At 67.0% G+C, this 57,671-nt stretch carries 48 protein-coding genes (1 of these 48 running past the window's edge); 24 read left to right on the top strand and 24 right to left on the bottom strand.

The annotated features are described in order from the left end of the window. Positions 1-432, bottom strand: the 5' end (the start) of a protein-coding gene (ubiM, locus tag DZC52_RS00260; RefSeq protein ID WP_116649116.1) for a 5-demethoxyubiquinol-8 5-hydroxylase UbiM. The gene continues 783 nt to the left of window position 1, outside the view; only the first 432 of its 1,215 coding nucleotides appear in the window; the start codon lies at positions 430-432; its stop codon lies beyond the left edge, outside the window. 162 nt (positions 433-594) lie between these two features. Here ubiM and DZC52_RS00255 point away from each other — a divergent pair, with 162 nt between their 5' ends. Then, positions 595-900, top strand: coding sequence for a zinc-finger domain-containing protein (locus DZC52_RS00255; protein WP_116649115.1), 306 nt, complete (start codon positions 595-597; stop codon positions 898-900). A gap of 108 nt (positions 901-1,008) precedes the next feature. Beyond that, on the top strand, positions 1,009-1,326 hold the full coding sequence (locus DZC52_RS00250) for a hexameric tyrosine-coordinated heme protein (protein WP_116649114.1): 318 nt from the start codon (positions 1,009-1,011) through the stop codon (positions 1,324-1,326). A 36-nt stretch (positions 1,327-1,362) separates the two neighbouring features. Here the strand turns inward: DZC52_RS00250 and DZC52_RS00245 are convergent, their stop codons facing one another. From DZC52_RS00245 to DZC52_RS00235, 3 genes are read right to left on the bottom strand one after another with little or no spacing between them, the layout of a single operon-like run. Next, on the bottom strand, positions 1,363-1,725 hold the full coding sequence (locus DZC52_RS00245; protein ID WP_116649113.1) for a DUF488 domain-containing protein: 363 nt from the start codon (positions 1,723-1,725) through the stop codon (positions 1,363-1,365). A gap of 26 nt (positions 1,726-1,751) precedes the next feature. Then, positions 1,752-2,987 carry a threonine ammonia-lyase gene (ilvA, locus tag DZC52_RS00240; RefSeq protein WP_220338229.1) on the bottom strand — a complete coding sequence of 412 codons (1,236 nt, stop codon included), beginning with the start codon at positions 2,985-2,987 and terminating at the stop codon, positions 1,752-1,754. A 16-nt stretch (positions 2,988-3,003) separates the two neighbouring features. Continuing rightward, complete coding sequence (locus DZC52_RS00235) at positions 3,004-3,291, bottom strand: hypothetical protein (protein WP_116649111.1); 288 nt, start codon at positions 3,289-3,291, stop codon at positions 3,004-3,006. Between the two features lie 52 nt (positions 3,292-3,343). On the opposite strand from DZC52_RS00235, the gene DZC52_RS00230 reads away from it, so the two are divergent. Next, positions 3,344-4,537, top strand: coding sequence for an NnrS family protein (locus DZC52_RS00230; RefSeq protein WP_220338228.1), 1,194 nt, complete (start codon positions 3,344-3,346; stop codon positions 4,535-4,537). Here DZC52_RS00230 and DZC52_RS00225 read toward each other — a convergent pair. The 3 genes from DZC52_RS00225 to DZC52_RS00215 form a co-directional block, all read right to left on the bottom strand. After that, positions 4,501-6,069: a M20/M25/M40 family metallo-hydrolase gene (locus DZC52_RS00225; protein WP_116649109.1), complete on the bottom strand. Its 1,569-nt coding sequence runs from the start codon at positions 6,067-6,069 to the stop codon at positions 4,501-4,503. The two genes, DZC52_RS00230 and DZC52_RS00225, sit on opposite strands and share 37 nt — an antisense overlap. Positions 6,070-6,176: 107 nt before the next feature. Further along, positions 6,177-6,653 (bottom strand): hypothetical protein, encoded by a 477-nt coding sequence (locus tag DZC52_RS00220; RefSeq protein WP_116649108.1) that lies wholly within the window; start codon positions 6,651-6,653, stop codon positions 6,177-6,179. Between the two features lie 22 nt (positions 6,654-6,675). Beyond that, entirely contained in the window at positions 6,676-8,676 is a 2,001-nt protein-coding gene (locus DZC52_RS00215; protein ID WP_220338227.1) for a pyridoxal phosphate-dependent decarboxylase family protein, read from the bottom strand. Between the two features lie 111 nt (positions 8,677-8,787). Between DZC52_RS00215 and DZC52_RS00210 the strand changes: the two genes are divergently transcribed. Beyond that, positions 8,788-9,489, top strand: a complete 702-nt coding sequence (locus DZC52_RS00210) for a Crp/Fnr family transcriptional regulator (protein ID WP_181918688.1) — start codon at positions 8,788-8,790, stop codon at positions 9,487-9,489. A 25-nt stretch (positions 9,490-9,514) separates the two neighbouring features. Here DZC52_RS00210 and DZC52_RS00205 read toward each other — a convergent pair whose 3' ends face one another. Continuing rightward, the gene (locus DZC52_RS00205) at positions 9,515-10,576 is read right to left on the bottom strand and encodes a COX15/CtaA family protein (protein WP_116649106.1); all 1,062 of its coding nucleotides are present in this window, start codon (positions 10,574-10,576) and stop codon (positions 9,515-9,517) included. Between the two features lie 237 nt (positions 10,577-10,813). Here DZC52_RS00205 and DZC52_RS00200 point away from each other — a divergent pair, with 237 nt between their 5' ends. Both DZC52_RS00200 and ubiT read left to right on the top strand, forming a co-directional pair. Further along, positions 10,814-11,164 carry a c-type cytochrome gene (locus DZC52_RS00200; protein WP_116649105.1) on the top strand — a complete coding sequence of 117 codons (351 nt, stop codon included), beginning with the start codon at positions 10,814-10,816 and terminating at the stop codon, positions 11,162-11,164. Between the two features lie 80 nt (positions 11,165-11,244). Then, complete coding sequence (gene ubiT, locus DZC52_RS00195; protein ID WP_116649104.1) at positions 11,245-11,769, top strand: ubiquinone anaerobic biosynthesis accessory factor UbiT; 525 nt, start codon at positions 11,245-11,247, stop codon at positions 11,767-11,769. Between the two features lie 9 nt (positions 11,770-11,778). Here the strand turns inward: ubiT and DZC52_RS00190 are convergent, their stop codons facing one another. Continuing rightward, positions 11,779-12,654: a pirin family protein gene (locus DZC52_RS00190; RefSeq protein WP_116649103.1), complete on the bottom strand. Its 876-nt coding sequence runs from the start codon at positions 12,652-12,654 to the stop codon at positions 11,779-11,781. A gap of 21 nt (positions 12,655-12,675) precedes the next feature. Continuing rightward, the gene (locus DZC52_RS00185; protein WP_116649102.1) at positions 12,676-13,278 is read right to left on the bottom strand and encodes an FMN-dependent NADH-azoreductase; all 603 of its coding nucleotides are present in this window, start codon (positions 13,276-13,278) and stop codon (positions 12,676-12,678) included. 111 nt (positions 13,279-13,389) lie between these two features. On the opposite strand from DZC52_RS00185, the gene DZC52_RS00180 reads away from it, so the two are divergent. The 3 genes from DZC52_RS00180 to hrpB all read left to right on the top strand — a co-directional run bounded on the left by DZC52_RS00180 (position 13,390) and on the right by hrpB (position 17,521). Beyond that, a complete protein-coding gene (locus DZC52_RS00180) occupies positions 13,390-14,277 on the top strand; it encodes a LysR family transcriptional regulator (protein ID WP_116649101.1) in 888 nt (295 codons plus the stop codon). Between the two features lie 93 nt (positions 14,278-14,370). Then, positions 14,371-14,928: a thioredoxin family protein gene (locus DZC52_RS00175; RefSeq protein ID WP_116649100.1), complete on the top strand. Its 558-nt coding sequence runs from the start codon at positions 14,371-14,373 to the stop codon at positions 14,926-14,928. 178 nt (positions 14,929-15,106) lie between these two features. After that, complete coding sequence (gene hrpB / locus DZC52_RS00170) at positions 15,107-17,521, top strand: ATP-dependent helicase HrpB (RefSeq protein ID WP_116649099.1); 2,415 nt, start codon at positions 15,107-15,109, stop codon at positions 17,519-17,521. A gap of 60 nt (positions 17,522-17,581) precedes the next feature. On the opposite strand, the gene DZC52_RS00165 is transcribed toward hrpB, so the two are convergent. After that, entirely contained in the window at positions 17,582-19,690 is a 2,109-nt protein-coding gene (locus DZC52_RS00165; protein ID WP_116649098.1) for a putative bifunctional diguanylate cyclase/phosphodiesterase, read from the bottom strand. Continuing rightward, entirely contained in the window at positions 19,687-20,664 is a 978-nt protein-coding gene (locus DZC52_RS00160; protein WP_181918687.1) for an ABC transporter substrate-binding protein, read from the bottom strand. Before DZC52_RS00160 ends, DZC52_RS00165 begins: the two co-directional genes overlap by 4 nt. 198 nt (positions 20,665-20,862) lie before the next feature. On the opposite strand from DZC52_RS00160, the gene DZC52_RS00155 reads away from it, so the two are divergent. The 5 genes from DZC52_RS00155 to DZC52_RS00135 all read left to right on the top strand — a co-directional run bounded on the left by DZC52_RS00155 (position 20,863) and on the right by DZC52_RS00135 (position 26,893). Beyond that, positions 20,863-21,264 (top strand): BlaI/MecI/CopY family transcriptional regulator, encoded by a 402-nt coding sequence (locus tag DZC52_RS00155; RefSeq protein ID WP_116649096.1) that lies wholly within the window; start codon positions 20,863-20,865, stop codon positions 21,262-21,264. Beyond that, positions 21,261-23,036, top strand: coding sequence for a M56 family metallopeptidase (locus DZC52_RS00150; protein ID WP_116649095.1), 1,776 nt, complete (start codon positions 21,261-21,263; stop codon positions 23,034-23,036). Before DZC52_RS00155 ends, DZC52_RS00150 begins: the two co-directional genes overlap by 4 nt. A gap of 168 nt (positions 23,037-23,204) precedes the next feature. Continuing rightward, positions 23,205-23,639 (top strand): DUF3617 domain-containing protein, encoded by a 435-nt coding sequence (locus DZC52_RS00145; RefSeq protein ID WP_116649094.1) that lies wholly within the window; start codon positions 23,205-23,207, stop codon positions 23,637-23,639. A gap of 24 nt (positions 23,640-23,663) precedes the next feature. Next, positions 23,664-25,352: a CRTAC1 family protein gene (locus DZC52_RS00140; RefSeq protein WP_116649093.1), complete on the top strand. Its 1,689-nt coding sequence runs from the start codon at positions 23,664-23,666 to the stop codon at positions 25,350-25,352. Then, on the top strand, positions 25,349-26,893 hold the full coding sequence (locus DZC52_RS00135; RefSeq protein ID WP_181918686.1) for a tetratricopeptide repeat protein: 1,545 nt from the start codon (positions 25,349-25,351) through the stop codon (positions 26,891-26,893). Before DZC52_RS00140 ends, DZC52_RS00135 begins: the two co-directional genes overlap by 4 nt. 7 nt (positions 26,894-26,900) lie before the next feature. Here DZC52_RS00135 and DZC52_RS00130 read toward each other — a convergent pair whose 3' ends face one another. The 3 genes from DZC52_RS00130 to speE all read right to left on the bottom strand — a co-directional run bounded on the left by DZC52_RS00130 (position 26,901) and on the right by speE (position 30,315). After that, complete coding sequence (locus DZC52_RS00130) at positions 26,901-27,914, bottom strand: hypothetical protein (RefSeq protein WP_116649091.1); 1,014 nt, start codon at positions 27,912-27,914, stop codon at positions 26,901-26,903. Positions 27,915-27,929: 15 nt separating this feature from the next. Further along, on the bottom strand, positions 27,930-29,384 hold the full coding sequence (locus tag DZC52_RS00125) for a tail fiber domain-containing protein (RefSeq protein WP_147307559.1): 1,455 nt from the start codon (positions 29,382-29,384) through the stop codon (positions 27,930-27,932). A gap of 94 nt (positions 29,385-29,478) precedes the next feature. Next, positions 29,479-30,315 carry a polyamine aminopropyltransferase gene (gene speE / locus DZC52_RS00120; protein ID WP_116649089.1) on the bottom strand — a complete coding sequence of 279 codons (837 nt, stop codon included), beginning with the start codon at positions 30,313-30,315 and terminating at the stop codon, positions 29,479-29,481. Between the two features lie 77 nt (positions 30,316-30,392). On the opposite strand from speE, the gene speA reads away from it, so the two are divergent. From speA to DZC52_RS00100, 4 genes are all read left to right on the top strand, one after another. Continuing rightward, positions 30,393-32,255, top strand: a complete 1,863-nt coding sequence (gene speA / locus DZC52_RS00115) for a biosynthetic arginine decarboxylase (RefSeq protein ID WP_116649088.1) — start codon at positions 30,393-30,395, stop codon at positions 32,253-32,255. 148 nt (positions 32,256-32,403) lie between these two features. Beyond that, a complete protein-coding gene (locus tag DZC52_RS00110) occupies positions 32,404-33,258 on the top strand; it encodes an NAD(P)-dependent oxidoreductase (protein WP_116649087.1) in 855 nt (284 codons plus the stop codon). A 171-nt stretch (positions 33,259-33,429) separates the two neighbouring features. Beyond that, positions 33,430-35,991 (top strand): fibronectin type III domain-containing protein, encoded by a 2,562-nt coding sequence (locus DZC52_RS00105; RefSeq protein ID WP_116649086.1) that lies wholly within the window; start codon positions 33,430-33,432, stop codon positions 35,989-35,991. A 155-nt stretch (positions 35,992-36,146) separates the two neighbouring features. Continuing rightward, entirely contained in the window at positions 36,147-37,433 is a 1,287-nt protein-coding gene (locus DZC52_RS00100) for a PQQ-dependent sugar dehydrogenase (protein WP_116649085.1), read from the top strand. 43 nt (positions 37,434-37,476) lie between these two features. On the opposite strand, the gene DZC52_RS00095 is transcribed toward DZC52_RS00100, so the two are convergent. From DZC52_RS00095 to argS, 3 genes are read right to left on the bottom strand one after another with little or no spacing between them, the layout of a single operon-like run. Continuing rightward, the gene (locus DZC52_RS00095; RefSeq protein ID WP_116649084.1) at positions 37,477-38,598 is read right to left on the bottom strand and encodes a patatin-like phospholipase family protein; all 1,122 of its coding nucleotides are present in this window, start codon (positions 38,596-38,598) and stop codon (positions 37,477-37,479) included. Then, complete coding sequence (locus DZC52_RS00090) at positions 38,595-39,137, bottom strand: SPOR domain-containing protein (RefSeq protein WP_116649083.1); 543 nt, start codon at positions 39,135-39,137, stop codon at positions 38,595-38,597. The genes DZC52_RS00095 and DZC52_RS00090 overlap by 4 nt, the downstream gene beginning before the upstream one ends. Before the next feature lies 1 nt (position 39,138). Then, entirely contained in the window at positions 39,139-40,896 is a 1,758-nt protein-coding gene (argS, locus tag DZC52_RS00085; RefSeq protein WP_116649082.1) for an arginine--tRNA ligase, read from the bottom strand. 295 nt (positions 40,897-41,191) lie between these two features. Between argS and DZC52_RS00080 the strand changes: the two genes are divergently transcribed. After that, entirely contained in the window at positions 41,192-41,740 is a 549-nt protein-coding gene (locus DZC52_RS00080) for a gamma carbonic anhydrase family protein (protein WP_116649081.1), read from the top strand. Beyond that, positions 41,737-42,576, top strand: coding sequence for an aldo/keto reductase (locus DZC52_RS00075; protein ID WP_220338226.1), 840 nt, complete (start codon positions 41,737-41,739; stop codon positions 42,574-42,576). Before DZC52_RS00080 ends, DZC52_RS00075 begins: the two co-directional genes overlap by 4 nt. Before the next feature lie 22 nt (positions 42,577-42,598). Here DZC52_RS00075 and DZC52_RS00070 read toward each other — a convergent pair whose 3' ends face one another. From DZC52_RS00070 to DZC52_RS00060, 3 genes are read right to left on the bottom strand one after another with little or no spacing between them, the layout of a single operon-like run. Continuing rightward, complete coding sequence (locus tag DZC52_RS00070) at positions 42,599-43,036, bottom strand: DUF4920 domain-containing protein (RefSeq protein WP_116649080.1); 438 nt, start codon at positions 43,034-43,036, stop codon at positions 42,599-42,601. Then, positions 43,033-43,800, bottom strand: coding sequence for a slipin family protein (locus DZC52_RS00065; protein WP_425451378.1), 768 nt, complete (start codon positions 43,798-43,800; stop codon positions 43,033-43,035). The genes DZC52_RS00070 and DZC52_RS00065 overlap by 4 nt, the downstream gene beginning before the upstream one ends. A gap of 2 nt (positions 43,801-43,802) precedes the next feature. Then, positions 43,803-45,341 (bottom strand): NfeD family protein, encoded by a 1,539-nt coding sequence (locus DZC52_RS00060; RefSeq protein ID WP_116649078.1) that lies wholly within the window; start codon positions 45,339-45,341, stop codon positions 43,803-43,805. A gap of 118 nt (positions 45,342-45,459) precedes the next feature. Here DZC52_RS00060 and DZC52_RS00055 point away from each other — a divergent pair, with 118 nt between their 5' ends. Beyond that, on the top strand, positions 45,460-45,888 hold the full coding sequence (locus DZC52_RS00055; RefSeq protein WP_116649077.1) for a beta/alpha barrel domain-containing protein: 429 nt from the start codon (positions 45,460-45,462) through the stop codon (positions 45,886-45,888). A 137-nt stretch (positions 45,889-46,025) separates the two neighbouring features. Here the strand turns inward: DZC52_RS00055 and DZC52_RS00050 are convergent, their stop codons facing one another. From DZC52_RS00050 to DZC52_RS00040, 3 genes are all read right to left on the bottom strand, one after another. Then, positions 46,026-52,103 (bottom strand): carboxypeptidase regulatory-like domain-containing protein, encoded by a 6,078-nt coding sequence (locus DZC52_RS00050; RefSeq protein ID WP_116649076.1) that lies wholly within the window; start codon positions 52,101-52,103, stop codon positions 46,026-46,028. Between the two features lie 247 nt (positions 52,104-52,350). Continuing rightward, entirely contained in the window at positions 52,351-53,136 is a 786-nt protein-coding gene (locus tag DZC52_RS00045) for an ABC transporter permease (RefSeq protein WP_116649075.1), read from the bottom strand. Continuing rightward, positions 53,133-54,056 carry an ABC transporter ATP-binding protein gene (locus DZC52_RS00040; RefSeq protein ID WP_116649074.1) on the bottom strand — a complete coding sequence of 308 codons (924 nt, stop codon included), beginning with the start codon at positions 54,054-54,056 and terminating at the stop codon, positions 53,133-53,135. The genes DZC52_RS00045 and DZC52_RS00040 overlap by 4 nt, the downstream gene beginning before the upstream one ends. Positions 54,057-54,153: 97 nt before the next feature. On the opposite strand from DZC52_RS00040, the gene DZC52_RS00035 reads away from it, so the two are divergent. From DZC52_RS00035 to DZC52_RS00025, 3 genes are read left to right on the top strand one after another with little or no spacing between them, the layout of a single operon-like run. Then, positions 54,154-55,638, top strand: coding sequence for an alpha/beta hydrolase (locus tag DZC52_RS00035; protein WP_116649073.1), 1,485 nt, complete (start codon positions 54,154-54,156; stop codon positions 55,636-55,638). Further along, positions 55,635-56,375, top strand: coding sequence for an ABC transporter ATP-binding protein (locus DZC52_RS00030; protein WP_116649072.1), 741 nt, complete (start codon positions 55,635-55,637; stop codon positions 56,373-56,375). Before DZC52_RS00035 ends, DZC52_RS00030 begins: the two co-directional genes overlap by 4 nt. After that, positions 56,372-57,541, top strand: coding sequence for an ABC transporter permease (locus DZC52_RS00025; protein ID WP_116649071.1), 1,170 nt, complete (start codon positions 56,372-56,374; stop codon positions 57,539-57,541). The genes DZC52_RS00030 and DZC52_RS00025 overlap by 4 nt, the downstream gene beginning before the upstream one ends. Positions 57,542-57,671: the final 130 nt, after the last annotated feature.

Genomic DNA, 57,671 nt, shown 5'->3' with positions numbered 1-57,671 from the left:
CCGGCGACCGCCGGCTGACAGGGCCGTGCCCTCGACGGAGACGCCCGCCTCCACCTCGACCCCGTCCTGAGCGGCCACGGCGTCCCAGGCGGCCTTGCGGATGTGGTGATTGGCGACGAGCGTGCCGAGCCGTTCCCTGCCGCCGTCGGCGTGGCTGATACGCATGGGGCGTTCCGACTCCCCGTCGAACACCGCCGCATCGCGCAGATCGCTGAGCGCATCGGAATCCAGCCGCTGCCAGACACCGAGGCGCTCCAGCACGGCCTGCGAGGCGTGGGTCAGCGCGATCTCCCGCCCGTCCTCGGCCGGGTCGGCCAGGGACTCCCCGGAGCTACCGTCGAACAATCGGATTTCGAGACCCATGCCGTCGAGGGCACGGGCCAGGCAAAGGCCGGCCGGGCCGGCACCGACGATGGCTACGTCGATTTTCATGTCGCTCTCGCTCCGCTTCACTTATGACGATCAAACTATCACGCCGCTGGGAGCGTTGATTTGACATCGATCAGGCCGCCGATGGCGGTCCGCCGTCACCACCGGCGCCTTCAAGCGAGTACCATATGGCGCTGGTAATGGATCCGCTGCGGAGAAAGCCCGATGGTCGCCAAACGCAAGGAAGGCGAACTCCAACCCGCCTGCCGGGAGCATGAATACGAGGTCAGCTGGGAAGACCTGCCGCTGTCTTGCCCGACGCCCGAGATGAAGCTGTGGAACGCCCACCCGCGCGTCTACGTGCCCGTGCATCGTTCCGGCCGCGAGGCCTGCGAATACTGTGGCGCGGTGTTCGTGCTGCGCGATCCCGACCCGGACGCGCCGATGCCCATGTTCGACAATTCCGAAATCGAGGACGCTTTCCGCCGCGCCCAGCAGCGCGTGCGCGATGAGCGCAGCCAGCAGGGCTGACCCAGCCACCCGCAGCAGCCCACGCGGTCTTCTCCAGGGGCCGGCTTGCGAATCATGCATGCAACCCGCATGTAATATCTCGCAGCCATCATTCTGAGGAGAAGCATAATGAAGAACTGGAGAATAGTCGTCCTGTTGGCCGGCCTGTTGGCCATGGGCCCGCTGTCGGCCCAGGAACCGGCGAACTCACCAGCCGGGCAAAGCGAGGACGCCCTCAGCCTGATCACCGGCACGCCGGCCGAAGGCTTCGACCTGGCCGTGAAGCTGGCCCGCCGGGCCGTGGTGGCGACACAGCCGAACAAGGAAGTGCTGTTCGATCAGCGGCCCGAATACTCCGAGGACGCCGAGGACCTGATCGCCGCCTCGCACGTGGTCGCGGTGCATTTCCAGACCATCGCGGCAGCCAACGACTACTGGAAGGATTGAAGTCCACGCGCAGTAGATTTGCGTGGACTTCACCCATCAGAGAATTTCCTCGAGCACTTCACGGAGCACGACCGCCTGGTTGTGCTCCGTGTCCTTCGCGCCGTAGAGCAGCACCAGCCCATCCGAGCCGGCCATTTCGGCCAGTTCCCTTAACTGCTCACGCTTGTCGTCGTCCTTCAATTCCTTGCGGTATTTCTGCTTGAAGGCTGCCCACAACTTGGGATCGTGGCCGAACCACTTTCGGAGTTCGCTCGAGGGCGCGAGTTCCTTGTACCAGTGATCCAGGTTGGCATCGTCCTTGGAGACGCCGCGCGGCCAGACGCGGTCGACCAGCACGCGCGTGCCGGTCGTGTCCTGATCATGGTCGTAGATGCGCTGGATGCGAATGCGGTCACTCATCGTGGAGCCTTCATCGTGATGCAGTGTCAATCTGACGCGCCAAGCACACGCACACCGATCCCCTTTCCGGCCAGCCGTTCGAACAATTCGGCCTGGTGCCCGGCATCGCGCGTCTCGAGTTCAAGCGTGATCTCGGTAAACCCCACCGGCACATGCACCTCGCCCCGGCGGTGGCGGACCTCGCGGACGTTCATGCCGAGCGAGGCCACTTCATCGATCAGTCCGGCCAGACTGCCCGGCCGGTCCGGCAGGGTCACGGCGACGCTCAGCAAGCGCCCGCTGGCATTCAGGCCGTAGTCGATGGAGCGGCCCACCAGGGCCATGTCGATATTACCGCCGGAGATCACGCAGGCCACCCGATCGTCGCCGGAAACCGCGATGCGATCCTCCAGCAGCGCCGCAAGGGCGACCGCGCCGCCGCCTTCGGCGATCGTGCGCGTGCTCTCCAGCAGGGTCACGATGGCGCTTGCGATCGCGTTGTCGTCGACGGTGACGATCTCGTCGACGTGTTCGGCAATGACCTGGCGGGTGAGCTTGCCGGGTGCCTTGACGCTGATGCCGTCGGCGATCGTGCGCGCCCGCGGATCGATGGCCTCGAAGCCGCCGTCGGCGAGAAAATGCCGCCAGGGCGCGACCGCATCGGCCTGCACGCCGATCAGGCGAATGTCGGGGCGCTGCAGCTTCAGCGCGAGCGCAATACCCGAAAGCAGGCCGCCGCCTCCGAGGGGCACGACACAGGCCGTCATCCCGGGCAGATCCTCGAGCATCTCCAGGCCGCAGCTGGCCTGACCGGCAATGATGTCCCAGTCGTCGTAGGGCGAAATGAACGCCAACCCCTCGCGCTCACTCAGTTCATGCGCGCGTCCGGTGGCTTCCTCGAGGCTGGTGCCGACCTGCTCGATGCGCGCGCCCAACGCCCGGCAGGCGTCGACCTTCGTCATCGGCGCGGTCTCGGGCATGACCACCGTGGCCGGCAGCCCGAAGCGCCGGGCGGCGTGGGCCACCGCCTGGGCGTGATTGCCTGCCGAAGCGGCCACCACGCCGGCCGGGCGGTCGGCACCGTCGTTCAGCCTGGCGAGCTTGTTGCTGGCGCCGCGGATCTTGAACGAGCCGGTCAGCTGCAGGTTCTCGTGCTTGAGAGACAGCGGCGCGCCGATGCGTTCGGACAGGCGCTCACTGCCGGTCAAGGGCGTTCGCACGACCTGACCGCGAATGCGTTCACTCGCGACCTGCAGGTCGGATAGTGCCAGTTCGATGGCCATGGCCGTCATTCTGGCATCAATTCGGCGCGTCCTGCCGCTCGAGCCGATCGAGCAGATCCAGCGCTCGACTCTGCAGCGCCCGATAGCCCGCCTCCCACTGACCTTCTCGCGGGCTGGTGCGTGCCAGGCGCAGGATCAGTTCGCGCATCTGGCGATTGTCTGCCTGCAGCCGCTCGTAGTCGTCGGCATGAACCAACTCGACGGCGCGATCCTGGCAGATGCCCAGGCAGGGCTGGGGCGCTTCGATGCGACCGCAGCCGACGCACTCCCAGGCCTTGAAGCGGGGATTGGTCAGGTGGGTCATGTTGCTTGCTCCCGGGGCGCCGACAGGCCGGCAACCCAATAAAGTATGTAGAATGCATATTATGGCAGAAACCTCCGAGACCGGGCGCTCGAGCGCGTGGGCCGGCACCGCTCCGCGTGTCATCACCGAAACCTGGTTCTTTCCGCTGGCGGCTCTGTACGGGGCGCTCGTCGTTCCGATCTTCGCCGCCGCCTGGACCGGATTGATGCCGGCGCCGCCCGGCCTGCGTACCGTGGCCGGGCATGCTCACGAGCTGCTGTTCGGCTACGCGCTGGCGGTGGTCTGCGGCTTCCTGGTCAACCGCGTCGAGTGGCCGCGGCTGGCGCTGCTGCTGGGGCTGTGGCTGACCGCTCGCCTGGCCTTCTTGTTTGTGCCCGAAAGCCTGCTGGCGGCGGTGAGCAACATCGGCTTCGCCGCCGTGCTGGCCGCGACCGCCGCGCCGCGCTTCATGAAGGCGGCCAAGAAATGGCGCAACCGACTGACCGGGCCCCTGGTCATCGCGCTGTGCGCCTGCGCGGCCGCCTTTCATCTGGTGCTGGCCCGGGGCGGCGGATTCGTGCTGTACCTCATACTGGGCGAGGCGGTCGTGCTGTTCGCCGTGCTGATGCTGTTCTTCGGCGGGCGTCTGATCGCTCCGGCAGCGGCCGGGGCCATCGAACGTCGCGGCGGAAGCCTGGAAGCACGTGTGCAGCCGCGCATCGAGGGGGCGATTCTACTGTCGATGATCGGCGCGGCAGTCACCGGACCGGTTCCGGCCCTGGGCCTCGTTCACGGCCTGCTGCTGGTCGTCGCCGGGGCTCTGGCGATCGTGAGGCTGCTGCGCTGGCGTCTCTGGGAGTGCGCGGGCCGGACCGACCTTTTCTGCCTGGGCCCGGGTTACGCCTGGCTCGGCGCCGGACTGATCCTCCTGGGCGCGAGCCGCGGCTTCGACCTGGGGCTGGCGCCCGCCACGGCAACGCACGCGATTACCGTCGGCGCACTCGGCACGCTGACAAGCATCATCATGCTGCGCACTCGATTACTCCGCTTGAGGATCGATCCGACGGCCCGCGCTTGCTGGCTGGTGGCGACGACCATCCTGATGGCCGTGGCGGCGCTGGCCAGGCTCTTCGGGGCCGGCAGCCCCGGCTCCTTGCTGCTGGCCGCGGCCTGCTGGAGCACCGGCCTGCTGACGACCTTCGTCGTGCTGTCGCTCGAGCGCGGCCCGGCTCAGCCCTCGGCGAAGGCGAACAGCAGGTCGGCGTAGAACTTCTCGACCTCGGCGAGCCCGGCCGCATGCACGCCTTCGGCCGGATGAATGAGCATGAACTCGTCGGGCGCGTGCGCGCCGGCGCCGTGACCGAGCCCGCCGAACACGAACGGCAGGTCGAGGTGATCGGTGAACTGGTAGAAGGGCGCGCTGCCCGCCAGCCAAGGGGACACCGCGGGCGGGTGACCGTATCGGTTGAACACCGAAATGGCGGTGCGCACCAGCCCGGATTCCACGGAGGTGCTTGCCGCCGGATAGCCGCGACCTTCGATCTGGACGATCTCCAGGTCGGCGTAGCCGTGGCGATCCAGGTGATCGCGAATCATGCGCCAGACCTGCTCGGGCTCGCGTCCGGGCGGCAAGCGGGAGTCGATCTTGGCGGTGGCGACCTGCGGCAGGATCGTCTTGCCGCCCTCGCCCGTGTAGCCCGACCAGATGCCGTTGATGTTGAGCGTCGGCTCGAACAGGTAGCGCAGCACGAGATCCCGCGATTCCAGGTCCTGCACCCAGCGCTCGACGCCGAGCGATTCCTGAAGTCCGGCGAAAGCGTCGCGTTCGACCATACCGTTGATCAGCCGCTGTTCTTCCGGCGTCGGCCCGCGCAGGCCTTCGTACCAGCCGTCGATGAGCACCGTGTTGCCGTCGGCGGAAGTCATCGAAGCGATGGCGTTGACCAGCCTCAGTGCCGGAGCGTCGACGACGGCCTTGTAGGAGCCGTGAATCTCGTTATCGCGCGGGCCGCCCCAGTCGCCGCCGGCCGAGCGCAGCTCGAAGTAAACGATGCCCTTGACGCCCAGGTTGAGCGATACCGAGCCGCCGCTGCCCTGCAGGTTCATCGGAAAATACGCGCCGTCGGCCTCGCGCAGGCGATCCGCGTAGGGGGCCAGGACCTGGTCGAAATGGGTCGATCCCAGCTCCTCCTCGCCCTCGGCCACGACGTAGAGATTGACGGGCAGCGTGCCCTCGGTCGCGATGATCGCGTCGAGCGCGTTGAGAAACGCCCGCTCGGGGCCTTTCTGGTTGGTGGCGCCGCGCGCCATCAGGACCGTGCCCAGCTCGGTTTCGACCAGCTCACCGGCAAAGGGATCGTCGATCTGCCAATTGTCTTCGACCGGCTGGACGTCGTACATCATGTAGACGACCAGGGTCTTCTCCGCGCCGGCATCGTAGTGCCCGAACACCCCCGGATGACCGTCGGTTTCGACGATGTCGACCTCGGCGAAGCCGAGTCGGCGCAGGTCGCCGGCGAGCATTCCGGCCATGGCGTCGATGCCGTCGTCCTGCGCGCTGATCGAGCGCTGACGCACCCAGCGCTGAAGCTCGCCGATGTGCCGCTCGATATCGGCATCGATGCGGTCGTGGACGGCATCGTGCGCGCCCGCGTAGGCGGGGATCTGCCCGGAATCGAAAGCCTCTTGCGTGTCGAACTCGTAAGCCGGACGAATTCCGGCGCGGTCGTCCCCGGCCAGGGCGATGGCGGCACTCAGTCCCCATGCGAGGATGATCAGTCTCGGAAAAAGGCGGGTCACCAGCGGCTTTCCTCGATCGTTGAAGAGTGGGGGCGTTCGCCCGAATGGGCGTTCAGTGTACCCCGCAGGTCGGGAGCGACCGATCGCGACCGCGCCCGGCGATCGGGTCAGTCCGCCCAGCCGGGGTGCTCGAAGTGTTCAGGATAGGCCTGCAGTACGCGGTGGAGCCGATGCAGGCCCCGATGCGGTTCGTCGGACTCTCGCAACATGCGCGCGGCATCCAGCGAGGCGGCGAGCAGCTTGTGCAGCTCGGCATCGGCGTCCGCGGGCAGACGGCAGTTGGCAAACATGAAGTTGACCTTCTGCTCGATCGTGTCGGCCAGCCCAGCAGCCTGTTCGGCGTCGAAGGCATCGTTGCGGTAGGCCGCGTGGGCCGGCCCGAAGGCAGCCTCGAGTTCGCTCATGCCCTGCCGGAGGGATTCGTCGCTGGCCCACTTGCCCGACTCCGGGCGCTGCAGCTGGAGCTCCCCGCTGGCGTGCATTTCGTGGTGGCCTTGCTCGTGCTTGCCCTGCTGTGCGCCGGCGACGCCGCTGAGGCCCAGCGTGATCAGGACGGCGAGCAGTACGTTGGTTCCGTGTTTCATGTCAGTGGCTCCTCGGTTGTTGTCAGTCGGCCAGTTCGCGCCGCACCAGGGCGGCCAGGTGTCGGCAGTAGCGGTCGAGGTAGTTCAGGCCTTCCTCGTGTCCGCTCAGCCAGGGATTCATCAGGGTGTGGCGCAGCAGGAAGACGCTGTCGGCCTGCTCTCCGGAATCGTCGGGCTCTTCCACGAAGGTCGCCGGGTCGAGATCGAGTTCATCCATCAGCCGCGCCGCGGCCTTCGCCCCCAGCTTGTCGCGGTGCACCAGGGTGCGTGAGCCGAAGAACTCGCGCGTGTGGATATCGATCTCTTCGCCCACGCCCAGGTGCGCGTAGAGCCGGCGCCCAAAGGCGTTCATCCTCGCCAGCGAACGGTTGCCGGCCGGATTGATCGCCAGGCAGACCAGGTTGGTGTCGGGCTCGAAAGGCAGGGCCACGCGGGCGATGCCGTCGAGCTCGTCGCGCAACTGGTCGACGTGCTCGAAGAAATATTCGCAGTTGCGGATCGTCTCGCTGATCAGGCGACCCATGTTTTCGGCGTCCAGCGGCAGCACCCGGTGGCTCAGCCAGGCGCCGGCTGCGGCCGCACCGGGTTTGGATCCCTCTAGGATGTACTGGCCCAGGTTGCGGAAGCGGCGCTCGTATTCCGAGTCGGCGGTGGCTTCGGCCTCGTCGAAGACGTAGGCGGCCTTCTGGCTGATGAAGTCGGTCATGCCGCGATTGCGCGCCACATAGGCGCCGCAGCCGAAAGGCACGTAGCCCAGCTTGTGCGGATCGACCGTCAGCGAGTCGACATGGCGAAGCGCGGCGAAGGCCTTGTAGACCGGCGCCGACGGGAAGAAGTGGAAATCGCGCTGCATCTCTTCGTGACCGAGCAGCGTGCCGTCGGGCCGGTGGAACATGCTGGCCAGGTAGCCGCCCCAGGCGGCGTCGACGTGGACGGCGAACTCCAGGCCCGCCTTTCGCCAGCGCTGCCGGGCGGCCACGATTTCGTGGATCGGATCGATCGATCCGAATTCGGTGGTGCCGAGAATGCCGATCACCGCCAGCACCGGCCGGCCCTGCTCGTGGAGCTGGGCGAGCTTGCGCTCGAGCGCGTCGGCGTCCAGGCGCATGCGCTCGTTGACGGCGACGGCTTCGAGCTGCGCGCTACCCAGGCCCAGAAGCTTGAGCGCCTTCTCCCAGGAGTAGTGCGCGGTATCGGCCACCAGAACGGCCGGCGTGCCGAGCGCCGGGTGGCGGGCATGGAACTCGGCCATGCCCAGGGTCTCGACCCGTTCGGCCTCGATCGCTTTGGCCAGGCGGCGCGCCTCGCGCCGGTCGAGCTTGCGTTCCACCTCGGCCAGCAGGGCGCGCCTCAGACGGATGACGGTGTCGATGGGCAGGTTGAACAGGGCGTGGTCGGAAGCCTGCAGGAAATCCTTCGGGCCGTAGGCGATCTCCCCGGGCTCGAAGCCGGCTTCGCGCATGGCGCTGGCAGCCGCCAGCGGCCAGTAGCGCACGGCGCGGAAATACCAGAGCGCCTCGTCGTTGGCGATGGTGCCGCCCGAAGTGGCGTGACCCCAGGCGCAGGGTTCGCGCTCGGGATCCGTGTTGAGCCCGAACATGGTCGCCAGCTGCCGGCCGAGGTCGAGCTCGAGCGGCAGGGTCACCGGCGAGGCTTCGTCGGTGACATGGTTGGGGTTGTACAGCGTCGTGACCAGCTGGGCGATCAGCCCCGGCAGCAGCAGGTCCGAGGCCATGTGGCCGATATAGCGCGGGTTGAAGAAAGGGGCGGAGTTTTTCAGGCGGGCGGTCAGGCCGTGCAATTCGGTCTTCATGCGGCCGACGAAGCGCCGGTACTCGGGGCCCGTCTCGGCCAGTACGGGGATCTGGGGGCGATCCTCGGGGTGGATGTTGCGTCGCCAATAGACGTGATCGCGCAGCAGCTCCACGAGCACTTTCTCCAGCAGCTCGTTGTTCTCGGCGTAGGAGCCCAGAAACAGCGGGCTGAGCCAATCCACCAGTTGCTCGTCGTCGTGCCTGTTCATGTCCATCGAGATCCGGTTTGTTGATTCCGGTCAAATAGTGGTATATGAAATACTGGTTTACTCACTATACGCCAATTCGGCTCCCGTCGGGGCCGCATGGAGGATGTTGCCATGAATGACCGTCGAGAACCGACCATCGAGGAGCTGCGCCGATTTCCGCTGCTGAGCGGCCTGGACGAGCCGGGAGCGGCGCGCGCCCTGGCCAAGGCACGCGCGGTATCCGTCGAGCGCGGCGAAACACTGTTCCGTCAAGGCGACCCCGCGCGTCGCATCTGGCTGTGCCGAACGGGCCAGCTCAAGCTGTATCGCCTTTCCGACGCCGGCCAGGAGAAGATCATCGCAATCATCAACCCGGGACGTAGCTTCGCCGAGGCGACGTTGTTCATGCCCAGGCGTGTCTACCCGGTCCACTGCGCCGCGCTCAAGCCGAGCGAACTGGTCGGATTCGACGCCGACGACCTGGTCGAATCGCTTCGGGACGACCCGGCCGCCTGCTTTCGCCTGCTGGGCACCCTGTCGATGCGCATGCACGAGAAGATCGATCAGATCGAGTCACTGGCGCTGCAGAACGCGCATCTGCGCGTGGCGCACTACTTGCTCGACGAATACCGAAAGCAGGGGGAGCCCGAGACGTTTCGCCTTGAGGCCAGCAAGAAGCACATCGCGGGATTACTGGCGGTACAGCCCGAAACCTTTTCGAGGAGCCTGACGGCGCTGCAACGCGCCGGCGCGCTCGACGTGGACGCGCGCGTCATCACCGTCACCGATGCCCACAGACTCGAGCGGGCCGCACGCGGCGCACTCGACTCCTGAGGGCAATGTCACCCCGCAAAACGGGTCAAGCCGGCGCCAGGCGACCCGAATGCGCTCCGGCTGCGGGTGCGTGGCTGACGCGATAGTCCGCGGCAATCACCGCGCCGAGCACCAGCACCGCCGTTCCCTGGTGCAGGGTTCCGAGCAGCACCGGCACGTACAGCATCAGCGTCGCGATGCCGAGCGCGACCTGCAAGGTGACCATCGCGAAGAGCACATGGAAGGCAAGGCGCGCACCGCGATCGAGAGAATGAGCGCGCTGGCGGATCCAGGCGGCGATCACCACCGCCAGCGTGGAGAGCGCCAGCACGCGGTGCATGAACTGGACCGTGGCGGTATTCTCGAAAAAATTGCGCCACAGGGGTTCCAGTCCCAGGATGCCTTCGGGAATCAGGCGGCCGGCCATGAACGGGAAATCGTTGTACACGAAACCGGCGCGCAGGCCCGCCACGAAGGCGCCCACGAAGACGGTCAGCCCGGTCATCACCAGCAAGGTGACGGTCCAGCGACGCATCGGATGCGGCCGGTGCTCGGCCGGCATGAGCAGACCCAGTGCCAGCCGGAACATGAACGAGAAGATGATCAGCGCCAGGCTCAGGTGGGCGGCGAGGCGATAGGGGCTGACTCGCGGGATGTCGATCAGGCCGCTCTGGACCATGTACCAGCCCATCCAGCCCTGCAGGGCACCCAGCCCCAGAAGCCCCAGCAGGGGCCAACGCAACCTGTGCGGAATCCAGCCGCGCCACCAGAACCAGGCCAGCGGCAGCGCGAACACCAGTCCGAGCGAGCGCGCCAGCAGACGATGACCGAACTCGAACCAGTAGATCACCTTGAACTCGTCGAGCGACATGCCGCGGTTGACCTTCTGGTACTCCGGGCTCTGGCGATAAGCATTGAATTCCCGCATCCAGGTTTCTTCGCTGGTCGGCGGGATGATGCCGGTCACCGGCTCCCACTCGACCATCGACAGGCCCGAGCCCGTCAGGCGGGTCGCGCCGCCGAGCATGACCAGGGAAAAGAGGACCAGGCAGCACAGGAGCAGCCAGATGCCGACGCGGCGCTGGTGGTGTTTCTCGATCAAGTTCATTCCGGGTGCCTTGCAGGAGGTTCTACGGTGTTTCGAATCCGGGCGACAAGTATAGGTCGGACAGCGTCCACGTGGCGCAGCGCGCCCGCTGCCGCAAAGCGCCTTGGCGCCACGGACGCACCAAAAGCGATATAATCAGTGCATCTTTTGGCGTTTATTCAGCCTCGATTCAGCGCAGACGGATCGCCCGGCCCTAGAATAGGCGTACGCACAACCCAGACCCACAGGAGAGTCGAAATGCGTGTTCTTTTGACTGCAGTCATTCTCGCCGCTGGCGCCGCCGCGGCCCAACCGTCCCTGGCCGCCGACGCCGCCGCCGGTGAAACCAAGTTCAAGCAACTGTGCGCGACCTGCCACGGCCCGACCGGCAAGGGCGACGGCCCGGCTTCGGCCGCGCTCAATCCGCAGCCGCGCGACCTGAGCGACGCCGAATGGCAGAACGCCGTCGACGACGCCCACATCCGCACGGTCATCAAGGACGGCGGCGCCGCGGTCGGACTGTCGCCGATCATGACCGCCTTCGGTCATTCGCTCAACGACGAAGACCTCGACAACCTCGTCGCCTACATCCGCAGCCTGGACGACTGATCCGCGTCGTCCCATCGCCGCCGGGATTCGACCTCGAATCCCGGTGGGTTGCCGACCGCGCCGCCGAGAGACATCACGTCATGCACCAGCCCGGAAGAATCGCCCATCCGCTCGACTTCCTGGCACGGCGCATGCCGCCGCCGGAGATCGCGGCCCTGCCCGTTCGGCTCTGCCCGCCCCCCGTCCAGCGGCACCTGCTCGAGCAAACACTCAACCGCCTGCTGACTGAACTGATTGCCGACGGGGAATTCGACTTCCTGGCCGGCCGCCGGCTGGCGATCGAAATCGAGGACATGAAGCTTCGCTGGGTGGTCACCGCCGGCCAGGGGCGTTTGCAGGCCGTTTCCCATCGTGAACCGGCCGAGGCCACCATCCGCGGGCGGGCCGTCGAGTTCCTGCTGCTGCTCGCCCGGCTCGAAGACCCCGACACGCTGTTCTTCCAGCGCCGCCTGGAAGTGACGGGCGACACCGCAATCGGACTGACGACGCGCAACCTGCTCGACCGCCTGCCGCTCGAAGCCCTGCCGCTGCCGCTGCGCATCGGCCTCAACCGCGCCGGACGATTCGCCCGGCGAGTGCGCCGACAGCAAGCGCCCGCGACCTGAAACGCCCGCTCAGGCGGCCGCTTCGGTCAACCGCCCTGTGCGGTAGTCCTCGATCGCCCGCTCGATTTCCTCGCGCGTATTCATCACGAAAGGACCGTACTGCGCCACCGGCTCGCCGATCGGCTTGCCGGCCAGAATCAGGAGCGATGCCCCCGACTGCCCGGCGCGGATGCGCACGGCATCGCCGTCACCCAGCACGCCGGCGGCGCGATGCGGCAAGGCCTCACCACCGATTTCCGCCTCGCCCTCGTAGGCATAGACGAAGGCGGCGTGACCGGCCGGCAAAGGCAGCTCGATTTCGCCGGACGGCGACAGGCGCAGGTCGTAGAAGCGCGGGTCGGTGGACATCGCGCCCGCCCGGCCGTTGACCGGACCCGCCGCGCTCTGCCCGTCGACCGTGAGCGAGCCGGCGATCACGCGCAGCTGCCCCGCCGCCAGCTCGATCTCGGGAATCCCATCGGCGGGAATATCGCGATAGGCGGCCGACTTCATCTTCTCCGCGGCCGGCAGGTTGATCCACAGCTGAAATCCGCGCATGCCCCCTTCCGACTGCTGCGGCATCTCGGAGTGGATGACGCCCCGACCGGCGGTCATCCACTGTACGCCGCCGGGACCGAGATCACCGGTGTTGCCGAGATGGTCCTCGTGGCGCATGCGGCCTTCGAGCATGTAGGTCACCGTCTCGAAGCCGCGATGCGGGTGCGGCGGAAACCCGGCGAGATAGTCGTCCGGATTGTCGGAGTAGAACTCGTCGAGCATCAGGAAGGGGTCCAGGCGGACCGAGTCGTGCGCCTGCTGACCCAGGCTGCGGCGCAGCTTGACGCCGGCACCGTCCGAAGTCGGACGGGACTCGATGATGCCTTCGAGCTTGCGTAGCGTAGTCATGGTGCGTCTCCTCGACGGCCCTCAGGCCGCCAGTCGTTCGATGGCTTCGACCGCTTGCGCGCGCGCCTGTTCGGCCTGCTCGTCGCCCAGGGCCAGGCCTTCGGCATAGGTGAAGCGGATGTCGCTGATACCCAGCATGCCGAAGAACATGCGGATCAGCGGCGTCTGCGTGTCCATGTCGGTGCCGGCGTACTGACCACCACGAGCGGCGAACACATACATCGGCTTGTCGCCGACCAATCCTTCCGGGCCGCTTTCGGTGTAGCGGAAGGTCACACCGGCGCGGGCCACATGATCCATCCAGGCCTTGAGCGTGGACGGCACCGAGAAGTTGTACATCGGCAGCCCCAGGACCAGTTCGTCGGCCGATTTCAACTCGGCGATGAGCGAATCCGACACAGCCACCGCCGCGTGCTGCTCGGGCGTGCGCTCGACCGGGTCGGCCTGGAATCCCCTGAAGGTCTCGGCGCTCAAGTGCGGCACCGGCTCGAGCGCGAGGTCGCGGCACAGGACACGTCCATCCGGATTGTTGCCGCGCCAGCGCTCGACAAAGGCATCGGCGAGCCGGCTGGATTGACCCTGGCCGTTGAACAGGCTGGACTTGATGACGAGAAGAGTTTTCATGGCGTTACCTCCGATGGGGAAACGGTGATTGATCGTTGCCCGAAAGGATATGTTTGCCTGGGTCGAATAAAAAGCTCATAATTTCGGCCTAATCATTCGATTTGTTCGAACATGGAACATGCCAGGATCACGCTCGAGCAGTGGCGGGCACTGGTCGCCGTGGTCGAGGGCGGCAGCTACGCAGCGGCGGCAGACGCCGTCAACAAGTCGCAGTCGACCCTCAGCTACGCCGTCGACCGCATCGAAACACTGCTGGGCGTCGAGCTGTTCACCATCGAAGGCCGGCGCGCGGTCCTGACGCCGGCCGGCCACACCCTGTACCGGCGCGCCAGGGCCCTGCTGGACGAATCGGGCCAGCTCGAGCGGCTGGCCGGTCGCCTGGCCGCCGGCGAGGAAGCGGAGCTGAAGCTCGCCGCCGAGATCATCTTTCCGACCTGGCTGCTGCTGGAGTGCCTCGACGAGCTATCGGGGGACTTTCCGGACATGCGCGTCCAGCTCCACGAATCGGTGTTGGGCGGTACCAGCGAGCTGCTCACCCGGGGCGCGGTGGACCTGGCGATTGCGTCTTCGATTCCGCCGGGATTCGTCGGCGACCCGCTCATGCGGGTGCGCTTCATCGCCGCGGCGGCACCGCACCACCCCCTGCACCAGCTCGGTCGCACCCTGAGCCTGGACGACCTGCGCGGCCACCGTCACCTGGTGGTGCGCGACAGCGGCAGCCAACCGGCCGCCAGCGAGGCCTACCGCGTGAGCGAGCGGCGCTGGACGGTCACCAGCAAGGCGACGTCGATCCGGGCCGCCTGCATGGGGCTGGGTTTTGCCTGGTACGCAGAGGACATCATCCGGCGCGAGCTCGAAAGCGGCCAGCTCCTGCCGCTGCCGCTGGAGAAGGGACGCGAGCGCTACGCGACCCTCTACCTGGTGTTCGCCGACGGCGACGGCGCCGGGCCGGGCACGCGCCGCCTGGCCGATCTCCTCACTCAGGCGGCTCGCACGTAGGATTGGACACCGCGCTTCAGGTTGTAGAATGCCGCCAGGAGACCATCTGTCCGCCACGATCAATCGTGGATCAACCTCCAATCGGGATCTGCCATGTCGAGAACCGAATCCAGGATGCTTCCGCTGGGCACGCCCGCACCCGATTTCCGGCTGCCTGATACGGTCAGCAGCGAGATGCTGAGCTTCGAAGACATCGCCGGCAGCGAGGCGACGCTGGTGATGTTCATCTGCAACCACTGCCCCTTCGTCAAGCACGTGCTAGACGAACTCGTCCGCCTCGGCAACGACTACGACCGGGGCCGGGTGGGCGTGGTCGCCATCAGCAGCAACGACGTGACCGGCTATCCGCAGGACCGCCCCGAACGCATGGCGGAACTGGCCCGCTCGAAGCGATTCCCCTTCCCCTACCTGTTCGACGAATCGCAGAACGTCGCCCGCGCTTTCGGCGCCGCCTGCACGCCGGACTTCTACGTCTTCGGCGGCGACCGGCGCCTGGCCTATCGCGGCCAGCTCGACGACTCCCGCCCCGGCAACGACAAGCCGGTCACCGGCCGCGACGTCCGCGCCGCCCTCGACGCCCTGCAGGCCGGCCTGCCGATCACCGAGGACCAGAAACCCTCGATCGGCTGCAATATCAAGTGGAAGGAGTAGAGAAGGTTTCAGGTTTCAGGGTTCAGGGGGACGCCGGGGCGCATTAGAGCAGCGGTGGGCGGACAAGCCGCGCCAGGCCGTTTGTTTTCCCGAACCCGGAACCCGGAACCCCGAACCCCTTAGGTGTTTTCCTGAAACCTGAAACCTGAAACCTGAACCCTGAAGCCTAGACAGCCCCATGCTCCCCGTAGACAACGCCCTACCGGAACTGCTCGACACGCTCGAGCGGCACTCAACCGTGTTGTTGCAGGCTCCAACGGGCAGCGGCAAGACCACGCGCGTGCCGCCGGCCCTGCTGGAAGCCGGGTGGCGCAGGGGGCGGCGCATCCTCATGCTCGAGCCCCGGCGACTGGCGGCACGCGCGGCCGCGCGCTTCATGGCCGCGCAGCGCGACGAGCCGGTCGGAAGGACGGTCGGCTACCGCACGCGCCTGGACACCCGCGTGTCGGACACGACCCGCATCGAAGTGGTCACCGAGGGCATCCTCACGCGCATGATCCAGTCCGACCCCGGACTGTCGGACTACGCCGCGATCGTCTTCGACGAGTTCCACGAGCGGTCGCTGCAGGCCGACCTGGGCCTGGCCCTGGTGCGCGAGTGCCAACAGGCCCTGCGCGAGGATCTGCGCGTCGTGGTGATGTCGGCCACGCTCGACGCCGAACGGCTTTCGTCGCTGCTCGACGATTGCCCGGTGGTTGCGGCCGAGGGGCGAAGCTACCCGGTCGAGGTGCGGTACCGGCCGGCCACGCGGCAGCGCCCGATGGAGGCGCAGGCCGCCGCCGTCGTGCTCGAGGCGCTCGAAAGCGAGCCCGGCTCGGTCCTCGTGTTCCTGCCGGGCATGCGCGAAATGCGGCGGGTCGCCGAACGACTCTCCGGCCGGCTGCCCGGGGACGCGCGCCCGTACCTGCTCCACGGGCAGCTTGCGCCGGCCGAGCAGGACGAAGCCATCCGGCCCGCCCGGGCGGGCGAACGCAAGGTGGTGATCGCCAGCGCGGTGGCGGAATCGAGCCTGACCATCGAGGGCATTCGCATTGTCGTCGACGCCGGTTGGCAGCGCCGCGCCCGCTTCGACCCCAACAGCGGGATGACCCGCCTGGTCACCGAGCGCGTTTCCAGGGCGTCGGCCGAGCAGCGTCGTGGTCGGGCGGGGCGACTGGAACCGGGCTGCTGTTATCGGCTATGGACCGAAGCCGAGCAGGCCCGGCTGCAACCGCAGACGGCACCGGAAATTGCCTCGGCCGACCTGGCACCCTTGGTGCTGGAGCTGGCGCAGTGGGGCGTCAGTGATCCCCGGGAGCTGTCCTGGCTGGATCCCCCACCGTCCGCCGCGCATGACCAGGCCAGCGAACTGTTGCAGTCGCTCGACGCCCTGGGCGCGGAAGGCCGCATTACCGCCCACGGCCGCGCCATGCTCGAACTGGGCGTCCATCCGCGCCTGGCGCACATGGTCCTGGTCGGCCGCCGGCTGGGCCTGGCACGAACAGCGGCCGAACTCGCCGCCCTTCTGGGCGAGCGCGACCTCGGCGGATTCGGCGAGGCCGATCTGTCCCTGCGGCTGGCGCGCCTGCGCCGGGCCGGATCGAGAGCCGGCGGCCTGCTTGCACGGATTCGCAAGGCGGCCGACCGCCTGGCCGGAAGACGCCGCGACGAGCCGCAGACCCGGCTCGGCGTCGGTGCCCTGCTCGCTTCGGCCTGGCCCGATCGGGTCGGGCAATCGCGGGGCGGTCGGCGCGGACGATTCTTGCTCAGCAACGGTCGCGGCGCCTTTCTCGATGGCGCCGACCCCCTGGCCGGCAGCGAATTCATCGTCGCCTGCGATCTCGATGGCCAGGCCCGCGAAGCCAGAATTTTCCTGGCTGCCCCGGTGACCCGGGACGAACTCGAATCGGTGCTGGAGCACCGGATCCGAACGGCAGAAAAGGCCGACTGGGACGAGCGCCGCGGAACGGTCGTGGCTCGATGCGAACGCCGCCTGGGCGCCCTCGTTCTGGCGTCGACCGAACTCGACCGACCCGGGCCGGAAGCACTGCAGGCCGGTTTGCTCAGCGCCGTCGAACGCAAGGGAATCGAGACACTGCCCTGGACGGAGGCGGCCCGTCAATTCCAGGCCCGCGTCGCCCTGTTGCGCTCGCTATGGCCGGAAGACTGGCCCGCCCTGGACGACGCGACACTCGCCGCGACCCTGGAAGACTGGCTGGCGCCCTGGCTGGCCGGCCTGAGTCGCTGGCGCGACCTCGAGTCGCTCGACCTGGTTGCCCTGCTCTCGGCGCGGATCGGGCACGACCGGGCGCGTGACCTGCGCGAGCTGGCGCCGACTCACCTCAAGCTGCCTTCCGGCCGGAGCGCGCAGCTCGACTACCGCACGGAAAACCCGCCTTCCCTGCGGGTGAAACTGCAGGCCATGCTGGGCTGCCGCCGGACGCCCACTGTGGCGCGCGGCCGGGTACCGGTCCAGGTCCACCTGCTTTCACCGGCCGACCGACCGCTGGCCGTCACCGCCGACCTGGCGAGCTTCTGGAAGAATGCCTACCCGGAGGTGCGCAAGGACATGCGCGGTCGCTACCCCAAGCACAACTGGCCCGAGACCCCTTGACCACGCGCACGTCGAGGTCGGGATCAGCGGCGAACCACGTCCGCGGACGAAGCGTGCGAATCACTTTTCGAAGTAGCCGCCCACGGCATTGACAGCCCCGATGTGATCGGCGATCAGCTCATCCAGCGGCAGCGGCCTGGCGATGCCGTAACCCTGGGCGAAATCCACGCCGATCCGACGCAGCGCGTCAAAAGTGGCGTCGTCCTCGACGAACTCCGCGACCGTGCGCATGCCGACCTCGTGCGCGATGTCGTTGATGGCGGTCACCACCGCCCGGTCCACCGGATCATTGAGCATGTCGCGCACGAACGTGCCGTCGATCTTGATCAGGTCGACGGGAAGGCCCTTGAGATAAGCGAAGGAAGACAGGCCCGTCCCGAAGTCGTCGAGCGCCATGCGACAACCCATGTCGCGCAGGCGATCGACGAACCAGCGCGCCTGCGACAGGTTGCGGATCGCCGCCGTCTCGGTCACCTCGAAGCACAGGATGGAAGGGTCCATGCCGCTGTCGCGCGCCCAGGCGCCCACGCGCTCCAGAATTTGCTCGTCGCCGAGACTCATGCCCGAGAGGTTCACCGAACAGCTGGCCACGCGACCGCGCATGCGCCGGTCGCCCCGCAGCCATTCGAGCGTGCGCTCGACAACCCAGCGATCGATCCGCTGGACCATGTTGTAGCGCTCCGCGGCTTCCAGGAAAGCACCCGGCGGCAGCACCTGGTTGTGCTCATCGAGCATGCGCACGAGCACCTCGAAACGCAGATCGGAAACGCTCACCGAGGCGGCCGCCGGAACGATGCGCTGGGCGAACAGGCGCAGGCGATCGGCGTCCAGCGCGGACTGGATGCGACTGACCCATTTCATGTCGCCGCGCATGCGCTCGCTCGAGACGCGGTCGACATCGCCCACGTAGTAGCTCCCGCGACCCCGATCCTTGGCCTCGTAACAGGCGGCATCGGCGTAGCCCAGTGCATCGGCCGCCGAATCCACGCTCGAGACGAGCTCCACGAGGCCGATGCTCACCTGGATACCGAACCGCTCGCCGCCGTACTCGAAGCGAAGGGAGAGCATTTCGGCCTGCAGTCGCCGCGCGATCGACTCGGCGGATTCATCGGGCATCAGCTCGACCAGCAGCGCGAATTCGTCGCCGCCGACGCGGGCAGCGGCAAGGGCATCGGGCAAGGCGTCGCGCAGGAGCTGGGCGATGAGCTGCAGCAACTCGTCGCCGGCCTGGTGTCCCTGGGTGTCGTTGATCACGCGCAGGCTGTCGATGTCGAAAAGGGCGAGAACCTGTCGGCTGCCGCTGCGCCGCACCGCGCGCAGGCTGCGATCGAGCTCGGCCTCGAACCCGTGCCGGTTCAGCAAGCCGGTGAGCGGGTCGTGGTCGGAGAGGTAGGCCAGCTTCTCCGAGTGGTCGCGAAGCCGGGCCGCCATGACGCCCAGCTCGCGCCCGAGGGTCCCCAACTCGTCGCTGCCGCCCACCGAAGGCACCTGGGTGAAATCGCCCTTTCCGACCGCCCGGACGGAGTGGATGAGGTTGTCGATGCGGCGCAGCAACAGAGAACGCAGCAGCAGCCAGAAACCCAGTGCAACCAGCATCAGAAGTCCGACCCAGGTCAGCATGCGGCCGGCCAGGGCCTCGCGCTGCCGAGCGAGCTCGCCGGTGACGTCCACCACCAGGTAAAGCGTGCCTATCCGGGTCGTCACAATCCGGTCGGGAGAGATCGGCATGCGCAGCGGAAACCGCCCTCCCAGGCGCGCCCCGCCAACCAGTCTCGCGGTGGCCATGTCGCCCGTGGGCGACTGGTCCGGCAAGGCCCCGATCAACTCCTGTACCGGCTCGAGCTGGTCGCGGTGCCGGCCCACCGCCGAAGGGTGGCTCGAAAAGAGGACGCGCCCCTGGGGGTCAGTGAAGTCGATGCGCTCGACGACCGGGTTCGACATCGCGCGCTCGACGGCGGCCCGGGCTTCGGCCGGGTTGCGGTTGCGCAGCGCCGCTTCCACCTCCGCGCCGATGAAGCTGGCGGTGATCTTGAGCTGGCCGGCGCCCAGGTTCTCGGCATGGCGCTGAAGCGCCCGGTACTCGAGCATCCAGGCACTGGCCAGGATCACGCACCCGGTCAGGAAAATCAGCAGCGGAATCGAAAGACGCAGGGGAAAGGCGTATTTCACCGCGCTGCCGCCTGCTCGACGATCGAGGGATCGATGACGCTCTCCAGGCCCGGCGGGCGCTCCAGCATGCCGGCGGCGACCATCACCTCACACTGCTTCTCCAGGGCCTCGGCGATCCGCCCGTCCGCGGCGCCGAGCAGACGAACATTGTCCGCCAGGTCGAACAATTCGACACCCTCCATCGCCAGCATGAACTCCGCGGGACTGATCGGGTGTCGCTGCACCATCTCCGAAACCGTGCCCGCAGGGTCTGCCCGATACGCGGCCAGCGCGCGATCCAGGCCCTCCACCAGGTCCTCCAGGCGTTCGCGCCGCGCTTCGATGATGTCGTCCCGCACCACCAGCACATCGAGAATCTCGTCGGGAATCTGCCGGCTGCTGAACAGCTCCTTCGCGCCCAGGCGCTTGAGCTGACTGCGCGTGGGCTCGTAGGTCACAAGGGCATCGACCCGGTCTTCCTGCCACGCCCTGAAGTGTTCGGCCGTGTCGATGGCGACAATCTCCACGGCATCGCGATCGAGCCCCATCCGGTCCAGCGCTCGCTCCAGGGTGTAGAGTCCCAGTGGTGCGGCCTCGACCCCGACCCGGCGACCGGCCAGGTCCTGCGGCGAATCGATCCGCGGCTTGGCCAGCAGGACGTCGCCGCCCCGGCTCGAGTCGATCACGTACACGATACGCACACCGTCGACGTCGGGCGCCAGGCTCAGCACGAAATGGCTGGTGGTGAACATCGCGTCGAGCAGTCCGTAGCGGAAACTGCGCGCGACTTCCGAGGGCGAGTGAAAGGTGACCAGGCGCACATCGTCCCGGTCGACGAACTCCCGCTCGACTGCGAGATAGGCCAGGTCGTAGGGCGGCCAGACCAGGACGCCGACGCGAAGGGGCGGATCCGGCGCACGACACGCCCCGCCGACGAACACCACCAGCGCGACGGCGAACAGCCACCGGATGCGGCGCTTCAGGGCCGGAGCCACGGCGGCGTTCCTGGCGACATCGGCGCGATCCCCTCCTTGAATACTGCGCCCAGTCTATCCCAGGCCAGGCGCCCACGCGAACGGACGGGGGCGCACCGGGTGCCGGCCGGGCGGCGTTTGACACCCGTGGCCGGGCAGCGATAAATTGCACGCCTACGAAAATATTCGTTGCAGCCGTCCGCCTTCCGGAGCCAAGCGATGAGCACGACACCGAAACCCACGCCTTCCGAACTCAAGATCCTCAAGTTCCTGTGGCAGCACGGACCGTCGACCGTCCGCGAAGTCCACGAGGGCATCGGCGTGAGCGCCGGCCACAGCTACACGACGACGCTCAAGCAGATGCAGATCATGCACGGCAAGGGCCTGCTGGTGCGCGACGACTCGCAGCGCGCCCACGTCTTTCAGCCGGCGGTGGGCGAGGAGCCCACGCAGCGCGCGATGCTCGACGACTTCATGGATCGCGTCTACGAGGGATCGGCCTCGCAACTCGTCCTGCAGGCCCTGGGCACCTCGCGGCCCGCCAGTTCCGAGGAGCTCGAAGCCATCGAGCAACTGGTCCAGCGGCTGCGCAGCGAAAGCGACGGGGAAAGCGAAGCATGAGCTGGCTCGATCACGCCTTGGTCGAGGCACTCGGCCTGTCGCTGTTGCACTTCCTCTGGCAAGGCGCCCTCATCGGCCTGCTCTACGCGGCCTCGCTGCCCCTCATGCGAGGCGCGAGCGCACAGTCCCGCTATGTGACAGCGGTGATCGCCATGGCGCTGCTCGCCCTGGCGCCGCCGGTCACGCTGGCCGTCCTGCTCGACGGCGCGGCGGCGGCAACGAACGCTGCGGTCCCGAATCAATCGGCCGCGGTCTCGCTTTCCGGCCTCGCGGCGGGCGCCACAGACGGCCAGGCCACATCGATCATGCAGTGGATCGTGGCGGCCTGGCTGGCCGGCGTGATCGTGCTCAGCGCGCGCCTGCTGATGGGCTGGCAGTTTCTTCGCAGGCTCAGGCGAAGCGCCGACCGCGTGGCGGCCGAATCGCTTGCACCGCGGCTGACCGCACTCGCCCGCCGCCTGGCGATCGGCCGCCCGGTGGCCGTCGCCGTGTCGGACGGTATCCGCTCGCCGGTGGTCATCGGCTGGCTCAAGCCGCTGGTCCTGCTGCCGCCGGCGGTCATGACCGGCCTGCCGACGCGCCAGCTGGAGATGGTGCTGGCACACGAGCTGGCCCACGTGCGCCGTCTGGATCACCTGGTCAACCTGTGCCAGACCGTGGTCGAAACCGCTCTCTTCTACCACCCGGTGGTCCGCTGGGTTTCCCGGCGCATCCGCGTCGAGCGGGAAAACGCCTGCGACGACCTCGCCGTGGCGGTCACGGACGACCGACTGGCCTACGTGGAAATGCTGGCGTCACTCGAGAAACTCCGTTTCCGGGGCCCGCGCCTGGCCCTGGCTGTCCACGACGGACAGATGCTCAGCCGCATCCGGCGCCTGGTCGAGCGCGGCCGGCCCGACCGCCAGCTCGGCCTGACCGGACCGGCGATGCTGCTGGCCCTGGTCGTGGCGGCGGTCGGCGGACTGCAGTTCGTCGGCGACGAGACCGAACGGCCGGCGAACGAGCCCCCGAGCGAATCCGTCGTGACGGAGGTCGAGCCGACCCGTGCTTCGGACACTGCACCGGCTCGATCGCAGGAGACAACGCCCCCGCCGGCCAGGGCGGCCAGCACGGAGGAAGACGCCCGGCCGACACCGGCGGCGAACGAGCCCGCAAGGGTCGCGCAGTCCGTGCCTGACGTCGACTCGCCCGACCCGATCGGGACGCCGGCCGAACTCGCAGGCGGTTCGGATCCGGCGCCCGTCTCGTCCGAGCCGCCCGCGCTGCCGAAGATGGAAACCGACCGCCTGCCGCCGGCCTCGGAATGGATCGATCGATCGGTTGCAGCATCGTTGGAGCAATCGGCCGGCCGCGAACTGGCCATGCTGGAACGACCCGCCCTGGCCGTGCCGGAACTGCCCGCGGCGCCGCGGCCCCAGGCCAAAGCGGCCGAAGCGGCACGGCCCGCCGGCGGCAAGCTGCTCGAACGCATCGAGCCGGAATACCCGGTGCGCGCCAGGCAGCGCGGCATCGACGGCAGCGTCGAGGTGGAATTCCTGGTCACCCGAGACGGCAGCGTCAGCGACGTGCGCGTACTCGACGAGACGCCCCGGGGCCTGTCGTTCGGAGAATCGGCGCGCGAGGCCATCGCGGACTGGCGTTTCGAACCCTTCCGGGAAAACGACCAGCCCATCGACCACCGCGTGCGCCTGGAGGTCACCTTCGATCTCGGCGACGAGCCGGAGCGGGAGTGCCGCAAGGTCATCGGATCGCGCATACCGCGCTGCTACTGAGGCTGGGTATTCAGCCGCCGCTCAGGTTGTCCGGATGAGCCGCGGTACAATGCCCTGAAACTGCCTCGTGGGCTGGCATGACTGCGTGGCCGTTTGCGTTACCTGAAACATGTCGACAAGAAATTGCCGGGCCGAGGCCCGGTTTCCCCAAACCCGAGGAGTGACACAATGATTGCACGCACGCTTGCCGCCGCCCTGGCGCTTGGCCTGGCCACCGTCGTCGTCGCCGAGACGCCGAACATCGAGCCCGGCCTGTGGAAGTACGAAAACAGCATGACCTTCTCCGGCGATGTGCCGATCCCGGACCAGAACCAGACCAGCGAAGAATGCGTGACCGCCGAGGACATCGCCGAGGGCGACGCCTTCCTCGACGACGTCGACGAGTGCGAGATCACCCACAAGGACCTGCGCCGCGACGGCATGGACTACTCGATGGTATGCACCCAGCCCGACGGCACCCAGATGACCATGGATGCCGAGATGCAGTTCGCCGGCGATACCGCCAACGGCACCATCAACGGCAACATGGAAACCCCGATGGGCGCCATGCAGATGACCATCACCGTCTCCGGCCAGCGCATCGGCGACTGCCCGGCCGAGTAAGCTCGGCACGCATTCCCCGAGCGCATGGGCACCTTACGCGGGGCGTCGAAAACGGCGCTCCTGGTCTACTGCCTGACGATTTCGGCCTCGGCACTGCCCGGGGCCGTTCAGTTTGAAGACATCACCGCCGACAGCGGCCTCGTTTTTCGCCACGACAACGGGCTCAGCGGCGATTGGCACTACCCCGAGATCGTCGGCGGCGGCTGCGGCCTGGTGGATTACGACGGCGACGGCCGACTCGATATCGTGCTCGTACAAAGCGGCGCGGTTCCGAACAAGCGCCACGATGCCGAGCCGCCAGTTCGAGAAGCCACCCGGCTTTACCGCAATGCATCCTCAAGCGACCGGATCCGCTTCGTGGACGTCACCGCCGAATCGGGCCTCGACGCCCGAGGCTACGGGATGGGCGTGGCCGCCGGCGACCTGACCGGAAACGGCCACCCCGACCTCTACATCACCAACTACGGGCCCAACAGCCTCTGGCGCAACAACGGCGACGGCAGCTTCACCGACATCAGCGAGTCCTCCGGCACGGCCCACGCGGGCTTCGGCGCCAGCGCATCGGTCGCCGACATCGATTCGGACGGACGGCTCGACCTGTTCGTCACCAATTACGTGGACTACGACCCGGAATCCAACCCCACCTGCCTGGCCGAGTCCACCCGGCGCGACTACTGCGGTCCGGGCGTGTTCGAAGCCGCTCGCGATGTGCTCTACCTCAACCAGGGCAACGGGCGCTTTGACGACGCCACAATGGACTGGCTCGGCGACCACCCGCCTCTGCGCGGCCTGGGTGTGGCCGTGGTCGACCTGGACGGTGACGGCCGGCGCGATGTGTTCGTGGCCAACGACGGCGACATGAACCAGTTCTGGCGCAACGAAGCCGACCGTTTTTCCGAACAGGCCCTGTTGACCGGCACGGCGGTCAACCGGCATGGCCAGATGGAAGCCGGAATGGGCATCGCCGTCGCCGACGTCGACGGCGACGGCGACTGGGATCTGCTGCTCACGCACCTGACCGGCGAGAGCAACACGCTCTATCGCAACCGGGGACAGGGCGATTTCTTCGACGACACCGCGGCCTGGGGCCTGCACGCGACCACGTTGCCGTTCACCGGTTTCGGCGTTGCGCTCGCCGACTTCGACCGCGACGCGCTGCCCGACCTGATGATCGCCAACGGCGCCGTACGCGTCATAGAGGCACAGCGCCAGGCCGATAGCCGATTCCCGCTGTCCCAGCGTGACCTGATGCTTCGCAACACCGGATCGCGGCGCTTCGAGCAGGTCATGGAAGGCGATCCCGCGCTGGCGCCGGCCGTCGGACGCGGACTGGCCACCGGCGACATCGACAACGACGGTCGCCTGGACGTCCTGATTTGCAACAATCACGACCGCCCCCGGCTGCTGCACAACCGGGCGCCGACCACCGGCAAATGGCTAGGGGTACGTCTGGTGACCGGCGAGCCGTCGCGCGATGCCCTCGGCGCCGAGGGCCGGCTCACACAAGGGCAAGGCCAGCGACAGCGAGCGGCAACGGATGGCAGCTACCTCTCGGCCCGCGATGCTCGCCTGCTGTTCGCACTGCAGGGTGAAGACGAAGCCGCTTCGGTGGACGTCACATGGGCCGACGGAACACGGGAACGATTCGAGGCCCTGTCGGCCGGCAGCTACCACACGCTGGTCCAGGGCGAGGGCCAAAGGCCTGCGCCGTGATCCGGCGCCGACTCCTGATCGCGGCCATCCTGGTCCATTCGATAGCGCCGACCGCGCAGGCCGCGCAGATCGAACACCCCGACACTGCCGGCATGGATCCGGCGCTCGCAGCGCAGATCGAGTCGGCGCGCGCTCTGGTCGAACAATCGAGGGACGCCGGCGCCGCCACCCTGGCCGAGGCCTGGGGCGAACTGGGCATGCTCTATCAGGCCACGGGATTCGAAAACGTGAGCCTGGCGGCCTACCAACGAGCAGCCGAAACGGATCCCTTCGACGGTCGCTGGCCCTATCTGAAAGGCATCATTCTCGGCCAGCGCGGCGAAACCGACGATGCGCGCCGGCAGTTTCTCGAATCCATCGCCCTCAACCCCGCACTCGCCGGGCCCGGCTGGACGCGGATCGGACGACTTTACCTGGACGCCGGTCGCGCCGAACCGGGAGTTCGGGCATTTCAGCGTGCCCTGGAGATTGACGATGGCGCGCCGGCGGCGCTGGCCGGCATGGGCGAGGCCCGTCTTGCGCTGGAACAATACGAGCAAGCCAGAGAGTTTCTCGAAAGCGCCCTGGAAGCCGAACCCCGGGCCGATCGGCTGCACTACCCGCTGGCCATGGCCCTGCGGGGACTCGGCGACCCGGATGGCATGCAGGAGCACCTCTCCAAGGCCGGCCAGATCGGCATCACGCCCGACGATCCCGTAGCCGAATACCTGGCCGCCCACGCGGCCGGCTCGCGGATCCATATCCTCCGCGGCCGCAAGGCCTGGTCGGCCGGGGACGTCGCGGGCGCGGCCGACGCATTCACGCGCGCCGTCGAAGCCGACCCTGCAAGCGCCGTCGCCTGGACCAACCTGGGCACCGCCCAGGCCGAACTGGGGCAGCTGCAGTCGGCACGAAAGAGCCTGGCGCGGGCGCTCGAGCTCGAGCCGGGCGCCGAACGGGCGCGGGAGAACCTGGTCGCCGTGCTGCGCCGCAACGGGCAGCCACAGGAAGCTCTGGACACGATCGACTCAGCACCGGGCAGGACCGAATCGGTGCGCTGGCGGCTGATCGAAAGCGCCCGCATTCACTTCGACCTGGGCGATCCCGACACGGCCGCCGACCAGCTTTTGCAGGCGCTGGAGAACGAGCGCGATCTGGAGATCTGGAGCGAGGCACTGACGGCCCTGGTGGAAGCCGAACGCCGTGAGGAGGCTTATGCGCTTGCCACGCACGAGGACTTGTCGGATGCCAGCGACACCGTGCTGGCTGCGTGGGTCGACGCCCTTGTTCGCGCGGCGGAACCGGAGTCGGATGACCTTTCGCTGGCCGCGCGGCTGAGCGAGCGTCTCTACGAGCGAAACCGTGCAGAGCAATTTGCGGCCCTGCATATAAACACCCTGCTCAAACGCCACGCGCGCTGCCGTGAAGCCCTGGCCTGGATCTCCTCTCAGATAGCGCGCGGAGACACCGCGCAGGCGCTGCGCGCCATGCTCACGCAATGGTCGCTGGAACTGGCCGGATCGCCGGAGTGCGGCGCCCCCGAGGCGCGGCCCCGTTCCTGACCCCCGCTCAAGGCTGTTCGAAGCGATCCCGGAACAGGATGCCGGGAACGACCGTGCTGCCGTCGACCACCAGCGCGAGCATGTGATAGCCGGCATCCATGGGCTGGATATCGACGGGACGATCGAGGCCCAGCGCGAACTGGCCGAAAAAGCCCGCAGCGCTCGCACCGCCGATACCCGCGGCCCAGATCACTTCGCCATCGTCACTGCGACTCGCCCCGTCGCCCGGTGCGTAAAGGCAGCAATCGCCATTGCTGTAGGTGGCCAGCGTATCGAGGGTGGCAGTGGCCGGATCGATCGCGACCAGGCTTCCTGAGTCGGCAAGCGCAGTCTGCATCATGACCTCGACCCGCCCCGTGGCGCTGTCATAGAGCATGAACCCCGGACGGCCGGTCGGCAGTACGGCTGCCTCGCTGACCGCGCCGCTGCCCAGGTCGAACTCGAGCAGCGACCAGTCCGTGGCGCCGAAGGAGCGCCCGGCAACGAACAGCCGTTGGCCGGCGGAATCGATGGCTGACACCCCCGCGATCACCTCGCAGCAGTCGGTTTGCGCTCCCCCGAGCGTGCTTACCGCGCCGCTGACGGGGTCGATGGCCAGCAGCGTGGTTTCCGGTTCGTGGCGCAGAGAGATCAGGCGGGCGTTCTGGTCGTCCCAGGCAAGCACCGATCGCGGCACCTCCGCCAGGACCACGGAGTTGACCAAAAGACCGTCGAACCCCAGCTCGTGCAGGCTGGTGGATCCCGCGGTGGCGCCGGCGGTCCACTCACCCACGACAAAAAAACGCTCTCCCGCCGTATCCGTCACGGAAAGCCCGGTCGGCACCAGACAACAGTCGGCGGCGCTCGCTCCCGCCGGCGTGACCGCACCGGTGTCGGAGTTGATGGCGACCGCCTGGAGGCTGCCGTCTGCGGTGTCGTGCACCAGCCCCACCAGTTCGGCGGTAGCCGGCGCCGCCGCTAACAGAGCGGCCAGGCCGCACAGAGCCACCCGCACGAATCGACCCGCGAATTCCTGACGCATTGCCATAATTCTGCCTCAGTGAGTCGGCTGCACGTCGAGCGCGGCTTCGATGCGTTGCAGACGCCGCTCCAGGTCCGCGATGGTGTTGTCGCGTCGCTCGATTTCTTCGCGCAGGGCCTGAGTGGCGCCGAGTGCAATGCCGGCCATATCAGTGGGACTGATATGCCGTGCGTCCCCGCCCAGCCCGAAGGCGGCGTGGAAATCCTCGGCGGTGGGACCGAAGTGCCTGGCTCCCCGGTCACCTTCCTTGTACTGCCAGAATCCCAGCCAGAGCTGTTCGATCCCATCGAGCAGAGTCGATGCATCCGGGCGTTCGAAGCCCGTCTTGGCCGCTCGACTGGAGAGCTGGTAGAGCGCACCGTCGATGCGGGCATCGCCGACGACGTGAAGACGCGCTTGCGGCGAAAGAACCCCTATACCGACGAAACTGTCATCGCTGACAACCAGCGCATTGCTGTCGGCACCGGGCCGGACCCTGAACGGCAGGGTGCTGCCGTTGGTTACGTCACGGACGAAAAAGCTGGTCTCGTTGCCGGCGATATCCCAGGATTGCGCGGCGAATCCGGAGGAAGTGTCCTGCTCCAGGCGGAGGGCGGGCGAATCGCCATCGCGAACGTGCAGTTCAAGAGCGGGCGTGGGCGTACCGAGACCGACATCGCCGTCGTTGGCGATGAACAGGGAGTTGCTGGGCGCGTTGCCGTCGATCCGAAACGGTGTGGATGCGGGCGCATCGTCGCCGTTGCCGTTCGAACCGGTCCCGAGCCAATCGATGGCGAACAGATTGGCGCCGCCGCCGGTACCCTCGTTGATTCGAATCTGCCAGTCGCCGGCGGGAAAACCCGCCAGGGTGCTGTCGTCGAGGAAGGCGATCCGCAATCGATCCTCACGCAGCCTGATGGTATCGGCGCCGTAGGATTCGGAATCGGCGCAGTCGAAACCGACGCACAGGCTGTTGCGAACCGTCAGATCGCCGGTCAGCGGCGCAGCCTGCGGAGTGGGGGTGCCGCTGGTTCGTTCGATCTCGCCGGCCGGCGCCACGCCATCTTCCAAGACACCGTAAACCGAGCCTTCCACGACCCGGAAGCTGCCCTGAACGCGAGCCCCCCGGATATCGGCCATGGTCGGCAACTCTCTATCCTCCTCGCGCGCACGTTCGAGTTGCGAGCGCTGTTCGTCGGTCAACCGGGGAGCGAGACTGATTTCCCACAGATAGGCCCCATCCGGCAGGGCTTCGTCACCGATACCGAAGGCAATCTCGTCTTCGTCGACACCGACCGAATGGACCTCGATACGACCATCGGGTCGAACGACCCGCAAGCTCGCACCGCCGTGCTCGGCGTCGAGCTGCCAAAGCAACGCGTCCGGGGTCAGTTCGGGTTTCTGGGAGACGCTGACGGAGGCCGCGACAAGCGCGGTGGGCAGCGACGCGGAAAGAGCGAGGATCATCCCCGCAAGCAGGTTCTTTTTCATTGCTGGTTGTCCCGGGGTTGCGGTTCACTCGTCATCAATAACGAGAATCCATAATACATCCTGCCAAACCTTTTGCATCTGCGCTTCCCGCGGATCAGGGCAACTGCGTCGCCAGCGCCCCCACGTGCACTCCCGGGTTGAAGTAACGCGTGGTGATGCCGCTGGCGGCGAAGCGCTCGGCGCTGACCGGTTCGATCTCTCCGCCTTTCCGGGCCTGCGTGACCGACCACCAGCCCGAGGGGTAGCAGGGCTGCGGAAACCCGAGCGTCCGGATGGTCGAAAACCCTGCCTTGTCCATGTTGTCGCGAATCCCGGCGATGAGCTTGCCGTGCAGCAGCGGCGACTCGCTTTGCTGCAGGAACATCCCGCCGTCGGCCAGCGCCCGGTAGCAGTCGACGACGAACTCGGGACCGAACAGGCCCTCGGCCGGACCGATCGGGTCGGTGGAGTCGACGATGATGACGTCCATGCTGCCGGGCTCCAGGTTCTTGACGTGCGCCAGGCCGTCATCGAAGAGCAGCTCGGCGCGGGGGTCGCCGTTACGCTCGCACAGCTCGGGAAAATACTTTTCCGACAGCCGGGTGACCTGCTCGTCGATTTCCACCTGGGTGCAGCGCGCCACCGAATCGTGCGCAAGCACCTCCCTGAGCGTTCCGCAATCGCCGCCGCCGATAATCAGCACCCGCTTGGGCTCGGGGTGAGAGAACAGCGCCGGATGCGTCATCATCTCGTGGTAGAGAAAGTTGTCCCGTGTGGTCAGCATGACAAAGCCGTCGATGACCATCAGGTTGCCCCAGTGGCTGGTGCGGTAGACGTCGATGGTCTGGAAGTCGGTCACTTCGCGGGCCAGGTGCGCCTCGATGGACCAGGACTCGGCGCTGCCGGCCTCGGCGTTGACCTCGGTAAACCACTTGCGGTCGCTTGGGAGCATGTTGATTCGCTCGGGCTTGGATTCAGCGCAGATGTTAACCCGGATGATTGCCCTGCTTGCCCGCTACAATTGGCGCCATGACCGACAAGACCATTGCCCGCGCCCGCCGTCGCTACGCCATCGATCGCTGGTCGGAAGGCTACTTCGACCTCGATGGACAGGGCCGCCTTCTGGCCTGCCCTGACCGCAAGCGGCGGCTCGCGCTGACCGATATCGTCGAGCGGGCGCGGGCCGACGGCCTGCGCCTGCCCATGCTGCTGCGCTTTCCCGACATCCTGCGCGCCCGCGCCGGGCAGCTCAGGGAAGCCTTCGAGACCGCCATCGACGAACTCGACTACGGCGGGCGCTACAACCTGGTCTACCCGATCAAGGTCAACCAGCAGGCCAGCGTGGTGCGCACCCTGTCCAGGGTCGACGGGCTGGGGCTGGAGGTCGGCAGCAAGCCGGAGCTGATCACCGCCCTGGCCGTCAGCCGCCCGGGCAGCCTGATCATCTGCAACGGCTACAAGGACGCCGCCTACATCCGCCTGGCCTTGAGCGGGCTCAAGCTCGGGCTCAAGCCGGTGATCGTCATCGAGAAACCCGGCGAGTGGCCGCTGATCCGCCGAGAGGCCGAGCGCCTGGGCGTGACCCCGGAGGTCGGCGTGCGCCTGCGTCTGTCCTCACTGGGGACCGGCAACTGGCAGAACACCGGCGGCGAGCGGGCCAAGTTCGGCCTGGCGGCCAGCCAGGTCCTGAAGCTGGCCGAGGAGATGCGCTCGAGCGGCTGCCTCGACTGGCTGACCCTGCTGCACTTCCACATGGGTTCGCAGATTTCCAACCTGCGCGACATCCAGCGCGGCGTGCGCGAGGCCGGCCGCTACTTCGTGGAGCTGGTGCGCGCCGGTATCGCCATCAAGCGCCTCGACATCGGCGGCGGACTGGGCGTGGACTACGAAGGCGGCGGCACGCGCAGCTTCTGCTCGATGAATTACTCGGTGGGACAGTACGCCCATGCCATCGTCGGCGGCATCGCCGAGCTGTGCCGCGAGCACGAACTGGCCATGCCGGACCTGCTTTCGGAATCGGGCCGCGCGCTGACTGCGCACCACGCCGTGCTGGTCACCAACGTCACCGAGACCGAAACCCTGCCGCGCGACGCCCATGGCGGCGGCGAGGACGACCCGCCGGTCATCCGCGGGCTGTCCGAAGTGCTGGCCCAGGCCGACGAGCGCGAGCCCGAGGAGAGCTTTCTCGAAGCCGAGCACCTGCTCGAGGAAGGCCGGAACCTGTTCCTTTACGGCGACCTGCCGCTGTCCGATCGTGCCCGGCTGGAGCCGATCTACAACGCCATTCTCGAGCAGCTCTCGACCCAGCTCGATCCCGAGCACCGCCGTCACCGCGAACTGGGCGAGCGCATCCGCTACCAGCTCTCGGCCAAGTACTTCATCAACCTCTCGATCTTCCAGTCCCTGCCCGACATCTGGGCGATCGACCAGGTCTTTCCCATCCTGCCGCTGAGCCGGCTCGACGAGGAACCGACCGAGCGCGCCGTGCTCGAGGACCTGACCTGCGATTCGGACGGCCGCATCGACCGCTACGTCGACCGCGGCCTGCTCGAACCGACCCTGCCGGTCCACCGCATCAAGCCGGACGAGACCTACCTGCTCGGCATCTTCATGGCCGGGGCCTACCAGGAAACCCTGGGCGACATCCACAACCTGTTCGGCGACACCGACAGCATCGACGTCCATCTCTGCGATGGCGGCTTCCGGCTGGACAACGCCCGCGCCGGCGACTCCGCCGACATGCTGCTGGAACTGGTCGGCTACAATCCGCGCGAACTGATGACCGCCTGCCGCGCCCGCGTGGCCAACGCGGGCCTGGGGCGCGAAGAGGCCGAGGACCTGGAACGGCTGCTGGCTGAAGGTCTGTCGGCTTATACCTACCTGGAAACCTAGGTTTCTTGGGGTTCGGGGTTCCGGGGGTTGGGTGGGGCGTCAGGGTGTGGGGGCTGAAGGTGGAGGTTAGGTTTCAGGTTTCAGGTTTCAGGTTTCAGGTGAAGAATCCTGGGGCAGGGGCGGCACGACAACATTGGAGTAGGCGAGTATGAAAACGGGCTGGATCGGACTGGGTGCCATGGGCCTGCCCATGGCCGGGCATCTTCACCGCGACGGGCACCTGGCGGCCGTTTGGAACCGCTCGGGCCAGAAAGCCCGGGACTTCGCCGCCGAACATGACGGCATCACGGCCGCGGACTCGCCGGCCGCGCTGGCGGCATCGGTCGACGTGATCTGCCTGTGCGTGTCCGCCGACGACGACCTGCGCGAAGTCGTCGCGGCGATGCGCGAGGCACTGCGTGCCGGCCAGGTCGTGATCGACCACTCCACGGTCGCGCCGATCACCGCTCGCGAACTCGCCGAAGACCTGGCCGGGCTGGACGTGGCCTTTGTCGACGCGCCGGTGACCGGCGGCGTGGAAGGCGCGAAGAACGGCCAGCTGGCCGTGATGGCCGGGGGCGACGAGAACGCGATCGAAAAGATCCGCCCCGTCATCGACAGCTACGCGCGCGTCATGCGTCACCTGGGCCCCTCCGGCGCCGGCCAGTCGGCCAAGGCGGTCAACCAGCTGATGGTCGCCGGCATCGCCGAAGCGGTCTGCGAATCGCTGGCCCTGATGCAACGCCTCGACCTGCCCAGCGAACCCATGCTGGAATTGCTCGGCGGCGGCGCGGCCGGCAACTGGTTCCTCGACAAGCGCGGCCGCACCATGCTGGCCGATTCCTTCGAAACGGGATTCGACCCGAAACTGCTGCTCAAGGACCTGAAAATCTGCGACCACCTCTGCCGCGAAGCCGGCTTCGACTCCGCCGTGCTCCGGCAGGCCCTGGGCGATTACCAAGCGCTGGTAAATGCCGGCGAGACGGGCCGGGACATCTCGGCGCTGTTCCGCCACAAACACTGAACGGCCGGGCCGCGGACCGTCCGCGCTGCGGCTTTGCGAGCGAAAACACGACACCGGGCACCGAGGGCGGGATGCATCCGCGCCCGGCATCCGATATCCTCTGGCGTTTCGTCAATCCGATATCACCCTTGGGGGCGTCCCACCGGGCGAAACACGAGGAGCTCCACCCAAATGCAAAGAATCTTCATCGCGCTCATTCTGGGCGTTATCTCGGCCACCGCCTTCGCGGCCGGCGATCGCCAGCCTCCCATGAGCTGGCAGACCGATGCCGACAGCCTGTCGGGCGACCTTCCGGCCGAAGTCTTTCCTTCCATCGATCCGGTCCAGCTGCGCGAGCGGGACGCCGACCCGGCCAAGCTGGGCGAGCCGCTCCAGTACGCCGAGCCCTTCTCCAGCCGCGCGACGCTAGCCGACAGCGGCCGCTGGGCCACGCTGCCGAACGGCGACCGGATCTGGCGCCTGGCCATCGAGGTGCCGGGTGCAACCGACCTCAGCTTCGGGTTTACGGACTTACACCTGAGCGAAGGCGCGCGCCTCCACATCTACGACGCCGCACGGACGTTCTTCCAGGGCGGTTGGGACAGCGACCGGAACGCCGACCACGGCGAATTCTGGACTCCCGTGATTCCGGGCGATTCTGCCGTCATCGAAGTCTTCGTGCCGGCCGGCGTCGCCACACCCGAGCTCACCCTGGCCCAGGTCTCTGGCGGCTACCGTGATTTCTTCGGTCGCCAGGGCGGCCCCTACATGGTTCGGCAGGGCAGCTGCAACAACGACGTCGTCTGTCCGGAGGGCGATCCCTGGCGCGACGAGATCCGAAGCGTCGGCGTCTACACGCTCAACGGCATCTGGACCTGCACCGGCACGCTGATCAACGACGTGCCGACCTCGCTCACGCCCTGGTTCCTGACCGCCAACCACTGCGGCATCAGCACCGGCAACGACCAGTCGATGGTCGTCTACTGGAATTTCGAATCGCCCACTTGCGGCGCGCTCAGCGGCGGTTCGCTGGCCGACAGCCAGTCAGGCGCCATCTACCGCGCATCCCGTTCGGACGTCGACATGGCGCTCGTGGAACTGGAGGAGGAGCCGCCCGAGGCCTATAACGTGCACTACGCCGGCTGGGATCGCACCAACACCCAACCCGGCGGCGCGGTCGCCATTCACCATCCGAGCACCGACGAGAAGGCGATCAGCTTCGCCGAATCCAATCTCGACACCACGGCCAGCTGCATCGGCGGCCCGGGCACGCCGAACACCCACTGGGAAATCCCCTTCTGGGACGACGGCACGACCGAGCCGGGCTCTTCCGGCTCCGGCATCTGGCATCCCCAGAACAAGCGCCTGGTCGGCTTTCTCTCAGGCGGCCTGGCCGCCTGCGGCAACCAGGAATACGACTGCTACGGCAAGTTCGCGATCGCCTGGGACGGCAGCGCCGCGGCCAGCCGCCTGCGCGACTGGCTCGATCCCGGTGGAACCAATCCGGACGGCATCGACGGTACCGACCCCGCCTCCTGGGATTTCGATCTCGCCTCCGACAGCCTGGCCCAGTGCGGCTTCGACCCGCTCGATATTCCCGTGAGTCTCAGCGTCTCGGGCGGCTTCTCGGACCCGGTCAATCTGTCCACCTCCGGAACGCCGGCCGGCACAACCGCGTCCTTCTCGGTCAACCCCGTAACCCCGCCGGGAAGCACCACCCTGACGCTGGATAACCTCTCCAGCGCCGGCACCGGCACCTTCCAGTTCGAGCTGGCCGGCAGCGGCGGCGGCATCGACGTCTCGCGCAACCTCTCGGTGACCTTGACCGATGCGGCGCCTGCGGCCGCCACCATCACCGGCCCGGCCGACGGCGCCATCAACGTGCCGGCCACGCCGACGATCAGCTGGACTTCGGTGGCGCAGGCCGCGGAGTACCAGCTCGAAATCGCCACTGACGCCGCCTTCAACGATGTCGTCTATTCGGCGGTCGAAGCCGCGACCCAGCACACGGTGAGTGCCGCGCTCGACACCAACACCACCCACTACGTGCGCGTTCGCGCCGGCAACCAGTGCGGAGACGCGGCCTGGTCGGATGCGACGAGCTTCACCACCCAGGCCGGCCCGGGCGATTGCCCGCTCGGCACCGAGACCCAGAATCTCCTGTCCGAGGGCTTCGAGGACGCCGGCATTCCCGCCGGCTGGAGCACGGCGGGCTCGAGCGGCAGCGTCACCTGGATCGCGTCTGACGCTCGTGCCTGGGAAGGGTCGCGCTCGGCTTTCGCCGAGAGCGTATCCGGCACGTCCGACCAGCGCCTGGTTTCGCCGCAGATCGCCCTGCCCGCCTCGGCGGTCGGCGTCTACCTGAACTTCCGCACCTGGCAGGACATCGAGTCTTCCTCCGGCGGCTGCTTCGACGGCGGCATCCTCGAGATCTCCACCGACGACGGCAACAGCTGGGCGCAGGTTCCGGACTCGGATATCCAGGTCCGGGCCTACGACGGGGTGATCGAGTCCGGCTCGAGCAATCCGCTCGAAGGCGCGTCGGCCTGGTGCGGCGACCCGCGCGACACCTGGGAGCGCTATTCGGTCGATCTCTCCGACCAGGCCGGTGAAAGCGTGCGACTGAGATTCCGCTTCGGCAGCAACGCCATCATCCGGCAGATCGGCTGGCACGTCGACGACCTGCAGGTCGACGCCTGCAGCCAGCCGCCCCAGATTTTCCTCGACCGTTTCGAGGCGCCGCCGGCGCCCTGAGGAAACGCCGAAGGACTGGCAAGAAAGGCCGGGGACATCCCGGCCTTTTTCTTTATCCGCCGACAGCCGACGAGACGAGATCGAAGCTTCGTGTTTGGCCTATACTCGTTGATGCGATAGGGGGTGCCTCACTCATCGACACGAAGGAAGGACCCATGCCAGCGCTTCGCATTCTTCTCCTGAGCTTCCTCTTTTCCGCCACCTCATTGTTTGCGCAGATTCCGGGCGACGTCACGCTCGAGGAGGTACTCCCCACCGGCACCTTCAGCGGCGCGCTCGGGCTGGTCCATGCCGGCGACGGCAGCGGCCGGCTGTTCGTCGTCCGGCAGGGCGGCATCGTCAAGATCGTCGAGAACGATCAGGTCCAGTCGGGCAACTTCCTCGACATCACCGGCCTGACCTCGGCCTCCGGCGAGCGCGGCCTGCTCGGCCTCGCCTTTCACCCGAATTTCAATTCCAACGGCCTGCTCTACGTCAACTTCACCGCCGACGGACTTGCCGGCGTGCCCAACGGCGACACGGTGATCGCCGAATACCAGGTCAGCGCCGGCGACCCGGACCAGGTCGACCCCAACAGCCGGCGCATCCTGCTGACCGTCACGCAGGACTTCTCCAATCACAACGGCGGCAACCTGGTTTTCGGCCCGGACGGCTATCTCTACATCGGCATGGGCGACGGCGGCAGCAGCAACGACCCCTGCAACCGCGCGCAGACCCTCGATCCCGACAACAGCCAGACCGGCGGCAGCTGCAAGGACAATGTCACGACCGCCTTGCTCGGCAAGATGCTGCGCATCGACGTCGACAGCACCACCCCGGCCGGCAGCAACAATCTCTGCGCCGCCAACCTGGACGGCTCGGCCGAGTACGCCGTGCCCGCGGACAACCCCTTCGCCAGTGATCCGAACGCCTGCGGTGAGGTCTGGGCCTACGGCCTGCGCAATCCCTGGCGCTGGAGCTTCGACCGCGACACCGGGGACCTGTGGATCGGCGACGTCGGCCAGTGGGACTGGGAGGAGATCGATTTCGAGCCCGCCGAGGATGCCGGCGGTCGGAACTACGGATGGGACGTCTGCGAAGCCGAATTCGCCAGCGGCACCAGCAACCCCTGCCCGCTCGCCGGCTCGACCCTGCCGGTGCTGAGCTACTCGCGCAGCGGCAGCGAGTGTTCGGTCACCGGCGGCTATCGCTACCGCGGGCCGGTCGACAGCCTTACTGGAACCTACATCTACGGCGATTACTGCTCCGGTCAGATCTGGTTCGCCAATCCCGACAACGGCGGCTGGACCGAGAGCGAATTCCCGGTGAGCGCACCCGACCTGAGAAGCTTCGGCGAAGACGAGGCCGGTAATCTTTACGTCGTGCGCTCCGGCGGCATCTTCCGCTTCGAAGGCGACACCAGCCCGGTCGGGCTGATATTCCAGGATCGCTTCGAACAGTAGGCGGAAGGACTCCAGGCGGCGGCCGGTTGCGTCCGGCCGCTCGTCACTGCGCGAAAAGTTCGCGAATCCTTTCCTTCTCCGCCAGGCCGTCGCGGTAGCCCAGCTCGATCAGCTCGCGGCAGAACTCCGCCTCGAACAGCAGGTAGCTGGGCAGCCGCCCCTCGCCCCAGGCGCCGACGCCCTTGAGCAGGGTCCGGACACTGGCGGGCACGCGGTGGCGGTGGCGCATCGCGATTTCCCGCACGTCGGTCGAGGGCTGGATCAGCAGGGTGTCGACCGGGCGCAGTCCGGTCTTCTCCATTCGATCTTCGGGGACCTGCTCGAGCGTGCGGTTGATGCGCTCGAGCCGGGCCAGGTCGTTGGTCAGGTAGTCCATGAAGATCACGTCCAGCAGGTAGCCGCCCACCTCGCCGAGCGATGGATAGGCGACATCCTCGGCGGGCTCCGGATCGGGCCGGACGTCGCGCGTGCCGATGATGAGCATGCGATCGGCGCCCATGCGAATCGGCGGGCTCAGCGGCGTGGTGTGGCGCATCCCGCCGTCGCCGAAGTACTCGTGGCCGATGCGGGCGGCGGGAAACAGCAGCGGCAGCGCGGCACTGGCCAGCAGGTGGGCCGGGCGGATCCGGGCGCGCCGGCCGATGCGTTTTCCCTTCTGCCAGCCCTCGATGCGATCGTCGGCCTGGAAGAAGGTCACGGCCCGCCCCGATGTGTATCCCGAAGCGGTCACCAGCAGGGCCTTGAGCAGGCCGGACTCGACCGAGCGCTCGATGCCCTCGGTGTCGAGTTCGCGTTCGAGCAGGTCCCCGAGCGGCCGGTTGTCGAGCAGGGACTTCGGGTTGGCCACCCCCAGGCCGCCCAGCGTCATCGAGGCCAGCCAGTGCAGGCCGCGACCGAGGTTGTGCAGCCAGCCGGTGCGGTAGATTTGGTGACAACGGAAATTGCCCCAGAAATGCTCGAGGCGGGCCGCGCCGTAGGCGAAGTCTCCGGCGTGGGAGGCCATCACCGCGGCATTGATGGCGCCGGCCGAGGTGCCGGTGATGATCGGAAACGGCGTCTTGTGCTCGCCGAGCAGTTCGGCGACGGCTTTCAGCACGCCGACCTGGTAGGCGCCGCGCGCGCCGCCGCCGGGCAGGACCAGTGCGGCGTGCGACTCCCGGCTCATCCGCCGCTGAGCACCATCGCCTCGAAGCCGTTGTCGAGCAGGCGACGACGCGCCCCGTCGGCTTCGCGGGCGCTTTCGAAGGGACCGACCCGCACGCGATGCCAGGTGACGTCGTCGACGGTCACCGACTGCACGCGGGCGTCGAGGCCCAGCAGCGTGACCTGTGCGCGCAGGCCCTCGGCGTCCTCGCCGGACCGGAACGAACCCACCTGCAGGACGTAGGGGCCCTGGCTGGCCGTCTCGCTGCTGCGTTCGCGGGCGCGCTCGGCGATTTCCTCTTCCGGCACGACCACCTCGCGCTCGGGCAGCACGGTAAAGAAGTCGTACTGGCGACTGCGCTCGCCGGCGACTTCCTCGGCGATGGGCGGCTCGTCTCGTCCGGACGGCTGCTGCGGTCCGTCCGGATCGTCGCGCCCGGGCAGGTAGCCGGCCAGCCAGGCCAGCGTCGCCAGCACCAGGCCGCAGACCACACCCGCACCGAAAGTCAGCAGGCCGCCGCCGGCCGTCGAGCCGCCGCGTTTTGCCTGTCGTCTCGCCACCCTACATTTCCTTCGGCGCGGACACGCCGATCAGGCCCAGGCCGTTGCGAAGGACCTGCCCGACCGCCGCGACCAGGTTAAGGCGGGCGTTGCGCAGGTCCTCGTCGTCGACCAGGAACGGCGTGGCGTTGTACCAGGAGTGGAAACCGGCCGCCAGGTCGTGCAGGTAGTGGGCGAGCACGTGCGCGGCGCGCTGGCGCGCCGCCGATTCGATCAGCTCGGGGAAGCGGCCGACCATGCGCAGCAGCTCCTGTTCATGATCGGTCTCGAGGCGTTCGACGGCGGCCTCGCCGATGGCCTGGTTGTGGCGCAGGCCGCGGCTGTCGAGTTCGCGAAACACGCTCATGATGCGCGCGTGCGCGTACTGGATGTAGTAGACGGGGTTCTCGTTGGCGCGCGACTTGGCCAGGTCGAGGTCGAAGTCGAGATGCTGCTCGTGCGAACGCATCACGTAGAAGTAGCGCGCGGCGTCGTTGCCGACCTCGTCGCGAAGCTCGCGCAGGGTCACGAAACTGCCCGAACGCGTCGACATCTGCACCTTCTTGCCGCCGCGGTAGAGTACCGCGAACTGGACGAGCTGGAATTCCAGCCGGTCGGGATTCTCGCCCAGGCCGGCCGCGGCGGCTTTCAGGCGCGGCACGTAGCCATGGTGATCGGCGCCGAAGACATAAAGCGAGGTGCCGCTGCAGCGGCCCAGCTTGTCGAGCAGGTAGGCGACGTCGGAGGCGAAGTAGGTGGTGCGGCCGTTCTCGCGAACGACCACTCGGTCCTTGTCGTCACCCAGCTCGGTGGCCTTGAACCACTTGGCGCCGTCCTTCTCGTAGAGCCAGCCCTGCTCGTCGAGCTTGTCGAGCGCGCGCGCCAGCGCACCGCTGGATTCGAGCTCGCGTTCGGAGAACCAGCGCTCGAATTCCACACCGAAGGCCGAGAGGTCTTCGCGAATGTCTTCGACCATGGTCTCCAGCGCAGCCTGGAAGCAGGCCTCATAGCCGTTCTCGCCGAGCAGCTCGCGGGCGCGGGCGATGAGTGCGTCGACGTGTTTTTCGGAGTCGCCGTCGGGCCCGTCGGCGGGCAGGCCCTCGGACACCTTCATGCCGGCGTGGCGCAGGTCGTCGCCGTGGCGCTTGCGCACCTCGCGCGCGATGTCGTAGATGTAGTCGCCGCGGTAGCCGTTGGCCGGGAAACCGACCTTCTCGCCGCTGAGCTCGAGGTAGCGCAGCCAGACCGAAACGGCCAGGATGTCCATCTGACGGCCGTGGTCGTTGACGTAGTACTCGCGGTGAACGCGGTGGCCGGCGGCCTGGAGGATCGCCGCCAGGCTCGCTCCGTACGCCGCCCCGCGACCGTGGCCCACGTGCAGGGGGCCGGTGGGGTTGGCGCTGACGAATTCGATCAGCACGTCCTCGCGGCTGCCCTCCGGCGCACGGCCGTAGCCCTCGCCCTCGGCCAGGATGTCGCGCAGGACGACCTTCAGATAATGGTTGCTGGCGAAGAAGTTGAGAAAGCCGGGCCCGGCCACCTCGACGCGGGACACGCGCTTGGAGGCGGGCAACCGCTCCTTTAGCTTCTCGGCCAGTTCACGCGGTGGCATCGAGGCCCGCTTGGCCAGTACCATGGCGATGTTGCAGGCGTAGTCGCCGTGACTGCGGTCGCGGGTATGTTCGATTTCGATTCGTGGGTCGAGCTCCGCGGGCAGCTGGCCCTCGCGTTTGAGATACCCCAGGGCCTGGCTGATCAATTCCTCGATGTGGGCGCGCATGTTTTGCCAAACTGCAGAAACAGCAGGTATTGTAACGATGCGCACGGGGCTTGTGATTGCAAGGTTATCCACAGAGCCTGTGGAAAACTGTGTGAACAAGTCCGGGAACAAGCCGTCCGAGCCCCGTCACGAGCGCGCCCGCAGCACTTTGGTCATTTTTTCGACAGATTGAAAACAATAAATAAAACAATATCTTGCAGGTTAAAGGCGAATTGACTGTTAGCTACGGCGCGTTAAGCCCCTGTTTCCTTTACGGGGCCATGACAATGTGCATAAATCGCGAGGGAAACGGAACGTGAGCCGCTCCACCAGGGCCTGGCAGGGCCTGCAACCGACGCTGGGAGCCCGGGTTTGGGTCGACCCCGCCGCGAGCGTGATCGGCCGGGTCGAGCTGGGCGACGATGTTTCCGTCTGGCCGGGCGCGGTGCTGCGCGGCGACGTCAACAAGATCCGGGTGGGCGCGCGCAGCAACATCCAGGACGGCACGATCTGCCACGTCACCCATGACGGGCCCTACACACCCGGCGGCCTGCCGCTCGTCCTCGGCGAGGACATCACCGTCGGTCACGGCGCCATCCTGCACGCCTGCACGATCGGCGACCGCTGCCTGATCGGCATGGGCGCCCTGGTGCTCGACGGCGCCGAGATCGCCGCCGACGTCATGCTGGCCGCCGGCAGTCTGGTCAGCCCCGGCAAGCGGCTGGAGTCGGGACGGCTGTATCGCGGCCGTCCGGCCGAGCCGGTTCGGGAACTGAGCGAGCGCGAGCTCGAAATGCTTCGATATTCGGCCGCGCATTACGTTCGGCTGAAGGATCAATATCTGGACGAGGGGGAAAGTTCATGAACGATGTGCCGACAATCGCGGCAAATGGCGTCAACATGCCGGCCCTGGGCTTCGGCACTTTCGAGCTCGACGAAGCCACCGTCGAGGAGATCCTCCCGCATGCGCTCGAGCTGGGCTACCGGCACGTTGATACCGCCCAGATCTACCGCAACGAGGCGGCCGTGGGGCGCGCGATCAAGCGGGTCAGCGTGCGCCGGGAGGACCTGTTCATCACGACCAAGGTGTGGGTCGACCAGTACGACCCGTCGGCCTTCATCCGCTCGGTCCAGGGCAGCCTCAAGCGGCTCCAGACCGACTACGTCGACCTGCTGCTGCTGCACTGGCCGGTTTTCGGGGGCAACGGCATGAACCCCACCCTGGAGGCGCTCATGCGGGCCCGGCGAGACGGCCTGACGCGGCACATCGGCCTGAGCAACTTCACCATCGACCAGACCGAACAGGCCGTCGCCTTCTGCGGCGAGGGTCAGCTGGCCACCAACCAGGTCGAATACCACGTCTATCTGGGCCAGGACAAGCTGCGACGCGTGCTGGCGCGCCACAACCTGATCCTGACCGCCTACATGCCGCTGGCGAAGGCGCGTACGGTCAACGACCCGGTGCTGTGGGACATCGGCGAGCAGTACGGCAAGACCGCCGCACAGGTCGCCCTGCGCTGGCTCGTCGAGCAGGATCGGGTCGCCGCCATTCCGGCCACCTCCAACCCGCACCACGCCTCGACCAACTTCGACATCTTCGACTTCCAGCTCAGCGAAGACGACCAGGCGCGCATCGCCGAGCTCGACAAGAAGCGCCGGATCTGCAAGCCCGAGGGCCTCTCCCCCGAGTGGGACGACTGACCGGGTAATCCGGCTCGCCGCGTCAGGGCATGACCTTCACGCCGTCGGCGACCAGGCGGTAGGCGACCGGGTCCTCGAGCAGGCCCGGGTCGGCGCCGTCCTCGGTGACCATGTGCTCGGCGGTTTCCGGCGACATCTCGTGGCGCTCGAGGACGCCGTGCGCGATCGCCGGCCCCCGCAGGTCGGCGGGAATGGCAAAGCCGTGGTCGCGTGCGACGATGCGCAGCATCTCTCCGTCGTTTTCGAACACGGCCCAGCAGCCACGATTGGTACACACGTCAGTCATGCGGCCCGACACCGTCAGCCGCTGGTCCAGGCTGGATTGCGGATCGGCCATGAGCACAGCCACGTCGGTCGGGTCGGCGTTCGTCTCGGGTGCTGTTCCGAACCAGTCCGAAGCGTTTACGGAAATCGTGGTCAGCAGGCCGATCAGGGCGCAGGCGGTCAGGGTCTTGTTCACGTTTTCTCCTTTTTGTCCAGGCCGTCCATGAATGGCCTGATGAAATCCATCGGCAGGGGAAAGACGACGGTGGTGTTCTGTTCGCCGCCAATCTCCGTCAGGGTCTGCATGTAACGCAGCTGCAGTGCGCCCGGCGCCTCGGCCAGCTTCGTGGCGGCCTCCACCAGCTTCTCGGAGGCCTGCTGTTCGCCTTCGGCATGGATCACCTTGGCGCGGCGCTGGCGCTCGGCCTCGGCCTGCTTGGCGATCGCGCGGATCATCGACTCGTCGAGGTCGACGTGCTTGATCTCGACGTTGGTGACCTTCACGCCCCAGCCGTCGGTCTGGCGGTCGAGAATCTTCTGGATGTCCTCGTTGAGCTTGTCGCGTTCGGCCAGCATCTCGTCGAGCTCGTGCTTGCCCAGCACCGAGCGCAACGTGGTCTGGGCGAGCTGGCTGGTCGCGTCCATGTAGCGCTCGACGTTGATGATCGCCTTTTCCGGATCGATCACGCGGTAGTAGACCACCGCGTTGACCTTGACCGAGACGTTGTCGAAGGAAATCACGTCCTGGGTCGGCACGTCCATCACGATGGTGCGCAGGTCCACGCGCACGATCTGCTGGATGAGGGGAATGACGATGATCAGTCCGGGGCCCTTGACCTTGGTGAAGCGCCCCAGCGTGAAGATCACCCCGCGCTCGTACTCGCGCAGGATCTTGATGGTATTGGCCACGAGCAGGACCAGCAGGACCAGCGCGGTGCCAAGAAACGAAACGGTGTCGATGTTCATGGTGTCGCTCCTTCGGATGATTCGATGGGACGCACTTTGAGAACCAGGCCGTCGACGTCGATGATCTCGACTTCCTGCCCCTTGGCGATCGGGTGTTCCGATTCGGCGCTCCAGTCCTCGCCCTCGAGGTGGATCCGCCCCTCGCCGTCGTGAAAATCGCTGATCGCCTCGGCGCGGTGTCCGGGCAGCGCTTCCCGGCCGGCCACCTGCGGCCGCCGGAACGCCTTGGCCGCGAGGTAGACAATCACGAGGAACAGCAACGCGGAGACCAGGCCCATGGCGGCGATCAGCCCGGTGTTGATGCCCATGCCCGGCACGTCGCTGTCCATCAGGATGACCGAGCCGACCACCACGGCAACGACCCCGCCGATGCCGAGGATGCCCAGCGAAGGCACGAACAACTCCACGGCGATCAGCGCGAAACCCAGCAGCATCAGCGCCAGGCCGACGTAGTTGACGGGCAGGATCTGGAACGCGTAGAGCGCCAGCAGCAGGCAGATGCCGCCGATCACGCCCGGCACCAGCGCGCCCGGATTGTAGCCTTCCAGAATCAGGCCGTAGATACCGACCATCAGCAGGATGTAGGCCAGGGTGGGATTGGTCAGCACGCTCAGGAAACGATTGCGCCAGTCCGGCTCCTTCTCGACGATGCCGGCGCCGGCCGTCGCCAGCGCCAGCGGGCCGGAAGCCATCCGAACCTCGCGGCCGTCGATGGCCTCGAGCAGCGCCGGAATGTCCGGACTGACCAGGTCGATGACATTCATTTCGGCGGCGTCGGAGGCCGTGAGGCTGACCGCTTCGCGTACCGCGCGCTCGGCCCAGTCGGCATTCCGGCCGTGACGTTCGGCCAGGCCGCGGATGTAGGCGACGGCATCCTCGACCGCCTTGCGAGTCATGGCGTCGCCCGACCGCGGCGCCTGTTCCTCCCGCGGCAATTGGCTCTCGGCGGTCACCTCGCCGCCCTGATCGCCCGATGTCGCCGAGCCCTCTGCGGCGTTGCCGCCGGATTCCTCGGCCGACGGTTCATCGAGGGCTTCGCGCGCGCGCTCCATGGGCGACCCCGGCTGCTCGTCGCCGCCGCCACCGCCGCCGATCTGAACCGGCGTGGCCGCGCCGAGATTGGTGGAAGGCGCCATGGCCGCCACGTGACTGGCGTAGAGCATGTAGGTGCCGGCGCTGGCCGCGCGTGCGCCCGGCGGGCCGACCCAGGTGGCCACGGGCACTCGGGCGTTGAGGATCTTCTTGATGATGTCGCGCATCGAGGCATCGAGACCGCCGGGCGTGTCGAGCTGCAGGACCACCAGCGCCGCCCCGGCCGCCTCGGCCTCCTCGATGCCGCGCACGATGTAGTCGCGCGTCGCCGGTCCGATGGCACCGTCGACGGCGAGCACGTGCACGACGGGCGCGCCCTGCCCACTGGCGTCGGGGGGCGGGCTCTGAGCAATGGACGCCAGGGCAAGAAAGAGCACGGCGAAAGCCGTCAGCCAACGGCCGGCGACCGGCACTCGGATGCGGGGGTTTTCAGTGCGATTCATCACGTTCTACATTAGAGCTTTGCCGGCGTGATCGCAACGTGCGCGCTTTGAATCCGTACGCCCGCGCCCCCAACATCCAGACAGGACATCGCAACAGCATCCCAACCAGGAGCAAGTAATGAACGAAAGCAGCATGCGCGAGCAGCTGGCCATGGACGGCGAGTCGCTCTACCGGGAAGAGACATTCAGCGATCGGCACGTGGGCACGATCCAGCGACTCACGCCGGTGACGGCCGACGGTGAAGACGATGCGTCGCGTTCGGTGCGCTACGTCGGGCAGACGCAGGTGATGAGCCCCGCAGGCGCCCTGCCGATCAACTTCGAACTCGAGGTCGAGTCGCTTTCCGAAGCCGTCCGCCAGTTTCCCGAGGCCGCCGAGAAAGCGGTCGAGGAGACCATCGAGGAGCTCAAGCGCCTGCAGCGCGAAGCCCAGTCCTCGATCATGGTGCCCGGCCAGGAAGGCGGCGGCCAGTTCGGCGGGATGGGCGGCCAGGGAGGACCCGGCGGCTCCGGCGGCATGGGGCCCGGCGGGGGCATCAAGATCTGAACATCTACCCTTGAGGGCATGTTCTCACGGGGACTGCCCCGCCGATTCGCCAAGCAGAAAAAGAAAAATCCCGGCCGGAAGTCCGACCGGGATTTTTTTGTGTCTCGTCCTCGTAGGGGGACGAGGTCAGCGCGGGATTACTCCGGACGCTTGCGCAGGAAGCGGCTCGGATCCTCTTCGCCGGTCACCGTGGTGCCTTCGAAGCGATCCCAGAACACCTCATCCTGGGTGACGTCCATCATCACCGGAATGATGATCAGGCCGTTGTCGCCGGCCATCGGGTCCGTCGTGTCGAAGCACAGGCTGGCCTCGTAGGTACCGACGCTCAGGCCCGTGCTGTCGTAGGTGACGTTGACGCTGGCGTTGCCACCCGGCGTGACCGTGCCCGACGTGGTGTCCAGGCTGGCCCAGCCGATGGCCTGCGGGTTCGAGCAGTCGCCGGCCGGCTGAACCACCAGGCTGACGTCGTCGACGAAGAAGTTCGTGACCGCATCCACCGTCTGGGAGTTGGTGGCGCCGTAGAACTGCAGGTCGTAGGTGCCGCCGTCGGCATAACTGCTGACGTCGACCGTCACCTGCTGGTACGTCGAGTAGGACGCGGCGTCGGCTTCGCTCACTGAGAACAGCAGGTCGCCGTCCAGGGTCACTTCCAGGCTGCCGCTCACGTCGGCCGTCGGAATCTCGAGGAAGAACGACAGTTCCGCACTCGGACCGTTCGGAATGGTCACCGCCTGCGTCACCGAGCCCGTCTCGACGGCTTCGTCGAGCCCGCCGAACCAGACCCACCAGGAGCCGCTGTTCGGGCCGGTGCCGCCGCCGAGACCGCAGCTGCCCTCATCGCACAGCGGGGTGCCGAAGGCGTCGGACGCCTCGTCCCAGCTGCTGTTGGGCGTACCTTCCTCGAAGCCGCCTCCGGCCACCACGTCGGTGGTGCCGTTGATCCCGTTGTTGATGCCGTCGAACTCCAGCGTCCAGTCGTAGGGCTGGACCCCGTAGTTGTACATCGTCAGGGATTCGACTTCCTGGGTATCCGGCAGCATGACCGGGCCCATCGACATCGGATCGGCCTGCGCACAGGCGGCATCCAGGTCGAGGCTGAAGTCCACCGTCGAGGTCGAACCGGCGCTGAGCGCAACGCCCGTGACGTTCGAGGGCAGGTGGCCGGCGTAGGACACCGACACGTCAACCGGCGACTCGGCGCTGTCGATCGACACGCTGTAGTTGCCGCTGGCGTCGGTCGTGGTGTTGTAGCTGCTGACCGCACCGTCGATGGTCACCGAAGCGCCCTGCGCGGGCTGCACGTCCTCATCGCAGTAGCCGAGGCTCATGACGTTGCCTTCGACGGTCGCGAAGCTCGCCGGCGCATCGACGGTCAGGGTGACGGGAATGACGATCGTGTCGTTGTTCGCGTCATCGGTCTGCAGGCAGACGGTGCCCTGATACTCACCCGGCAGCAGGCCCGTCGAGTCGATGCCAATATCGATCGAATCGGACGAGTCTCCGGAAACAGCGCCGCTGGCCGGGGTCAGACCCGTGATCCAGCTGGCACCGCACTCCAGGAAGCCCTGGACGTTCATCGCCATGCTGGAGAAGACGGGGTCCACTCCGGCCGGCAGCGAGGTCCAGTTCGGGAACGAGCCGCCGAAGGCCGAGCCCGGCGTGATGATCTGGGGCGAGGCGCCTTCGCCGGAGGTGGCCGCATACCAGTTCCAGCGCGGATCACCTTCGGTGCCCGGGACGGTCGCGTACGCCACCAGCCAGTAGCTGCCGGCCGACAGGTCGAGCGGATCGCCGCCGTTGACGGCGCTGACGTCGAGCGTCAGCGAGTCGTCCACGATGGTGATCGCGGCATCGCCCGGAGCCCCCACATAGGAGAAGGCTTCGGTGCCGCCGCCGTCCTCGGGGTGACCGGCCGGTACGCCGCCGGCATCGGGGTAGATGTAGAAGCCGATCTCGGTGGCGAAGGTTTCGATAGCCGGGTTGGCGCTGCCGGTGAAGCCGTCGGCGGTCAGCTCGACCACACCCTCACCGTTGACCGAGAAGTCCTCGGCACTGTAGGCGCCGGTGGAACCGGGCAGGCCGGTGAAGCGGTCGCTGACGATGCCGTCGTTGCCGTTGTCGACCTGGTCGATCAGCGTGACGTTGCCGCTGAACGTGTACTCGTTCCAGTTCAGGTCGCCGGCGCCGTCGTTGGTCAGCGTCATGCTCAGGGTGTCGGTTTCGTCCGGCAGGAGCGTCGTCGACAGCGAGGCCGGCGAGGAAGACGCACACGGGGTGCTCGTCCGCAGCTCGGCATCGCGCGTCGTGGTCGACTGGCTCGTCAGCGGAACGCCGCTGAGGACGCGATCCTCGTGGCCCGGCGCACTGACCGTCAGGGTCAGCGGGCCTTCCGCGACATCGAGCCAGAGCTCGTAGCCGCCGGCACCGCCGCTGGTGACGTTGAAGGTGGTCGAGCCGCCGACGATTTCCACGTTGGCGCCGGCCAGCGGGACCGGATCACCGTCGCAGTAGCCGAGGCTGCTGATCGTGCCGGCGATGCGCGCCTGATTGGCGGCAGGCTCGACGATCATTTCGACCGGAACTTCGATCGTGCCGCCGGGCGTGTCGTTCTCGACCACGATGGTCGCCAGGTAGGTGCCCGGCGTCGTGATCGACGGGGCCGCGGCGTTGAAGGTCGGCGTGACGTTCAAGGTCTCGAAGAACGTGACCGGGCCGTCGGCGAAAGTGCCGTTGTCCGGCGTCAGCGTCAGCCAGTCGACGTTGGCGACATCGATCTGGTCGACCTGGGCCCACCAGTTCCAGCCCGGCGACTCGTAGTGGAAGCGGACCTGGGCGGTTTCACCGTCGTAGGCGCTGATGTCGAGGCTTTCGGGCGTACCCGGGCCTTCGTCGGACTCGTCGGCGGTGTAGCTCTGCAGCGTGGTCCAGGTGGAGCCGCCGTCGGTGCTGATGTCGACGTTCAGATAGCTGGAACCGAGGTGATTATAGGAAACCACGTAGTCCAGCGAGGAACCGGCGGTCACCGCGAAGGACGGCGAAACCAGCGCTGTGTTCATGGTCGTACCGCTGCCGCAGACGTCGGAGTCGGCGCTTGCCGAGAATCCGTCGCCGCCGGCATAGTTCGGTCGTCCGTCGGTGTCGTTGCGGTTCCACACGCAATCGCCGCCCAGGTTCTGGACCTGCCAGCCCGCGGGGGCGAAGCTGCCTTCGAAGTCCTGGTTGGCGGGATGGCTGACGGACAGGTTCACCGTCGCCTCTGCCGTGCCGTCGTTGACAAGCACCAGGTAACCGTCATCGCTCTGGCCGAAGGTCACCGTCTGCGACAGCGACTGCGGCTGGGCCGCCAGGCGGCCGGCGTTCAGGGCGAAATCTTCGCGGCGCGCGGCGCCGTTAACGAAGGTGTCGCTGAGCGTGCCGTCTTCGTAGCCGGTCTCGGAGACCGTGATGGTCTGGCTGCCGGCCGGCACGAAGAGATTGTAGGCACCGTCGCCCAGAGCCGGGTCCATCGAGGTGCCGGTCACGGTCGACTGCGAGGTGCCGTCCACCGAAACAGTGGCGCCGATCAGGGCGCTGCCGTCGTTGGCGTCGGTAACGCGGCCGGTGACCAGTTCACCCATGGCGGGTCCACAGGTACCGAACTCGATCACTTCGACATCATCAACCTGCCACCAGTAGTCCCAGGAGGCATCGCTGTAGCGGAATCGAAGCTGCACGCTGGCTTCACCCGCATAGTCCGCCAGGTTCACGCTCGCCGAAACGGGACCACGGGTCTGGGATGACAGGGACCACTCGTTGGCCCAGCTGGAGCCGCCGTCCGTGCTGACGTCAACCTCTGCGGTAGCACCAATATTGCGGAAGTCGTAGTTGAACGAAACTTCGGCATTCACGGCACCGCTGAGGTCGATTGCCGGCGTGATCATGCCGGTGTCCTGGCTACCGCCAAGGCCGTAATTGTCGGAGTCGACAATCGCGAAATTGCCCGAACCGCCGGTCTCATTGGCGCGACCACCGGGATTGTCGAAGCTCCAGGTCTGACCACCGCCATCGTAGTCTTCGACAGTCCAGCCGGCAGGCGCACTCGTCGCGTCGAACGATTCGGTCAGCACGGTCGATGCAGTATTGCCGTAACCCGGCGCACTACAGGCCACCAGGTCGGCGTCGAGCGCGAAGTCTTCCGTCTGGGCGCCGGTCAGCGGGCCGACGGTGCGGGTGGCGAAGTCGTATCCGCCGCTCAGGGCCGTGACGGTGAAGTCGAAGGCCATGCCTTCGGGCAGGGTCACGGAGTAGCTGCCGTCGCTCGGGTCGGTGTAGATCGGGCTGTTCGGATAGCCGTCGATCTCGATTTCGGCGTGCAGCGGCCAGCCGGTGGTGTTGTCGGTCACGACACCGCTCACCTCGTAGGTGGCGGCCGGCACCAGCGAAACCTGGATGTCGGTCGTCTGGTTCTCGACGATGCTCACGCCGGTTTCGGTCGCGGCCTGGTAGCCGTAGGCCGAGACGTCGACGTCGAAAGTGCCTTCCGACATCGTCAGAGCGAACTCGCCGCTCTCGTCGGTGCTCGCCGACCACTCGGGCGGCGGCGGATTCGGATTGGTGATCACGACATCGGCGCCGGCGATGGGCAGGCCCGAGTTGTTGTCGGTCACGGTGCCGGTCAGGTCGCCCTGCGGTCCTTCGAGGGCCGCGGCGGCGGTGACGGCGGCCAGCGCGTCGATCTCGCCCCAGCCGGTGGCGTAGTTGGGCACGTTGCCGGGCCCTTCGCCGCCTTCACCGGAGTCGTACGGCACCGGGTTGGCGGTTTCCATCAGCAGCGTGCCGAGGGTGGCGTAGTCGCCGGCCAGGCTCGGGGCGGCGCTGATCATCAGCGCGATCACGCCGGTGGCGGCCGGGGAGGACATCGAGGTGCCCGTAAAGCCGCAGGTGTAGTTGGCGTCGCCGGTCGAATAGGCCGAGCAGATGCTCACACCCGGGGCCACGACGTTCGGCTTGAGATCGTTGTAACCCATCGGGTCGGGCAGGGTCGGGTCGGTGCCGTCGTTGGGATCGTCGGTGGGACCCCAGTTGGAGTGACTGGCGTACTGCCCGTCGGCGTTGCCGGTCGAGCCGATGCCCAGGACCGAGCCGTAGCGGGCCGGGTTGCCGACCGTGTTCAGCCCCGGCGGGGCGCTGTAGCCGCAGTTGCTGGCGTTGCCGTTGGAGAAGACGGGCACGACGCCGGCGGCGATCCAGGCGTCAACCGAACCCTGGTACCAACCGTCGTAGGACTGACCGCAGTCGCCCCAGGAGTTGTTCACGACGTGGACGCGTTGGCTCGGATCGGGGTTGTTGCCGGCCAGGTCGGTCGGCGCGGCCATGAACTGGGCGCAGGCCAGAAGATTCGTGCCGGGGCAGCTCGTGCTCGTGCAGCCCAGGCAGGACACCCAGTCGGCGCCGGGTGCGACACCGATCTGGTTGGCGCCGCCGTCGTCGCCGACGGCCGTGCCGGAAACGTGCGTGCCGTGGGGGTTCGGCCACTGCGGCTCGGTGCTGCCGCCGTCGTCGAACCAGTTGTAGTTGTGGTCGAACACGCCGCCGCCGAGGTTGCCGCGGTACTGGTTGACCAGGGCCTCGTGCGTGTACCGGGTGCCGGAATCGATGATGCCGACCGAAACGCCCTGGCCCGTGTAGCCCTGGGACCAGGCGTCGGGGGCGTTGATCTGGGCAACGCTGGCGACCACCGCATTGATCTGGTTCTTGGTCTCGGCGTTGTTCTCCGGCTCGGGAATGAACCCGACCGGCTCCTGGACCAAGGCCTGGACATCGCCGCGCTTGGCCAGCGCGTTGAGCATGTTCAGGTCGGTGTTCTTGACGGCGATGACGTTGTCGATCCAGAAGGAGCGGTAATCCGCGCCCAGACTGTCGAGCTGCGCCTTGATGTCCGCCTGGCTGCGATCAGCCAGATCCCTGAGGGTGCGGTACACGAACCAGCCGCGTTCCTCCCAGTCCATCCCGAAGGCCGGCGACAGGTCCGCGCTTTCCTTCATGTAGATGAACATGCGGGCGCTGCCGCGTGACTTGAGATTCGTGGCCAGCTGCGGGTCCACGTAGACCTCTTCCTGCTGCGGACTTCTCCGCTCGCTGGAATCGGAGGCCTTGACACCCTGAGCGGCGGCCGGGACGGATATCGCGGCTGCCAGTATCAGGGCGACTATCGCCATCAACCATCTGATTTTCATTGGTACTCCCAGTTAGTTTGCGTCTTGCGAGTCTCTGCGCCCGATCTACTGACCGGGTCGCCGCTGCCCCCCGGAGCGACTCGCGTTGTCCATTTTCCGCAGGCCGGTAACCGGACGGTTTCCGAACTACGAATTCCCCATTGGATCACGCAAAATACGGGATGCACACCAACGCGTCAAATCAGCGCCGGCTAAAATGTGATGGCCGTCACACAAGTAGAGGGGAGTCCGGCTATGCCGGCCACCATCAGGTTCTGAGGCCGGTTCCCCGTTTGAGCAGGAACAACGCGATGCCGCCCAGGAGGGTGCCGAAGAGCACGATCATGAAGTACGCCAGGCCCAGCGACACGTCGGTTATCCCCAGCATGCCGTAGCGAAGCGCGTTGACCATGTAGAGGATGGGGTTGCCCAGCGCCACCTGCTCCCACAGCCCCGGCAGCAGGCCGACCGAAAAGAACACCCCGCCGAGGTAGGTCATGGGCTGCAGCACGAAGGTCGGGATGATCGCGATGTCGTCGAACTTCTGGGCGTAGATGGCGTTGATGAACCCGCCCAGGGCAAAGACGACCGCCGTCATCACCAGGATGGAGATGGTCACCAGGGCGTTGTGCATGAAAAAGCCCGAGAAAAACCCGGCGACAAGCCAGACCAGGAAACCCACGCTCAGCGCCCGGAACAGCGCCCCGGAGACGTACCCGGCCAGGATGATCCACGGCGGCAGCGGGCTGATCAGCAGCTCCTCGATGTGCTTGCCGAACTTCGCCCCGAAGAACGAGCTGGTGATGTTGCCGTAGCTATTGGTGATCACCGACAGCATGATCAGGCCCGGCACGATGAACTCCATGTAGTCGATGCCGCCCATTTCGCCCACGCGCCGGCCGATGATCGAGCCGAAGATGACGAAATAGAGCGTCATCGTGATCACCGGCGGGATCAGGGTCTGCGGCCAGATTCGCAGGATGCGCGTGACTTCCTTGATCAGGATGGTCTTGTAGCCGATCCAGTAGCTGTGTGCGGATACGTCGACGCTCATGCCGCCTCCTCGTCGATGCCCACCAGGCGCATGAACAGCTCCTCGAGGCGATTGGCCTTGTTGCGCATCGATATGACCTCGACGCCCTGCTCCTCGAGCACCCGGAACAGGCGGTTGAGGCTGCGCGATTTCGGAATGCTGGCCTCGAGCGTGCTGGCATCGCGCTTGATGATCTCTATCCCGTCGACTTCCGGCAGGCTGTCGATCGGCTCGCGCAGGTCCAACACGAATGTCTCGACCTGCAGCTTGCCCAGCAGCGCCTTGACCGACGTGTTCTCGATGATGCCGCCGTGGTCGATGATGGCCACGTTGCGGCACAGGTTCTCGGCTTCCTCGAGGTAGTGAGTGGTCAGGATCACGGTCGTGCCGGCTTCGTTGATCTCGGAAATGAACTTCCACATCGAGCGGCGGATCTCGATGTCGACCCCGGCCGTGGGCTCGTCGAGGATCAGCAGCTTCGGTTCGTGCACCATCGCCCGGGCGATCATCAGGCGGCGCTTCATGCCGCCGGAGAGCTGGCGCGAGGGACCGAAGGCCTTGTCCCAGAGGCTGAGCTTCTTCAGGTAGTGCTCGGCGCGTTCACGGGCGATACGACGCGGCACGCCGTAGTAACCGGCCTGGTTGACGACGATGTCGAAGGGCTTTTCGAACTGGTTGAAGTTGACCTCCTGCGGCACCAGCCCGATCTGAGCCATCGCGCGCGAGCGCTCCTTCTGCACGCTGATGCCGAAGACCCTCGCCTCTCCGGAGGTGGCATTGACCAGCGAGCTGACGATACCGATCAGGGTCGACTTGCCGGCCCCGTTGGGCCCCAGCAGGGCGAAAAAATCGCCCTCGGCGACTTCGAGATTGACGCCCCGCAGGGCGACGACGTCGTTGCGATAGACCTTCCTGAGGTCGCGGACTTCCAGCGCATTCATGACAATCGGCCTATTGGTTTCGGTCGGGCAGCAAGGCAGAATAGCAGGCTGTCCCCGGCCTGCCGTGCCGGGCTCTTTACATCTTGGGTTCTAACACGTGGGAATCAAATCCGGATTTCGATCCACTCTGGGCGCCGGCCTTCTGGTGCTCGCCGTCACGCCGCTGTCAGCGCAGGAAGCCCGCGTCGACGACCGCTGGGCGGACCTTTCCAAGTGCGAGCTCTCGGCCGGCGGCGGCCGGCTGACGGCCTCCGCCCTGTGCGGCACGCTGACCGTGCCGGAAAACCCCGCCGAGCCGGACGGCCGGCAGCTCGAGCTGGCCTTTGCCGTCAAGCAGGCCCGCGCGAGCACCGTCCTGGCCGATCCGATCGTCTTCCTGGCGGGCGGCCCCGGGCAGTCGGCGCGCGACGCGCTGCCGATCATGCAGGCCGCGCTGCACGAGCTCAACCGCGAGCGCGACCTGATCTTTCTCGACCAGCGCGGCACCGGGGGCTCGAACGCCCTGGAGTGCAGTTTCGACGACCAGGGCGAGCTGTGGCTGCAGCCCGACTGGGCGGAACTCAACGAACAGCTCAAGGCCTGCCTGGCCGAATGGGATGCGCAGGTCGAGTTCTACACGACCACGCAGGCAGCCGCCGACCTCGACGCCCTGCGCGAGGCCTACGGCTTCGAACGCCTCAATCTCGTCGGCGGCTCCTACGGCACCCGCCTCGCCCAGGTCTACCTGCGCAACTACCCGGATCGCGTGCGCACGGTCGTGCTCGACGGCGTCGTTCCCACACGCCTGGCGCTCGGCTCGGAGCACGCGATGATGCTCGACCGGGCGCTGGAGAAGGTCTTCGAGGACTGCCGTGAAACCGCCGACTGCGCCGAAGCCTTCCCTCAACTCAGCGAAGCCTTCGCCGAACTCAAGGCGCGCTACCGCGACAACGCCCGGGACATCGTCGTCACCCATCCGCGTACCGGCCAGGGCATCGACCTGCCGTTCAACCGGGAAGTGCTGGCGAGCGCGCTGCGCTTTTTGGCCTACAACCCGGAAACGCAGATGATGATCCCCTACCTGGTGCACGAGGCCGCCCGCACCGGCAGCCCGGAGCGCCTGGCCAGCCAGGCCATGATCGTCACCGACCGGATGAACGACATGATCGCCATCGGGCTCAACTTCTCGGTGGGCTGCAGCGAGGACTGGCCGGTGTGGCCCGAACAGAACGATCAGTCCGAAACGCTGCTGGGCAACAGCATGACCGAAGTCTATGCGCAGGTCTGCGAATGGTGGCCGGCCGGCGAGGCGCCGGCGGACTTCCACGAGCCCTTCGACAGCGATGTGCCGGTGCTGCTGCTGTCCGGCGAACTCGACCCGGTCACCCCGCCGACCTACGGCAACGAGGCGGCCGCGCAGTTTTCCAACAGCCGGCACCTCATCGCCGACGGGCGCGGTCACATCGTGATGACCAACCCCTGCATGAGTTCGATCGCCACGCAGTTCGTGCGCGAGGCCAGCGTGGACGACCTCGAAGTCGAGTGCATGGAACGCATCGGCCACGAACCCTTCTTTCTCGACCTGCTCGGACCGGCGCCATGATCGAAGCGAAGAATCTCCGCAAGACCTTCAACAAGGGCAAGGTCGTTGCCGTCGACAACGTCAGCTTCACCGCGCGCGACGGCGAAATCACCGGCCTGCTCGGTCCCAACGGCGCCGGCAAGACCACCACCCTGCGCATGCTCTACACCCTGCTGCGCCCGGATTCCGGCCACATGCGCGTCGACGGCATCGACCCGGAAGTCCAGCCGCTGTCGATCAAGCGCGCGCTCGGGGTCGTGCCCGATTCCCGGGGGCTCTACGACCGGCTGACCGCCCGCGAGAACATCCGCTACTACGGCAAGCTGCACGGCCTGGGCAAGGCCGACATCGAGCGCCGCACCGAACAGCTCACCGAGATCCTGGGCATGAGCGAGTTCATCGACCGCCGCACCACGGGCTTTTCCCAGGGCCAGCGCGTCAAGGTGGCCATCGCCCGCGCACTCATCCACGACCCGCGCACCGTCCTGCTCGACGAGCCCTCCAACGGCCTCGACGTCATGACCACCCGCGCCCTGCGCGAATTCCTGAGGGAACTGAAGAAGCAGGGCTGTTGCGTGGTGCTGTCGACGCACATCATGCAGGAGGTCGCCGCATTGTGTGACCGCATCGTCATCATCGCCGACGGCAAGGTCGCCGCCGAGGGCACGGCCGACGAGCTGCTCCAGCGCTCGGGCGAGGCCAATCTCGAGGACGCCTTCGTCAAACTCATCGGATCCGCCGAGGGGCTGCTCGCATGATCGCCGTATTCCTCAAGGAACTGCTCGACAACTTCCGCGACCGCCGGGTGATTCTCAACACCCTGGTGATCGGGCCGCTGATGGGGCCGGTGATCTTCGCGGTCATGATCTCCTTCATGGCCAGCCAGGCTGCCGAACGAATGGAATCGCGTCTCGAACTGCCGGTGGTCGGCGCCGAGAACGCGCCCAACCTGATCGGCTTCCTCGAGCGCCAGGGCGTACTGATCGAGGAAGCACCCGAGGATCCCGAAGGCGCCGTGCGCCGCGAAGACGAGGAAGTGGTCCTGCGTATCGGGCCGGACTTCGGCGAAGCCTGGGAAGCCGGCCGGCCGGCGCCGGTGGAAATCATCGCCGACCAGTCGCGGCGCTACACCGGCGCGTCGATCAGCCGCGTCCGGGCCTATCTCAACGGCTACAGCCAGCAAGTCAGCCAACTCAGGCTGCAGCTTCGCGGCGTACACCCGGAAATCACCCGGCCGATCAACGTCACGGTCAAGGACCTCTCCACGCCCGAGTCGCGCGGCGGCATGGTGCTCGCCTTCCTGCCCTACTTCATCCTGATCACGGTGTTCATGGGCTCCATGCACATGGCCATCGACACCACCGCCGGCGAGCGCGAGCGCAAGTCGCTCGAACCCCTGCTGATCAACCCGTTGCCGCGCTGGCAGATCATGGCCGGCAAGCTCGGAGCCACAACCTTCTTCGCCCTGGCCACGCTGGCGCTGGGCCTGATCGCCTTCGTCTACGCCATGGGCTTCCTGCCGGTCGCCTCGATGGACGTCGCACTCAACCTCGATTTCCGCGTCGCCGGCCTGGCCTTTCTGCTGGTCGCACCCGCCGCCCTGCTGGCGGCAGCGCTGCTCACCATCCTGGCGTCCTTCGCCAAGAGCTTCCGCGAAGCGCAGAGCTACATGGGCATGGTCGTGCTCATCCCCATGATCCCCAGCTTCTGGATCCTGATCGACCCGAGCCGCGCGGAAACCTGGATGACCCTCGTTCCCCTCCTCAGCCAGAACGTGCTGATCCTCGAGCTGGTACGCGGGGAACCGGTCAACTGGGCCTGGTTCGGGTTCTCGATGGGCACGACCGGACTGCTGGCCGCCATCCTGGCCGCCGTCGCCGGCACGCTCTACAATCGGCCGCGGCTGATCTTCACCTCGGCGTAGGGCGCGCGCTGCGCGCCCCGGTTTCGTTAGTTCGTTTTTTCGTTCTTTCGTTCTTTCGTTCCGCGCTTTGGGGGTTGGGAGCCTGGGTGAGGTTGGTGCCACCGGGCGGTGCGGGGGTCTCGACACGTCG

It is taken from the genome of Wenzhouxiangella sediminis (assembly GCF_003410055.1).
GTDB classification, from domain to species: Bacteria; Pseudomonadota; Gammaproteobacteria; order Xanthomonadales; family Wenzhouxiangellaceae; genus Wenzhouxiangella; species Wenzhouxiangella sediminis.
This window is presented reverse-complemented; position numbering and strand designations above follow the sequence as displayed.

Coding starts and splice junctions, on each gene's coding strand:
- DZC52_RS00190 (WP_116649103.1), bottom strand. CDS start 12,654: ATGACTACGCTACGCAAGCTCGAAGGCATCATCGAGTCCCGTCCGACT.
- DZC52_RS00210 (WP_181918688.1), top strand. CDS start 8,788: ATGAATGACCGTCGAGAACCGACCATCGAGGAGCTGCGCCGATTTCCG.
- DZC52_RS00030 (WP_116649072.1), top strand. CDS start 55,635: ATGATCGAAGCGAAGAATCTCCGCAAGACCTTCAACAAGGGCAAGGTC.
- DZC52_RS00060 (WP_116649078.1), bottom strand. CDS start 45,341: ATGAATCGCACTGAAAACCCCCGCATCCGAGTGCCGGTCGCCGGCCGT.
- DZC52_RS00050 (WP_116649076.1), bottom strand. CDS start 52,103: ATGAAAATCAGATGGTTGATGGCGATAGTCGCCCTGATACTGGCAGCC.
- DZC52_RS00250 (WP_116649114.1), top strand. CDS start 1,009: ATGAAGAACTGGAGAATAGTCGTCCTGTTGGCCGGCCTGTTGGCCATG.
- DZC52_RS00125 (WP_147307559.1), bottom strand. CDS start 29,384: ATGAAAAAGAACCTGCTTGCGGGGATGATCCTCGCTCTTTCCGCGTCG.
- DZC52_RS00055 (WP_116649077.1), top strand. CDS start 45,460: ATGAACGAAAGCAGCATGCGCGAGCAGCTGGCCATGGACGGCGAGTCG.
- DZC52_RS00145 (WP_116649094.1), top strand. CDS start 23,205: ATGATTGCACGCACGCTTGCCGCCGCCCTGGCGCTTGGCCTGGCCACC.
- DZC52_RS00140 (WP_116649093.1), top strand. CDS start 23,664: ATGGGCACCTTACGCGGGGCGTCGAAAACGGCGCTCCTGGTCTACTGC.
- DZC52_RS00255 (WP_116649115.1), top strand. CDS start 595: ATGGTCGCCAAACGCAAGGAAGGCGAACTCCAACCCGCCTGCCGGGAG.
- DZC52_RS00155 (WP_116649096.1), top strand. CDS start 20,863: ATGAGCACGACACCGAAACCCACGCCTTCCGAACTCAAGATCCTCAAG.
- ubiT (WP_116649104.1), top strand. CDS start 11,245: ATGCACCAGCCCGGAAGAATCGCCCATCCGCTCGACTTCCTGGCACGG.
- DZC52_RS00110 (WP_116649087.1), top strand. CDS start 32,404: ATGAAAACGGGCTGGATCGGACTGGGTGCCATGGGCCTGCCCATGGCC.
- argS (WP_116649082.1), bottom strand. CDS start 40,896: ATGCGCGCCCACATCGAGGAATTGATCAGCCAGGCCCTGGGGTATCTC.
- DZC52_RS00220 (WP_116649108.1), bottom strand. CDS start 6,653: ATGAAACACGGAACCAACGTACTGCTCGCCGTCCTGATCACGCTGGGC.
- DZC52_RS00200 (WP_116649105.1), top strand. CDS start 10,814: ATGCGTGTTCTTTTGACTGCAGTCATTCTCGCCGCTGGCGCCGCCGCG.
- DZC52_RS00075 (WP_220338226.1), top strand. CDS start 41,737: ATGAACGATGTGCCGACAATCGCGGCAAATGGCGTCAACATGCCGGCC.
- DZC52_RS00185 (WP_116649102.1), bottom strand. CDS start 13,278: ATGAAAACTCTTCTCGTCATCAAGTCCAGCCTGTTCAACGGCCAGGGT.
- DZC52_RS00025 (WP_116649071.1), top strand. CDS start 56,372: ATGATCGCCGTATTCCTCAAGGAACTGCTCGACAACTTCCGCGACCGC.
- DZC52_RS00045 (WP_116649075.1), bottom strand. CDS start 53,136: ATGAGCGTCGACGTATCCGCACACAGCTACTGGATCGGCTACAAGACC.
- DZC52_RS00235 (WP_116649111.1), bottom strand. CDS start 3,291: ATGACCCACCTGACCAATCCCCGCTTCAAGGCCTGGGAGTGCGTCGGC.
- speE (WP_116649089.1), bottom strand. CDS start 30,315: ATGCTCCCAAGCGACCGCAAGTGGTTTACCGAGGTCAACGCCGAGGCC.
- speA (WP_116649088.1), top strand. CDS start 30,393: ATGACCGACAAGACCATTGCCCGCGCCCGCCGTCGCTACGCCATCGAT.
- DZC52_RS00205 (WP_116649106.1), bottom strand. CDS start 10,576: ATGAACTTGATCGAGAAACACCACCAGCGCCGCGTCGGCATCTGGCTG.
- DZC52_RS00230 (WP_220338228.1), top strand. CDS start 3,344: ATGCATATTATGGCAGAAACCTCCGAGACCGGGCGCTCGAGCGCGTGG.
- DZC52_RS00180 (WP_116649101.1), top strand. CDS start 13,390: ATGGAACATGCCAGGATCACGCTCGAGCAGTGGCGGGCACTGGTCGCC.
- DZC52_RS00130 (WP_116649091.1), bottom strand. CDS start 27,914: ATGCGTCAGGAATTCGCGGGTCGATTCGTGCGGGTGGCTCTGTGCGGC.
- DZC52_RS00150 (WP_116649095.1), top strand. CDS start 21,261: ATGAGCTGGCTCGATCACGCCTTGGTCGAGGCACTCGGCCTGTCGCTG.
- DZC52_RS00245 (WP_116649113.1), bottom strand. CDS start 1,725: ATGAGTGACCGCATTCGCATCCAGCGCATCTACGACCATGATCAGGAC.
- DZC52_RS00095 (WP_116649084.1), bottom strand. CDS start 38,598: ATGAGCCGGGAGTCGCACGCCGCACTGGTCCTGCCCGGCGGCGGCGCG.
- DZC52_RS00105 (WP_116649086.1), top strand. CDS start 33,430: ATGCAAAGAATCTTCATCGCGCTCATTCTGGGCGTTATCTCGGCCACC.
- DZC52_RS00215 (WP_220338227.1), bottom strand. CDS start 8,676: ATGAACAGGCACGACGACGAGCAACTGGTGGATTGGCTCAGCCCGCTG.
- DZC52_RS00175 (WP_116649100.1), top strand. CDS start 14,371: ATGTCGAGAACCGAATCCAGGATGCTTCCGCTGGGCACGCCCGCACCC.
- hrpB (WP_116649099.1), top strand. CDS start 15,107: ATGCTCCCCGTAGACAACGCCCTACCGGAACTGCTCGACACGCTCGAG.
- ilvA (WP_220338229.1), bottom strand. CDS start 2,987: ATGGCCATCGAACTGGCACTATCCGACCTGCAGGTCGCGAGTGAACGC.
- DZC52_RS00040 (WP_116649074.1), bottom strand. CDS start 54,056: ATGAATGCGCTGGAAGTCCGCGACCTCAGGAAGGTCTATCGCAACGAC.
- DZC52_RS00100 (WP_116649085.1), top strand. CDS start 36,147: ATGCCAGCGCTTCGCATTCTTCTCCTGAGCTTCCTCTTTTCCGCCACC.